Source organism: Chryseobacterium hagamense, from assembly GCF_007991455.1.
Lineage (GTDB): Bacteria > Bacteroidota > Bacteroidia > Flavobacteriales > Weeksellaceae > Chryseobacterium > Chryseobacterium hagamense.
Genome location: NZ_BJYJ01000002.1, coordinates 229,516 through 286,921, shown reverse-complemented (window position 1 = coordinate 286,921; position 57,406 = coordinate 229,516). Strand labels below are relative to the sequence as shown.

Annotated in this window: 60 protein-coding genes (2 of these 60 running past the window's edge); 11 read left to right on the top strand and 49 right to left on the bottom strand. The window is 39.2% G+C overall.

The annotated features are described in order from the left end of the window. The 6 genes from CHA01nite_RS04260 to CHA01nite_RS04235 all read right to left on the bottom strand — a co-directional run. On the bottom strand, positions 1 to 51 hold the beginning of the coding sequence (locus tag CHA01nite_RS04260) for a DUF58 domain-containing protein (RefSeq protein WP_146939972.1). The gene continues 1,272 nt to the left of window position 1, outside the view; the window shows 51 of its 1,323 coding nt (coding positions 1–51); the start codon lies at positions 49 to 51; its stop codon lies beyond the left edge, outside the window. A gap of 42 nt (positions 52 to 93) precedes the next feature. Then, positions 94 to 1,125, bottom strand: a complete 1,032-nt coding sequence (locus CHA01nite_RS04255; RefSeq protein ID WP_373869016.1) for an AAA family ATPase — start codon at positions 1,123 to 1,125, stop codon at positions 94 to 96. A 161-nt stretch (positions 1,126 to 1,286) separates the two neighbouring features. After that, positions 1,287 to 2,447, bottom strand: coding sequence for a DUF4350 family protein (locus CHA01nite_RS04250; RefSeq protein ID WP_146939971.1), 1,161 nt, complete (start codon positions 2,445 to 2,447; stop codon positions 1,287 to 1,289). A gap of 12 nt (positions 2,448 to 2,459) precedes the next feature. Next, the gene (locus CHA01nite_RS04245; protein WP_146939970.1) at positions 2,460 to 3,260 is read right to left on the bottom strand and encodes a DUF4129 domain-containing protein; all 801 of its coding nucleotides are present in this window, start codon (positions 3,258 to 3,260) and stop codon (positions 2,460 to 2,462) included. Further along, positions 3,253 to 4,212, bottom strand: coding sequence for a DUF4013 domain-containing protein (locus CHA01nite_RS04240; RefSeq protein ID WP_228458334.1), 960 nt, complete (start codon positions 4,210 to 4,212; stop codon positions 3,253 to 3,255). Before CHA01nite_RS04240 ends, CHA01nite_RS04245 begins: the two co-directional genes overlap by 8 nt. Continuing rightward, positions 4,199 to 5,182 (bottom strand): stage II sporulation protein M, encoded by a 984-nt coding sequence (locus CHA01nite_RS04235; protein WP_146939968.1) that lies wholly within the window; start codon positions 5,180 to 5,182, stop codon positions 4,199 to 4,201. Before CHA01nite_RS04235 ends, CHA01nite_RS04240 begins: the two co-directional genes overlap by 14 nt. 27 nt (positions 5,183 to 5,209) lie before the next feature. On the opposite strand from CHA01nite_RS04235, the gene CHA01nite_RS04230 reads away from it, so the two are divergent. Together CHA01nite_RS04230 and CHA01nite_RS04225 are read left to right on the top strand one after the other, a co-directional pair. Continuing rightward, entirely contained in the window at positions 5,210 to 5,959 is a 750-nt protein-coding gene (locus tag CHA01nite_RS04230; protein WP_146939967.1) for an RDD family protein, read from the top strand. Between the two features lie 230 nt (positions 5,960 to 6,189). Then, the gene (locus CHA01nite_RS04225; RefSeq protein ID WP_146939966.1) at positions 6,190 to 6,480 is read left to right on the top strand and encodes a GNAT family N-acetyltransferase; all 291 of its coding nucleotides are present in this window, start codon (positions 6,190 to 6,192) and stop codon (positions 6,478 to 6,480) included. Here CHA01nite_RS04225 and CHA01nite_RS04220 read toward each other — a convergent pair. From CHA01nite_RS04220 to smpB, 5 genes are all read right to left on the bottom strand, one after another. After that, on the bottom strand, positions 6,469 to 7,440 hold the full coding sequence (locus tag CHA01nite_RS04220) for a glycosyltransferase family protein (protein WP_146939965.1): 972 nt from the start codon (positions 7,438 to 7,440) through the stop codon (positions 6,469 to 6,471). The genes CHA01nite_RS04225 and CHA01nite_RS04220 overlap by 12 nt on opposite strands. After that, positions 7,437 to 8,261 (bottom strand): UDP-2,3-diacylglucosamine diphosphatase, encoded by an 825-nt coding sequence (locus CHA01nite_RS04215; protein WP_146939964.1) that lies wholly within the window; start codon positions 8,259 to 8,261, stop codon positions 7,437 to 7,439. Before CHA01nite_RS04215 ends, CHA01nite_RS04220 begins: the two co-directional genes overlap by 4 nt. Before the next feature lie 57 nt (positions 8,262 to 8,318). Continuing rightward, complete coding sequence (locus CHA01nite_RS04210) at positions 8,319 to 9,059, bottom strand: YebC/PmpR family DNA-binding transcriptional regulator (RefSeq protein ID WP_146939963.1); 741 nt, start codon at positions 9,057 to 9,059, stop codon at positions 8,319 to 8,321. 94 nt (positions 9,060 to 9,153) lie between these two features. After that, on the bottom strand, positions 9,154 to 10,641 hold the full coding sequence (locus tag CHA01nite_RS04205; protein WP_146939962.1) for an OmpA family protein: 1,488 nt from the start codon (positions 10,639 to 10,641) through the stop codon (positions 9,154 to 9,156). Between the two features lie 77 nt (positions 10,642 to 10,718). Next, a complete protein-coding gene (gene smpB / locus CHA01nite_RS04200; RefSeq protein WP_146939961.1) occupies positions 10,719 to 11,177 on the bottom strand; it encodes an SsrA-binding protein SmpB in 459 nt (152 codons plus the stop codon). Positions 11,178 to 11,370: 193 nt separating this feature from the next. Between smpB and CHA01nite_RS04195 the strand changes: the two genes are divergently transcribed. The 8 genes from CHA01nite_RS04195 to CHA01nite_RS04160 all read left to right on the top strand — a co-directional run bounded on the left by CHA01nite_RS04195 (position 11,371) and on the right by CHA01nite_RS04160 (position 22,375). Further along, the gene (locus CHA01nite_RS04195) at positions 11,371 to 12,993 is read left to right on the top strand and encodes an ABC-F family ATP-binding cassette domain-containing protein (RefSeq protein ID WP_146939960.1); all 1,623 of its coding nucleotides are present in this window, start codon (positions 11,371 to 11,373) and stop codon (positions 12,991 to 12,993) included. 84 nt (positions 12,994 to 13,077) lie between these two features. Beyond that, entirely contained in the window at positions 13,078 to 14,451 is a 1,374-nt protein-coding gene (locus tag CHA01nite_RS04190) for an alpha-amylase family glycosyl hydrolase (protein ID WP_146939959.1), read from the top strand. Between the two features lie 66 nt (positions 14,452 to 14,517). Beyond that, positions 14,518 to 16,230, top strand: a complete 1,713-nt coding sequence (gene recJ, locus CHA01nite_RS04185; protein WP_146939958.1) for a single-stranded-DNA-specific exonuclease RecJ — start codon at positions 14,518 to 14,520, stop codon at positions 16,228 to 16,230. Between the two features lie 33 nt (positions 16,231 to 16,263). Further along, positions 16,264 to 16,848: a nicotinate (nicotinamide) nucleotide adenylyltransferase gene (nadD, locus tag CHA01nite_RS04180; RefSeq protein ID WP_146939957.1), complete on the top strand. Its 585-nt coding sequence runs from the start codon at positions 16,264 to 16,266 to the stop codon at positions 16,846 to 16,848. 5 nt (positions 16,849 to 16,853) lie between these two features. Further along, positions 16,854 to 17,651 carry a hypothetical protein gene (locus CHA01nite_RS04175; RefSeq protein WP_146939956.1) on the top strand — a complete coding sequence of 266 codons (798 nt, stop codon included), beginning with the start codon at positions 16,854 to 16,856 and terminating at the stop codon, positions 17,649 to 17,651. Between the two features lie 3 nt (positions 17,652 to 17,654). Next, entirely contained in the window at positions 17,655 to 17,993 is a 339-nt protein-coding gene (locus CHA01nite_RS04170) for a DUF3817 domain-containing protein (RefSeq protein ID WP_146939955.1), read from the top strand. A gap of 1,117 nt (positions 17,994 to 19,110) precedes the next feature. Beyond that, on the top strand, positions 19,111 to 21,420 hold the full coding sequence (locus CHA01nite_RS04165) for a TonB-dependent receptor domain-containing protein (RefSeq protein WP_146939954.1): 2,310 nt from the start codon (positions 19,111 to 19,113) through the stop codon (positions 21,418 to 21,420). Positions 21,421 to 21,523: 103 nt separating this feature from the next. Beyond that, complete coding sequence (locus CHA01nite_RS04160; RefSeq protein ID WP_146939953.1) at positions 21,524 to 22,375, top strand: alpha/beta hydrolase; 852 nt, start codon at positions 21,524 to 21,526, stop codon at positions 22,373 to 22,375. Between the two features lie 227 nt (positions 22,376 to 22,602). On the opposite strand, the gene CHA01nite_RS04155 is transcribed toward CHA01nite_RS04160, so the two are convergent. The 23 genes from CHA01nite_RS04155 to CHA01nite_RS04045 form a co-directional block, all read right to left on the bottom strand. Beyond that, complete coding sequence (locus tag CHA01nite_RS04155; RefSeq protein WP_146939952.1) at positions 22,603 to 24,360, bottom strand: discoidin domain-containing protein; 1,758 nt, start codon at positions 24,358 to 24,360, stop codon at positions 22,603 to 22,605. Between the two features lie 73 nt (positions 24,361 to 24,433). Then, a complete protein-coding gene (locus CHA01nite_RS04150) occupies positions 24,434 to 24,721 on the bottom strand; it encodes a hypothetical protein (RefSeq protein ID WP_146939951.1) in 288 nt (95 codons plus the stop codon). A gap of 98 nt (positions 24,722 to 24,819) precedes the next feature. Further along, on the bottom strand, positions 24,820 to 25,473 hold the full coding sequence (locus tag CHA01nite_RS04145) for a hypothetical protein (protein WP_146939950.1): 654 nt from the start codon (positions 25,471 to 25,473) through the stop codon (positions 24,820 to 24,822). Between the two features lie 294 nt (positions 25,474 to 25,767). After that, positions 25,768 to 26,706 carry an RHS repeat-associated core domain-containing protein gene (locus CHA01nite_RS04140; protein ID WP_146939949.1) on the bottom strand — a complete coding sequence of 313 codons (939 nt, stop codon included), beginning with the start codon at positions 26,704 to 26,706 and terminating at the stop codon, positions 25,768 to 25,770. 169 nt (positions 26,707 to 26,875) lie between these two features. Next, positions 26,876 to 27,271: a hypothetical protein gene (locus CHA01nite_RS04135; RefSeq protein ID WP_146939948.1), complete on the bottom strand. Its 396-nt coding sequence runs from the start codon at positions 27,269 to 27,271 to the stop codon at positions 26,876 to 26,878. Then, positions 27,268 to 28,122, bottom strand: a complete 855-nt coding sequence (locus tag CHA01nite_RS04130) for an RHS repeat-associated core domain-containing protein (RefSeq protein WP_228458338.1) — start codon at positions 28,120 to 28,122, stop codon at positions 27,268 to 27,270. The genes CHA01nite_RS04135 and CHA01nite_RS04130 overlap by 4 nt, the downstream gene beginning before the upstream one ends. Before the next feature lie 196 nt (positions 28,123 to 28,318). After that, entirely contained in the window at positions 28,319 to 28,849 is a 531-nt protein-coding gene (locus CHA01nite_RS04125; protein WP_146939946.1) for a hypothetical protein, read from the bottom strand. Further along, on the bottom strand, positions 28,821 to 32,249 hold the full coding sequence (locus CHA01nite_RS04120; RefSeq protein ID WP_146939945.1) for a DUF6443 domain-containing protein: 3,429 nt from the start codon (positions 32,247 to 32,249) through the stop codon (positions 28,821 to 28,823). The genes CHA01nite_RS04125 and CHA01nite_RS04120 overlap by 29 nt, the downstream gene beginning before the upstream one ends. Before the next feature lie 10 nt (positions 32,250 to 32,259). Beyond that, positions 32,260 to 35,769 (bottom strand): RHS repeat domain-containing protein, encoded by a 3,510-nt coding sequence (locus CHA01nite_RS04115; RefSeq protein ID WP_146939944.1) that lies wholly within the window; start codon positions 35,767 to 35,769, stop codon positions 32,260 to 32,262. A gap of 2 nt (positions 35,770 to 35,771) precedes the next feature. Beyond that, positions 35,772 to 37,418, bottom strand: a complete 1,647-nt coding sequence (locus tag CHA01nite_RS04110; protein WP_146939943.1) for a T9SS type A sorting domain-containing protein — start codon at positions 37,416 to 37,418, stop codon at positions 35,772 to 35,774. Between the two features lie 482 nt (positions 37,419 to 37,900). Further along, positions 37,901 to 38,824 carry a citrulline utilization hydrolase CtlX gene (ctlX, locus tag CHA01nite_RS04105; protein ID WP_146939942.1) on the bottom strand — a complete coding sequence of 308 codons (924 nt, stop codon included), beginning with the start codon at positions 38,822 to 38,824 and terminating at the stop codon, positions 37,901 to 37,903. Positions 38,825 to 38,877: 53 nt separating this feature from the next. After that, complete coding sequence (locus tag CHA01nite_RS04100) at positions 38,878 to 39,276, bottom strand: four helix bundle protein (protein WP_146939941.1); 399 nt, start codon at positions 39,274 to 39,276, stop codon at positions 38,878 to 38,880. 130 nt (positions 39,277 to 39,406) lie between these two features. Then, positions 39,407 to 40,321: a dimethylarginine dimethylaminohydrolase family protein gene (locus CHA01nite_RS04095; RefSeq protein ID WP_146939940.1), complete on the bottom strand. Its 915-nt coding sequence runs from the start codon at positions 40,319 to 40,321 to the stop codon at positions 39,407 to 39,409. A 473-nt stretch (positions 40,322 to 40,794) separates the two neighbouring features. Next, complete coding sequence (locus CHA01nite_RS04090; RefSeq protein WP_146939939.1) at positions 40,795 to 41,265, bottom strand: hypothetical protein; 471 nt, start codon at positions 41,263 to 41,265, stop codon at positions 40,795 to 40,797. Between the two features lie 79 nt (positions 41,266 to 41,344). Beyond that, positions 41,345 to 42,631, bottom strand: coding sequence for a citrate synthase (locus tag CHA01nite_RS04085; RefSeq protein ID WP_146939938.1), 1,287 nt, complete (start codon positions 42,629 to 42,631; stop codon positions 41,345 to 41,347). A gap of 86 nt (positions 42,632 to 42,717) precedes the next feature. Beyond that, positions 42,718 to 44,010, bottom strand: coding sequence for a phosphopyruvate hydratase (gene eno / locus CHA01nite_RS04080; protein ID WP_146939937.1), 1,293 nt, complete (start codon positions 44,008 to 44,010; stop codon positions 42,718 to 42,720). 193 nt (positions 44,011 to 44,203) lie between these two features. Continuing rightward, positions 44,204 to 45,370, bottom strand: coding sequence for a hypothetical protein (locus tag CHA01nite_RS04075; protein WP_146939936.1), 1,167 nt, complete (start codon positions 45,368 to 45,370; stop codon positions 44,204 to 44,206). Continuing rightward, positions 45,367 to 45,684 (bottom strand): hypothetical protein, encoded by a 318-nt coding sequence (locus CHA01nite_RS04070; RefSeq protein ID WP_146939935.1) that lies wholly within the window; start codon positions 45,682 to 45,684, stop codon positions 45,367 to 45,369. Before CHA01nite_RS04070 ends, CHA01nite_RS04075 begins: the two co-directional genes overlap by 4 nt. Before the next feature lie 131 nt (positions 45,685 to 45,815). Further along, positions 45,816 to 46,613, bottom strand: a complete 798-nt coding sequence (locus CHA01nite_RS04065) for a sensor histidine kinase (protein ID WP_228458333.1) — start codon at positions 46,611 to 46,613, stop codon at positions 45,816 to 45,818. Beyond that, a complete protein-coding gene (locus CHA01nite_RS04060) occupies positions 46,588 to 47,169 on the bottom strand; it encodes a hypothetical protein (protein WP_146939933.1) in 582 nt (193 codons plus the stop codon). The genes CHA01nite_RS04065 and CHA01nite_RS04060 overlap by 26 nt, the downstream gene beginning before the upstream one ends. Positions 47,170 to 47,230: 61 nt before the next feature. After that, positions 47,231 to 48,067 carry a hypothetical protein gene (locus tag CHA01nite_RS04055; protein WP_146939932.1) on the bottom strand — a complete coding sequence of 279 codons (837 nt, stop codon included), beginning with the start codon at positions 48,065 to 48,067 and terminating at the stop codon, positions 47,231 to 47,233. A gap of 6 nt (positions 48,068 to 48,073) precedes the next feature. Beyond that, positions 48,074 to 48,706, bottom strand: coding sequence for a response regulator transcription factor (locus CHA01nite_RS04050; protein WP_146939931.1), 633 nt, complete (start codon positions 48,704 to 48,706; stop codon positions 48,074 to 48,076). Positions 48,707 to 48,792: 86 nt separating this feature from the next. After that, entirely contained in the window at positions 48,793 to 48,981 is a 189-nt protein-coding gene (locus CHA01nite_RS04045) for a hypothetical protein (RefSeq protein ID WP_146939930.1), read from the bottom strand. A 226-nt stretch (positions 48,982 to 49,207) separates the two neighbouring features. Between CHA01nite_RS04045 and CHA01nite_RS04040 the strand changes: the two genes are divergently transcribed. Then, positions 49,208 to 49,642: a hypothetical protein gene (locus tag CHA01nite_RS04040; RefSeq protein WP_146939929.1), complete on the top strand. Its 435-nt coding sequence runs from the start codon at positions 49,208 to 49,210 to the stop codon at positions 49,640 to 49,642. A gap of 54 nt (positions 49,643 to 49,696) precedes the next feature. On the opposite strand, the gene rplQ is transcribed toward CHA01nite_RS04040, so the two are convergent. The 15 genes from rplQ to rpsN all read right to left on the bottom strand — a co-directional run. After that, the gene (rplQ, locus tag CHA01nite_RS04035; RefSeq protein ID WP_146939928.1) at positions 49,697 to 50,221 is read right to left on the bottom strand and encodes a 50S ribosomal protein L17; all 525 of its coding nucleotides are present in this window, start codon (positions 50,219 to 50,221) and stop codon (positions 49,697 to 49,699) included. Positions 50,222 to 50,227: 6 nt separating this feature from the next. Next, entirely contained in the window at positions 50,228 to 51,223 is a 996-nt protein-coding gene (locus CHA01nite_RS04030) for a DNA-directed RNA polymerase subunit alpha (RefSeq protein ID WP_146939927.1), read from the bottom strand. Positions 51,224 to 51,256: 33 nt separating this feature from the next. Further along, positions 51,257 to 51,865 carry a 30S ribosomal protein S4 gene (gene rpsD, locus CHA01nite_RS04025; RefSeq protein ID WP_146939926.1) on the bottom strand — a complete coding sequence of 203 codons (609 nt, stop codon included), beginning with the start codon at positions 51,863 to 51,865 and terminating at the stop codon, positions 51,257 to 51,259. A 19-nt stretch (positions 51,866 to 51,884) separates the two neighbouring features. Beyond that, positions 51,885 to 52,274 (bottom strand): 30S ribosomal protein S11, encoded by a 390-nt coding sequence (gene rpsK / locus CHA01nite_RS04020; RefSeq protein ID WP_034694697.1) that lies wholly within the window; start codon positions 52,272 to 52,274, stop codon positions 51,885 to 51,887. Between the two features lie 12 nt (positions 52,275 to 52,286). Further along, complete coding sequence (rpsM, locus tag CHA01nite_RS04015; RefSeq protein WP_034678036.1) at positions 52,287 to 52,664, bottom strand: 30S ribosomal protein S13; 378 nt, start codon at positions 52,662 to 52,664, stop codon at positions 52,287 to 52,289. A 9-nt stretch (positions 52,665 to 52,673) separates the two neighbouring features. Beyond that, entirely contained in the window at positions 52,674 to 52,790 is a 117-nt protein-coding gene (rpmJ, locus tag CHA01nite_RS04010) for a 50S ribosomal protein L36 (RefSeq protein WP_007839480.1), read from the bottom strand. A gap of 66 nt (positions 52,791 to 52,856) precedes the next feature. Beyond that, positions 52,857 to 53,072: a translation initiation factor IF-1 gene (gene infA / locus CHA01nite_RS04005; protein ID WP_027381317.1), complete on the bottom strand. Its 216-nt coding sequence runs from the start codon at positions 53,070 to 53,072 to the stop codon at positions 52,857 to 52,859. Positions 53,073 to 53,075: 3 nt separating this feature from the next. Further along, entirely contained in the window at positions 53,076 to 54,455 is a 1,380-nt protein-coding gene (gene secY / locus CHA01nite_RS04000; RefSeq protein WP_146939925.1) for a preprotein translocase subunit SecY, read from the bottom strand. Between the two features lie 9 nt (positions 54,456 to 54,464). Then, positions 54,465 to 54,914, bottom strand: a complete 450-nt coding sequence (gene rplO / locus CHA01nite_RS03995) for a 50S ribosomal protein L15 (RefSeq protein WP_146939924.1) — start codon at positions 54,912 to 54,914, stop codon at positions 54,465 to 54,467. 19 nt (positions 54,915 to 54,933) lie between these two features. After that, entirely contained in the window at positions 54,934 to 55,110 is a 177-nt protein-coding gene (gene rpmD / locus CHA01nite_RS03990) for a 50S ribosomal protein L30 (protein ID WP_007839493.1), read from the bottom strand. A gap of 11 nt (positions 55,111 to 55,121) precedes the next feature. Further along, positions 55,122 to 55,643, bottom strand: a complete 522-nt coding sequence (gene rpsE, locus CHA01nite_RS03985) for a 30S ribosomal protein S5 (protein ID WP_027387203.1) — start codon at positions 55,641 to 55,643, stop codon at positions 55,122 to 55,124. A gap of 19 nt (positions 55,644 to 55,662) precedes the next feature. After that, a complete protein-coding gene (rplR, locus tag CHA01nite_RS03980; protein WP_066434448.1) occupies positions 55,663 to 56,016 on the bottom strand; it encodes a 50S ribosomal protein L18 in 354 nt (117 codons plus the stop codon). A 15-nt stretch (positions 56,017 to 56,031) separates the two neighbouring features. Next, entirely contained in the window at positions 56,032 to 56,577 is a 546-nt protein-coding gene (gene rplF / locus CHA01nite_RS03975; RefSeq protein ID WP_146939923.1) for a 50S ribosomal protein L6, read from the bottom strand. Positions 56,578 to 56,594: 17 nt separating this feature from the next. Beyond that, entirely contained in the window at positions 56,595 to 56,993 is a 399-nt protein-coding gene (rpsH, locus tag CHA01nite_RS03970) for a 30S ribosomal protein S8 (RefSeq protein ID WP_146939922.1), read from the bottom strand. 144 nt (positions 56,994 to 57,137) lie between these two features. Continuing rightward, a protein-coding gene (gene rpsN / locus CHA01nite_RS03965; RefSeq protein WP_027387207.1) for a 30S ribosomal protein S14 crosses the window boundary here: on the bottom strand, positions 57,138 to 57,406 show its 3' portion. 1 nt of this gene lie beyond the right edge of the window; 269 of the gene's 270 nt are visible here — the last part of the coding sequence; its start codon straddles the right edge of the window (only 2 of its three bases are visible, at positions 57,405 to 57,406); the stop codon is at positions 57,138 to 57,140.

Below are 57,406 nucleotides of genomic sequence, written 5' to 3'. Positions count from 1 at the left end.
CACTGCGATGAGTGCGAAGAAAAAGCGTGTATTGAGGTATAAGTTCTTCATTGACTATATGCTTTATCTGAGAGGAAAGCCCTCTACTGGTTTCTATCTCGGAATTTCTATTCCTTCCAAAATCTGTCTGATGATTTCATCGGCCGTCAGGCCTTCCATTTCCCGCTCCGGCGAAACGATAACCCGGTGCCTTAATACGGCATAGCTGGCTTCCTTGATGTCTTCCGGCGTTACGAAATCCCTTCCTCTTAAAGCGGCAAATGCCTTGGAAGCCGTCAACAGGGCCAGACTCGCTCTCGGAGAAGCTCCCAGATACAGGAACTGGTTTTCCCGGGTGTTGATGATAATTTTGGCAATATATTCCATCAGCTGTGCTTCCACAATGATTTCTTTAACCAGATGCTGGTAATTCTTCAGCTGCTGAGCGGTAATGACTTTCCGGACTACATCGGTCTTATCTTCCTGTTTGCTTTCGTGCTGGTTTCTGATGATGGCAATTTCCTGGTCAAGGTTCGGATAGCCGACATTGATCTTGAATAAAAAACGGTCCAGCTGGGCCTCCGGAAGCCTGTAGGTTCCCTCGTGCTCGATCGGGTTTTGGGTAGCAACGACCAGGAAAGGTTCTTCCATAATATACCGGGTTCCGTCCATGGTGATCTGCCTTTCCTCCATAACTTCAAACAGGGCAGCCTGGGTTTTGGCCGGCGACCTGTTGATCTCATCAATCAGGATAAAATTGGAGAAAATCGGCCCTTTTTTAAATTCAAACTCCGAATTTTTCACGCTGAAAACAGAAGTACCCAAAATATCGGAAGGCATCAGATCCGGCGTAAACTGAATCCTGCTGAACCCCACATCGATGGTCTTGGCCAACAGCTTTGCCGTAATGGTTTTGGCGACTCCCGGTACCCCTTCGATCAGGACGTGACCATTAGACAAGAGTGCAGCCAAAAGATGTTCAATCATACTTTCCTGCCCGACAATCACTTTCGCAATTTCGGATTTTACTTTTTCAAGGCTCGTACGAAGTTCGATCATATCAATCCGCGACTGAAACTGATCTTCTTTTTTATCAAGATTAATGAAGCTTTGAGGCTCCGGATTCGGGTTATCTAAGTTTTCCATATTTATTATTTTTTCAATGTAACAATTTATCAATGTACCAGTTTACCAATTATCAAAATCGTTAATGATGACATGATTAGAATTTTATATTGTTATGTTTGTTTTATTTTTATACTGTTACATGGCTACGTTGTTACATTATTACATTATTAATTCCGTTCTTATCTAATTATTTCATCCAGCAGTTTATTCATTCTGCTAAGGTCTTCTTTCATTACCTGCGCATACGGATCCTGCGCTTTCCTGATCAGGACGATGGCTTCATCAATCGTTTCCATGGGCTTGCCGGTTTTCAGGTGAAGCTTTTTCGCAAATTCCGCGTCCAGGTTCTGGGTGTCAATCAGAAGATCCATTCTTACTTTATTCAGGAAATACTGGGCTTTTTTAGCCATCATATCGTGAAAATCGCCTTCCTGTAAATACAAATTCCCAATGCTCTTTACAAAATCCACTGAAGTATTTTTCAGCGGTTCCACTACCGGAACGATGCGCTGTTTCCTTTTGGCATTGAAGAAAATAAAAAGGAGCAGTCCGCCCAACAGGAGCCACCACGCATATTTCAGGGCAGGATTTGAAAGGATGAATCTCATAAAAAAATGCGATTCCACCGTGTTGCTTTCGTCAAACCATATTGTTTCCCTGTCATCAAGATAAGAAAAAACATCCTGCGCATATTTTGTGCTGCCTTTTTTCAACAGATAATAATTGGTGATAAAAAGCGGTTCACAATGTACGTAGAAATGGCCCTTCCCATAATTTACCCTGATGAAATTCGCCTGGTCGGTGTTGTTCTTTTCAACGGTCTTCCCCAGTACTTCCGCTCCCGGCCTGATGAAGGTGAATCCTCTCCCGGATGGAAATTTATCGAGCCGGATAAAATCGTTCCGGTATTTTTTATCCGTAAGCTTCAATATATTTTCTTCCTCAAACGAGATTTTGGAGTCGTAATATCCGATGCTGTCGGAAACTTCTTTCGGAATATCACTGACGATCAGCATAGCGTCCGAACCTTTGGCTACCTCATCGAAAACTTTATTCCAGGATTCGCCATCCACCTCATGCTCAATGATAAGAATATTGTGCGCTTTTTTCGTTTCGTTCTGATTGTAATAGTCGTAAGGCGTCTGGTCACTTTTTGTTAGTTTATTTTTAAAAAGATCCTTGACCTCATGGTTAAAGATAAAAATCCCGAACGGTGATTTCTGATCGGTTTTAAAATTTTTACGCCAGTCTGTGCTTTCCGTTTTATTAACCTCGAACAACGCCAGAATAATCATCACCACGATGAAGATTACAGCATATATTTTGAAAGTTTTGTTCATGATCAGGTTTAATTACGGTTTAAATGACTGGTATTGGTTTCGGAATTTCAGGTAATCCGCTTCATTGATGGTAAATTCTCCGTACCAGACATAATCGAAGATATAGGCAAGGTCGTAAAACTGATTTTTCAGCTGGGGTGCCTTCAGCTCCGCCAGATAATCCTTATTGGTTTTTTCGGGATTCCAGGCAATGAGCTTTTTATCGCTCAGTTTTTTCAGGATATACAGAAACTGGTACCGTACCGCCGAACGGAAATCGCCTGACTTTTCAAACTTCAGGATGCTTTCCGGGAAGTTGATCTCATGAATGTTTTCATGCAAGTCTTCCTCCCTGATCTCCAGCTTCCGGTTTTTCTTTCCGAAAAATGAAATTCCGCCGTTGGCAATTAAATATTTAATGATGAAATACAGCAGGAAACCGACCAGCAAAATAGCAAAAAAACGGATCAGCACACCGGCAATGTTTCCTGTTCGCGTGAAAATGGTTTTCCCGAAAATGCGGTCCAGCAATCTGCCGATCTTATTCATTAATTTTTCCCAGAAGGACATCCGCGGCTTTACCGTGGTATAATCAAAATCTTTTTCTTTATACCGTGACGGGATATTGGGCTTAAAGTTTTTGGGGTAAACGGTATTTTCGCTGACCGGATTTTTCTGCAGGACAGAATCGGCACGGTACATATTCCGGTAATGCCCGGTATCCATAGAATCTACATATACTTCCGATACCGGAGGAGGCGGGTCATTTTCCGTCTGAGCAGAGAAATATTCAGCGGTAAAAAAAATCAGTAAGAGAAAAATCAGCTTATTCATTATTCCCGATGGTTTCTATTTCTGCAAGTTCCATTTTCTGGTGAAGGTCCGTACGGCTGTCATAGTACATCAGTCCTGAATTGATGTACATCATGTTCATCAGTAAGGTGGAAAACAATGTCGAGATGCCGTAAATAAAGAAAAATACAATGGCAAAATCTCCTCCCAGGGGATTCTGCTCAAAATTTCCGTCCGGAGCAGAGGTTCCCAGTTTTATCATGTAAATAATCATCGGAACGGCTGTAAAAATACTGCTTACGATGTAGAACAGCAGCCCCATAATCAGGGTAGCGCCCCAGTACTTCCAGTACGGTGAGCTTTCCCGCCCGTTCGGATATGAAAACTGTGAACGGATGGCATAGCTCAGGCTTTCGAAAAAGCCCCTGTTTCCGTTAAAATAATCGTAGCAGAGAAATGTTACGGTATTAAACAGGTTAGGAATTACAAAAAGCAGTAAAGCCAGGCCTATAATAAGGAAGACCAGAATGTACGTAATCCCGAAAAGCACTGTAGCAGCAGGCATTACCAACAGTGTTAATCCAAGATAAAGAATCAGGACTTTTCTGATATGGGTTTTAAAATCACTTAAAATATCATCTGTTTTGATGAGGGTTTTTCCTTCTGCAATCCTTTTCATGTAAAAGACAGGAAAAAGAAGATTGATCGTCATTAAAGCTGTTGAAAGGATAAACAAAAAGATTCCCAAACCGGCAAACATTCCCAGATTATCGGAAAAATACCGTTCCAGGTAATAGCTCTGCCCGCTGATATTGGATCCGAAGACAGCACCGAAAAACTCCCTGAATCCCAATACCACAACGATGACCATCAGGATCAGCAGCAGTCCGTTCAGAAGAATAAAATTTTTAAAATAGTTCTTCCCATACAGTTTGAAAAACGTAAAGCTGTCGCTGATAAAACTTCCGAAATCTCTTTTTTTATAGAATTCCATGATGAATCTGATTATTGTTTTTTTTATTGACCATGGCCGGATAGACGAAATAATAAAATCCGATCACCACCAGCGAGCCGAAGATGATGATTAAATTCATAAAGAAAGGCATAGTCAGTGCGTGCCGCGTCACATACCCTTCGATGATGCCTGCACAGATGGTAAAGGGGACCGTGCTTAAAAATATTTTAAATGAATCCCGGAAGCCGTTCTTAAAAGAGCTGAAACGGGAATACGTTCTCGGAAATAAGATGGATGCACCTAAGATCAGGCCGCACATGGCTTCCACGACCATGGAAAAAATCTCGAATACACCATGAAGCCAGATTCCCCGGGCACTATCTTTCAGAGCTCCGTAATCATAGAAGAAATACTGAAAGGAGCCCAGCATCACACTGTTGGAAAGCAAAGCATATAAGGTCCCGATCCCTCCGGTTACGCCATAAATATACAGCTTTGCCCCTACTAGAATGTTATTGAAAATAATTCCGATGGTGCTTCCCCAGGTTGAACCGCTCTGGTAAACCCCTACGGCATTTCCGCTCTTGATATTTTCGATGGTCTGATTCACATAGTCTTCCCCGAGAATGATTTTCGTGAAATCCTTATCATAAACCGCCGAGAGGACGCCGATCAAGGTAAATAATATAAAAAAAAGAAAAGCATATCCTAAATACCGGCGGTAGTGATAGACCAGCAGAGGAACCTCGGTCTTAAAGAAATACACCAGCCTGTTCTGCTCTACCCTTTTGGTTTTATAGATCTTCTGGAAAATCCCGGCCGAAAGGTGGTTAAGGTAAACAGTGGTATTGCTTTTTGGATAATAAGTCTGTGCAAAAGAAAGGTCATTCACCAGGTTGATGTACAGCGAAGAAAGGTCATCGGGATTTTTTTTAATTTTCCCCTGGATAACCTGTTCGATTCCCAACCATTTTTCTTTATTTTGTTTAATGAAATAAACTTCTCTCATAATTGTAAGGCTAAAATAATAAAAAATATGTCTCAAATCGCCATCAATACCTCACAAAATGTAAATATTAATTTCAATACCGCCAGTGTCGGAGACCGGATGATTGCATTTATTCTGGACTTCCTGATCAAGGTGGTATACGGCATTCTTATTTTTTACATTTTTTTCAATATTCTGGATTTGGGCAGCCTGCTGAACGGTCTAGATCCGTGGTCTATGCGTGCCATCTACCTGACTCTTCTTTTTCCCGCATTTGTTTATCCCCTGGTACTGGAAATCCTGATGGAAGGCCAGACACCGGGTAAGAAAATAATGAAAATCAGGGTAGTGAAAATCGATGGGTACCAGGCGGGATTCGGCGATTATATGATCCGCTGGATATTCCGGATTATCGATACGACGTTTATGGGCGTTGTAGGCCTCATTGCCATGATCGTTTCCAAAAACAATCAGCGATTGGGAGATATTGCTGCCGGCACAGCAGTGATTTCCCTGAAAAACAGCATTAATATTTCGCATACAATTTTAGAAAATATCAAAGGGGATTACCTTCCTACTTTTCCACAGGTGATTGCTTTGAGCGATAATGATATGAGGATCATCAAGGACAATTACTTAAAAGCGATCCGTGTAGACGACCGGCAGGTCATCAGCAGGCTTTCCGACAAGATAAAAAGCATCCTGAAGATTGACGTGGACGCCACGAAAATGACGGAAAGACAGTTTATCGGAGTCGTGATCAAGGATTATAATTATTATACGGGAAAAGACAGTTAGGCATTGAATGGTTAATTTTGCCTTGCAAAGGAGTGGTGAATGTATTATCGTCCTTAAAATTTTACTGTCTTTTTCATTTTAAACTGAATATTATTTTCCGGTATCATCTAAAACGTTTATTGAAAGATTTAAAATAGACAGTGAAGCTGATTCACTATTCACCATTGACTATTTGCTGTTGACTTAGGCTGCACGGTGTGGTTTTTGTACTTCCAGATTAAAATTGGATTATGAAATTCGAGAATAATAAATCAGGAAACGGCGGAGTTATTACTTTGAATAATGAAACTAAGGAAGTAGGAAGACTGACGTATACGATCTTTCCGGAGGATGGCAGGCTGGTTATCTCTTTTGTTTTAGTACATCGGGAGTTTGAAGGACGGGGCATGGGAAAATACCTGGTGGAAGAAGCCATTAAATTTGCCCGTGAAAACAACTGGAAAGTATATCCGCACTGCTCTTATGCAAGAGCGGTGATGAGAAGGATGAGTGACGTAGAAGATGTATTCCTAGAGCGTTAAAACTTCATTCACCAGTATCTCCTCGATATCATCTGGATAATCGACTTTAAGGTGCTGATCAGCACTTACCCAGTTCCTTATTTCTTCAGGATCCAGAACTTTCGAATTCGGTATTCCCATTCTATCGAGGGCACAGGCGTTGCACTCCTGTTCATACTGATTGTGAATAGGAATAACAAATAGCTTTTTATCCATAAACAAAGCTTCGGCAGGACTTTCAAAACCTGCGTTACACAGGATTCCTTCACAGTTTTCAAAAGCATTAAGGTATTGCAGCTCATCAATCGGAAAAACCTCAATGTTATTTTTCCTGAATTGCAGGCGTGAATATTTGGAGAAGATCTTCCATTCTACAGGAATCTGCTTGAGGACTTTTATGATATTTTCATCTGAAAAGCTCGGCAGGTAAACCAGATAAAATCCTTTCTTTTCAGGATAAAGGTTCCTGATTTTCCTTCTGATGACCGGCTTTTTAATCTGCGGATGATAATTTTCGAAATGAAAACCGATTCTCCGTTCACCAGGAACATAATATTTCAGAATAAGATTTCCTAAAAAATCCTTTTTTTCAGGTTTGGGGGTTTCTTTAAAAAGCATTGATGCCTGATGGCTCAATTCGATCATCGGCAGTTTTTTCAGTTGGCATGCCCAGCCGGTCAGCGGTTCGTAATCGTTAATGATCAGATCGTACTTTGAAAGCTCAATTTCCCGCATGTCCTTTATAGCTTCGGTGAAACTGTTATTAGTAAATGTTTTGCGATAGGATAAACCGCCTGTCTTATTATAAAGCAGGGAAACTCCCCTATATTGAAAATTAATGTCAAAATCTGCCTTCAACTGCGACTGATGACCGCTGATTAAGGTATCAACGGCAGCATATTTCTTTAGAATAGGAACAATTTCCTGTGCACGCGCCACATGGCCGTTGCCGGTTCCCTGGAAAGCATACAGGATTTTCATTTGGTAAAACTGGTTACGATTTTTAAAAGCTCCGTGTTGTCGATTTCCTTAATTTCCTCGACATCATCCTTCAGCAAATGTTTGTGTTCGTCATAATAAAAAATTCTCCATTCATTGTCATGGTATTCCAATGCCGATAAATTTTCAATCCAGTCTCCTGAATTCATATAGACACATGACCCTTTTTTATTAACGACTTCGCGGATCTGCGGCTGATGGATATGGCCACAGACTACGTAATCATAATGGTTATCGATCGCCAGTTCGGAAGCGGTGAGTTCGAAATCCCCGATGTATTTCACCGCCTTTTTTACATTGTTTTTGATTTTTTTTGAAAAGGAGTATTTTTCCCGCCCCATCTTTTCCAGAAACCAGTTGACTACGTTATTGATAACAATCAGGAGATCGTATCCCTTACCTCCCAGTTTGGCAATCCATTTGGAATGCTGTACAGACGCATCAAATACGTCGCCGTGGAAGATCCAGGTTTTTTTGTCGTTGATATTCAGGCAGATTTTGTTGCAGACTTTCAGCTTACCCAGCTCGAAGTCGGTAAATTTACGGAACATCTCGTCGTGATTTCCGGTGATGTAGTACACATCGGTATTTTTTGTAGCCAGGGAAAGGATCTTGCGGATCACTTTCAGGTGGGGTTTAGGGAAGTAAGACTTTTTGAATTGCCAGACATCAATGATATCCCCGTTCAGCACCAAAGTTTTAGGCTGAACAGAGTTCAGATACCTCAGTAATTCTTTAGCCTTACATCCATAAGTTCCCAAATGAACATCCGATATCACCACCAATTCAACGTTTCTTTTCATAGTTTTATGCAAAGAAACTACTTGAAAATTAACTGTATATGAATGCTATATTATTTTTTATATCGTTTCCATCAGCGCTTCCGTGATTTCCATGTTGTGGTACACGTTCTGCACATCATCATCGTCCTCAAAACGTTCCAGCATTTTCATATTTGCTTTGAACTGCTCTTCGTTTACCTCTTTGGTGTTGTTGGGAATCCTCTGTAATTCCGCACTTTTGGCTTCAATTCCCAAATCATCCAGTTTGTGGGATAAAGAACCGAAATCCTCGAAAGCCGTTGTAATCATAACTTCGTCTTCGTCTTTCTCTACATCTTCCGCACCGCCGTCTATCATCTCCATTTCGAAATCATCCCAGTCCATTTTGATTTGTGCTAATTCAATGGTAAAGATTCCTTTTCTGTCGAAGATAAAAGCCAGTTCACCGTTTTTCCCAAGGTTACCGTCAAACTTATTGAAAATGGCTCTTACGTTGGCTACCGTTCTGGTCGTATTATTCGTTGTACATTCCACGAAAAACGCAACACCGCCCTGGCCATAGCCTTCGTATGTAATTTCTTCATAGTTTTCCGCATCGGCACCGCTTGCTTTTTTGATGGCTCTTTCTACATTGTCTTTCGGCATATTGGCTCCTTTCGCATTCTGAATACATCTCCGCAATGCAGGATTGGATTCAGGGTCTGTTCCGCCGGCTTTTACAGCCAGTGCGATATCTTTACCTATTTTGGAGAAAGTTTTGGCCATCTTATCCCATCGGGCCATTTTAGAAGCTTTTCTATATTCAAATGCTCTTCCCATTTTAAATTTTTAATTTTCAACAAAATTAATTAAAAGTCAACGAAAAAAAAATACCCCCAGAACACTGGAGGTATTTATATTCAGAAAAAATTAATTATTTTCTTCTTTTTTTAGCCGGAGCTTTTTTCTTAGCCGGAGCTTTTTTCACTTTTACCGGAGTCGGATCATCGTAATCTCTCTTTTTAAGAGCATTCCACTGAGCCGCATCTTCGATAGCCGTTACCACTACTTTTCTGTCTACCTGTCTTTCAGCATCAGAAGCTGTAGCAGGTACAGTAGCTTTCGCTTTACCTACACCGATAGATTTAAGTGCATTGGCATCTACACCTCTTGCATCCAAAGCAGCAACTACTGCAGCAGCTCTTTCTCTGGATAATTTCAGGTTGTAAGCCTCAGATCCTTTAGCATCGGTTCTACCTTCTAATAGGTAATTACCTTGATCTTTCTTAATTAACTCTGCAGCCTCATCTAAAGCTGTTTTAGATTCAGCTTTGATTGTCGCTTTGTTGAAATCAAAGAATACGCTTCCGAATTTTTTCTCTAATTCCTCAGCCGTTACTTTCTTAGGCTTAGGACATCCGTTGTATTCAGGAAGACCTGGTACGGTAGGACAAGCATCGTCTTTATCAAGGATTCCGTCACCGTCTGTATCTGGCCAAGGACATCCGTTGTTTTCTGCAGGACCTGCAACGGTAGGACAAGCGTCATCTTTATCGATTACACCGTCACCGTCTGTATCTGGCCAAGGGCATCCGTTGTTTTCAACCGGACCTGCCACATCTGGACATTGGTCGTCTTTATCTGGAACACCGTCACCGTCAGTATCAGGACATCCCTGGAATTCCGGTAAACCTGGTGTATCAGGACATAAATCGTCTTTATCTAAGATACCATCCTTATCTCTGTCTCTGTTACCAAATCTGAAGTTAAGAGAGGCAGAAGCTTGCCAGAAATTAGCAACGTTTGATTTATCTCCAGGAGTTGCTACGTAATCTCCCTGTACTCCTAAACCGAAGTTCTTCGTTAACCAGAAGTTAACACCAGCACCTGCTGCTACAGCGAAGAAGTTAGCTTTACCGTTTTCGTTACCGTTATCTCCATTGCTCACCATTACACCGTTAGCATCCATTCTTGGGAATGTAAGTGAAGTGTAATCGTGTCTCAGGTAGTTAGCACCAACTCTCAAATATGGATCGAACCAAGATTCTTCGTTCCAGATAAGCCCTGCAGCTTTAGCCTGGAAACCAAGACCTGTCATCAACATGAACTCTTTACCCATGTTAAATCTCTTATTTTCCACGTTACCAACGGTAGTCTGCCAGTCGATAACCAAACCTTTACCGATGTTCCTAGCTACGGTAAGTTTTGACAATGGTGGAGTAATAGAGAAATTGTTCACATTGAACATTGTTTTTGTCAAGTTTCTAGCAGAGAATGTATTACTGAAATTACTTCCCTGTGCAAGGTGATTTTCCGCATGAGCACCAACCCCGATCAACCACGGATTGTTGGTAGTCTGAGCGAACACAGTAGAAGCAACAGTAAGTGCCAATGCTGAAATTCCTAATTTTAGATTTTTCATAGAATTAAATGATTAAATAATTGATAATGCAAAATAAATATAATTTTTCTTTATATACAAAGTTTTCACGCTGATTTTTAACTTTTCTTTAATATTCTGTCGAGGTTTCGTTTATTTTCTCTATCTTTTATGCTTTCCCTTTTATCAAAGAGTTTTTTACCTCTACCAAGCGCAATCAGGACCTTTGCTTTACCCCTGTCGTTAATGTATAATTTTAAAGGAATGATTGTATTGCCTGCATCCTTTAACTTTTTTTCAAGTTTTTGTATTTCTTTTTTGTGCAAGAGCAATTTCCGTTCCCTTTTTGTTTTGTGGTTATAAAAAGTTCCCAATTTATATTCATCAATCGTCATGTTGATAATGTATAATTCCCCATCAATAAACTGACAGAACGATTCCGTGATAGAGGCTTTCGACGAACGCAGCGATTTGATTTCCGTGCCTGTCAAGACCATCCCCGCTTCATATTCTTCAAGGATTTCGTATTCGAATCTTGCTCTTTTGTTAAATATATTTACTGTCTTTTCAATCTTCATTTTAAGTTGTTGTATTATGATAAATGCAGAAAGAATGCATTTTTTTTGCCAATCCTTACAAAGGCTTCTCACCGCCAGGTTATTTATATGATGGAATATATAAAAAAATATCCTATATTAAAAACTTGACAATTACATTATTACGAAATACCCAAATTCTTTTCGTATTTTTGCGCCAAATTTACAAAACTATATGTTAACAGTATCTAACTTATCTTTACAATTCGGGAAAAGAGTTCTTTTTGACGAGGTAAACATTATGTTTACAAAAGGAAACTGCTACGGGATTATCGGAGCAAATGGAGCGGGAAAGTCGACCTTCCTTAAAATATTGACCGGAAAACAGGACCCAACGACAGGACATGTGTCGCTTGAGCCAGGGAAAAGGATGTCAGTTTTAGAGCAGGATCACTTTGCTTACGATCAGTATACGGTGCTTGAAGCGGTTTTGAGAGGTAACAAAAAATTATTCGAAATAAAAGAAGAGATGGACGCGCTTTATGCGAAAGAGGACTTCTCTGATGAAGACGGAATCAAAGCAGGGGAACTGGGTGTGGTGTATGACGAAATGGGTGGATGGAACTCGGAGTCTGATGCGCAGACCATGCTTTCCAACGTCGGGATCAAAGACGATATGCACTGGCAGCTGATGAGCGAACTTGAAAACAAAGACAAGGTAAAAGTTCTACTGGCTCAGGCACTTTTCGGAAACCCTGACGTACTGATTCTGGATGAGCCTACGAACGACCTGGATATCGAGACGATTTCATGGCTTGAAGACTTCCTTGCAGATTACGAAAATACGGTAATTGTTGTATCTCACGACCGTCACTTCTTAGACACGGTTTGTACGCACATCGGAGATCTGGATTATGCTAAATTAAACCTGTATACCGGTAACTATTCTTTCTGGTACCAGGCTTCCCAATTGGCGACAAGACAAAGAGCCCAGGCTAACAAGAAGGCGGAAGAAAAGAAGAAGGAACTTCAGGATTTTATCGCAAGGTTCAGTTCCAACGTTGCCAAAGCTAAACAGGCAACGGCAAGAAAGAAAATGATCGACAAACTGAACATCGACGATATCAAGCCATCTTCAAGAAGATACCCGGCGATTATTTTCGAGATGGAAAGAGAAGTGGGAGATCAGATTCTGGATGTAAAAGGTCTTGAAAAAACAAAAGACGGAGAATTGCTGTTCTCGAACATCGATCTAAATCTTAAAAAAGGAGATAAGGTTGCTGTTTTGTCTAAAAATTCATTGGCCATTACCGAATTTTTCGAAATTTTAGCAGGAAATATTGATGCCGACAAAGGAACCGTGGCTTGGGGAGTTACCACAAACCAGTCTCAGATGCCTTTGGATAACACCAAATTCTTCCAGGAGGACATGAGCCTGGTAGACTGGCTGAGACAGTTCACTAAAAATGATGAAGAGCGTCACGAGGAATTCGTAAGAGGATTTTTGGGAAGAATGCTTTTTTCCGGTGATGAAGCTTTAAAATCGTGCAAGGTGCTTTCCGGAGGTGAAAAAATGAGATGTATGTTCAGCAGGATGATGCTTCAGAAAGCCAATGTTCTTTTACTGGACGAGCCTACCAACCACCTGGATCTGGAAAGTATCACGACATTGAACAATTCATTATCCAACTTTAAAGGAAACCTTTTACTGGCTTCTCATGACCACGAAATGCTGTCAACCGTCTGTAACCGGATTGTCGAACTGACGCCGAAGGGAATCATCGACCGTGAAATGACGTACGACGAATATCTCGGCGATAAAAAAATAAAGGAGTTAAGAGAGAAAATGTATTCTTAATCTACCTTCTCACAAAATTTCAAAGCGTTTCCACCGGAAACGCTTTTTTATTTATATCTTAGGATAAAATAATCCTTCCCGGTCATGAAAAAATTATTTTATCTGATGATCCTGCTGTGCTTCGGTACAGCTTACGGCCAATCCAAAAATCCCCGGTATCAACCGAAACCTTACGTGGAGATCAGCCATCCGGAATGGACGAAAAATGCCACCATTTATGAAGTGAACATCAGGCAGTATACGCCGGAAGGTACCTTTAAAGCTTTTGAAAAACATCTTCCCCGCCTGAAAAAGATGGGTGTGGATATTATCTGGCTGATGCCCATCCATCCGATCGGGGAACTCCACCGGAAAGGCAGCCTCGGAAGTTATTATTCGGTGAAGGATTTTAAGGGGATCAATCCTGATTTCGGATCGTTAGCCGATTTTAAAAACCTGGTAAACAAAATCCACAGCATGGGAATGTATGTGATTATCGACTGGGTCGGAAACCATTCGGCGTGGGACAATCCCTTGGCCAAGCAGCATCCGGAATGGTATACCAAAACTCGGGAAGGCAAATTCCAGCCGACTCCCTGGTATGACTGGGATGATGTGATCGATTTCGATTACAACAACCCTGATTTCAGGGAGTACATGACCGGTGCGCTAAAATACTGGATTTCACAAACAAATATCGACGGCTACCGTTGTGACGTTGCCGGATTTATTCCGGTAGATTTCTGGGAAAATGCAAGGGCGGAACTTGATGAAATAAAACCGGTTTTCATGCTTGCCGAATGGGAATCACGGGATCTTTATAAAAGATCTTTTGACATGACCTATTCCTGGACGCTTTGGGATAAACTGAAACAGGCAACCGCAGAAAAGAAAGGTGCGCCTGCCCTTTTTGAGTACATGGCACATGATGTCAACAGTTTTCCTTTCGATTCTTACCGGATGACCTTCACGGATAATCATGATAAAAATTCCTGGGAGGGAAACCAGTTTTCCAATTTCGGGGCCGGTCTGGAAGCGGCTATGGTATTATGCAGCACCGTCAACGGAATGCCTTTGATATACAGCGGCCAGGAAGCGGGCTTAAACAGGAGCCTTGCTTTTTTTGAAAAAGACCCGATCGTGTGGAAAGAGCATCAATTTGCCTCGATGTATGAAAAACTATTTAAACTGAAACACAGCAACCAGGCATTGTGGAACGGCAAATGGGGCGGTGAGATGGAACGGGTAACCAATGATCACATGAATAGCATCCTGTCTTTTTACCGGGAGAAAAACGGGGATGCCGTGCTTACCGTTATTAATTTTTCTGATCAGGAAGCGGATGCAACACTCGATTCAGAATATATCAGAAACAGCTATACGGAACTCTTTACGGGAGGCACCTTGATTATTTCCCGGGACAAAACACCCCTTAAACTTAAGGCCTGGGATTACAGGGTTTTCATAAAGAATAAATAAATTTTATCCTGCCAAGCTGCCGGAATTTAGCACAGTTTCTAAAAAAATTTTCCCTATTTTTGTGAAATGAGTCAAAAATGGATTTACAAGCCCGAACCCGATGAAGAAATTGTGGATGGACTAAGTTCGTCACTTGGTTTTGGTACTTTTGAATCTAAGCTCCTCGTTTTAAGAGGAATTGACAATTACCAAAAGGCCCGGGAATTTTTCAAGCCGAACCTCACCGACATCCACAACCCGTTTTTAATGGCCGATATGCAGAAAGCAGTGGAACGTATTGCCACAGCCATCGAAAACGGTGAAAAAATAATGGTCTACGGAGATTATGACGTGGACGGCACCACAGCCGTTGCCCTGATGTACCTGTATCTCAGCAAGATTGTTCAGAAAAAATATTTAGATTATTATATCCCTGACCGGAACTCCGAAGGGTATGGAATCTCGACGGAAGGCATCGATTTTGCCAAAGAAAACGGCTTCTCGCTGATCATCGCGCTAGACTGCGGGATCAAAGCGCTCGATATGATCAGCTATGCCCGGAATCTGGGCATCGATTTTATCATCTGCGATCATCACCTTCCCGGTGAAGAAATCCCGAATGCCGTTGCCGTACTGGATCCGAAGAGAAGCGACTGCCGCTACCCCTTTAAAGAACTTTCAGGATGCGGCGTCGGATTTAAACTTTGCCAGGGCCTGAATACCATCTATAAACTTCCCGAAGCGGAATTATTTGAATTAACCGATCTTCTTGCTATTTCCATTGCCGCCGATATCGTATCGATGACCGGGGAGAACCGCGTCTTGGCTAAAATGGGGCTTAAGATACTCCGTAAAACCAGAAACCTGGGATTACGCTTATTGATTCCCGAAGAAAAACTTTCGCATTTTGAAATTTCAAATATCGTTTTTGAGATTGCCCCGAAAATTAATGCCGCCGGAAGGATTTCCCATGGGAAAGCAGCCGTCGAACTCATGGTTTCCGATAATCTGAAGCATGCACACCAGATCGTAAGTGACATCATGAACCTAAATGACGAAAGGCGGGAACTGGATATGAATTCCACGCTTTCGGCTTTAAACCAGGTCATTGAATCCCAGCAGGAAACCAAATACACCACCATCGTTTACCATCCGGAATGGAATAAAGGGGTCATCGGAATCGTAGCCTCCAGGCTGATCGAAACGTACTATAAACCGACATTGGTATTTACCGACGGAAATAACGGGGAAATGGTTGCTTCGGCACGTTCCGTTTCAGACTTCGATGTCCATGAGGCGCTGGACCTGTGTTCGGAATATTTTCTGAAATTCGGGGGACATCATGCGGCTGCAGGACTTTCGATGGAGAAAGAGAAATTTGATGCTTTCAAGGAAAAATTCGAAAGAGTGGTTTCCGAGAAAATCAAAGAACATCAGAAGGAACCCTGCATTACAATCGATTCTGAAATCCAGATTGATGAAATCAACCGCGAATTCATTAATTTCCACAGGAAGCTGGCTCCGTTCGGTCCTCATAATATGAAGCCGATCCTGACGCTGACCAACCAGAAAGTATCGGGCTACATCAAAACCATGGGGAAAGACAACAACCACCTTAAGTTTTACATCCGGCAGGAATCGACGGGAAGAAACATCGAATGTGTAGGCTTCAAGCTGGGGCAGTTTGCCGACGATTTCAGGAACAAATATTTCGACCTGGCCTTCACGCTGGAAGAAAATCACTGGAAAGGCAACGTTACGCATTACCTGAATATCAAAGATGTAAAATTCAGGGATTGATTTATTTATTAATCCTTCAACGTATCAATTAAAATGAAAAAGATCGGACTTTTTTTCGGTTCATTCAACCCGATCCATATCGGGCATCTCATTCTGGCCAATTATATTCTGGAACATTCGGATATGGACGAACTTTGGTTTGTGGTAAGCCCGCAGAATCCGTTCAAGGAAAAAAAATCGTTACTGAAAGACCATAACCGGCTGGATATGGTACAGCTTGCCGTAAAAAATTATCCGGCGATGCGGGCATCCAATGCGGAATTTTCTTTGCCGCAGCCCAGCTACACGATTGATACGCTTACTTACCTTCATGAGAAATATCCCGATTATTCGTTCAGCTTAATCATGGGTGAAGATAATCTGGCAAACCTTCACAAATGGAAAAATGCAGATACTTTAATTAAAAACCACCACATCATCGTTTACCCGAGAATTTTTGAGGGGGAGAAAAAAGATTCCGATCTGCTGCTGCATGAAAATATTTCCCTGATCAAAGCTCCGGTAATAGAACTTTCCGCGACGGAGATCCGGAATATGATCCGTACCGGAAAAAATGTACGGCCCATGCTGCCACCGGAAGTTTTTGAGTATTTGGACGGAAGCAGTTTTTATAAGTAATTCTGATGAAATTTTGTATCGTATTTTTTATTTTTTTTATACAGAATCTTATTCCCGGCCAGGCTTTCCCGAAAGAAGATTCCATAAAGATTATAAGAGAAATAGAATCAAGAAAATGGATAAAGGAAAGGGCATATTACCGGAAAAGAGAATGTTCCAACGATTCATTGCGTGCAGTAAACGATGCTAAACTGATTAATAAATATTTTATCAGTATTGCAGCCCCTGACGGTTTTGATTTTCCTGCCCAAAAAGAGCTTGAAACTGCTTTGAAAAAGCTTCGAATAGTTTGGGGAGGGACCTGGATGGGAAACTGCATAGGAGCCTATACGCCCAATTCATGTTATTATACAAACATGAATAAATTTACGGAAGAAAAATATGGAGAAAATGTTATAAACAATGTCATAAGACAAACTCTTCTGGATTATATTGATAAAAACCCTTCTGTAATTTTTGAATACAATGATCATCTAGATTGGTTATATGAAGATAATGAAGTCATAGCTAACGATATGATCAACAAGTTATTTTATAAAAAATTTGCTTATCCCAAAGGATACAAAAAGTCATCAAATCAGAGACACTCTTTTACAAAAGTATTCCTTATTTTTGATGATGAATCACAAAGATTAAAGCTGGATCATTTTGAGCATCAAATGGATGATTATAATAGGGTAAAATACCTATATTATTTTGAAGGAAAGATTAAAGATTTTATCAATTCATCTATCTTTGTGCTCTCGAAAGATGCTGGACGTTACAATGGCGTAAAAACCTCATTTATCATTTATTATAAATAGTTAATGAATTTCTTAGAAAAATTATTCTCAAAATACCCGCAGGAAAAAGTGATCCGATGGTTCAAAAACATCTGTCTGGCAGAAGCGGTTTCCTGGTTTTTCCTGTTCACCGCAATGATCTGGATCCGGACCAATCCCAAAGATATTTTCCCTATTGTGTACATCAGTACGATCGGCAGCATCCACGGTCTGTTTTTTACCCTGTACCTCATATTCCTGCCTTCAGTCAGAAAAATATTTGCCTGGGACGATGAGGACAGTGTCTTTGCTTTAATCGCGGCATTTTTTCCTTTCGCCACCATCTGGATCGATAAAAAGCTGGCCCGTTTCGACCGGGAATAAAAGGTATTTTAGAGGACCACCAAGATCCTTATTTTTTCAGTATTATTTAAAACTTAACAGGCTTGAAGAGGGAAGCAGGATGATGGAAGTTTTATGTTGACGCATAAAAAATACTTAAATAGCAAATTGATGTGTTATTCTTTCTATAATCTGTAATTTAACGAGATTCGACTGTACTAAAATCATATTCAGCTATTTACTTAATTAAAAATAAAATGAAGGCTGATTCAGCCAGAGTTTAAAGAGTTCAGCCCTACAAGGTTCTTACCGTATTGGTATCATTACTTATGTCATCCTAAGGTTCTCGAAGGATTTTTACGCCGCCAATATCCTTTGTGAAAAGCTTCGGGAACCTCAGCCTGACAGCGCTTGATTCAAACTGGCTTGAGTTGAAATAACGTGAATTCGAAGAAGAACTTGAATTAATCGGCTGGAAGAGGGGTGCCGGATTCCGGAAGTTTCTCTTGTCAAATATAGGATTAAAGGGCTTGTTCATCAAACTGATTAAAGTCCTGAAGGAACGGCTTGGTACAGGGTAATAAAATCCTGTCAGAAGCGTGAACCTTTTATTCGTTCTACCAGGATGAGTGGTTATCCAAAATTCCAACCGAATTATTCTGATTTTGTTTTTTGAGTTAAATAATCGACTGAATATGATGTCAATACGGTCGAATTCACGTTAAAATAATTCTTTACTATAAAGGAATGCAATTCCGGTTAGTATCAGCGTTGCGTCACCCCGAGGTTCTCGAAGGATTTTACGCCGCAGGTTTCCTCTATGAAATAACTCCGGGAATCTCCTTTAAGTAGAATGAAAAAAGATTCACCACCCTGTTTCTTATCGTGGTCTCTGAAAATTCTCTGATAAACTCATTATTTATTTTTGAAATTTTGTTCCGTTATGTAACAAAATGAGGTCGTGAATTGTCTTAATGAGTAATAAGATAATTGATATTAAAAATTTATCCTAAATTTTAGTAACTGAAAACCAAGCATTTAAACTAAAATCAAAAACCTTTTAAGTACTTTGTATTGCATGATACTATATTTATTATATATCTTTGCAATGTTAAATAATAACAAATACAAGCTATTAAACTCTCTAAAAGATAAAGTCATGAAAACTCAGATTCTTATTGCCGCCATATTCTTCAGTGGATTTGCTTTTGCCCAGGAAAAAAAGCAGGATACCGTAAAAACGAAAAGCATCGAAGCCGTTACGCTGACAAAGCAGGTCTTCAAAAAGCAGAGCGACCGTTTTGTGTATGATGTTGCTGCCTCTCCGGTGACGAAAGGGAACAATACTTTCGATCTTCTGAAACAGACGCCGCTTCTATCTACTACCGACGATAAAACCCTGAAAATCGCAGGCAAGAACAATGCGGTGATCTATATCAACGGAAGAAAGACCAATATGGATGCGGAATCCCTTACCCAGTTCCTTAAAAACACACCGGCTGAGAACATTCAGAAAATAGAAGTGATTACGGTTCCGGGAAGCGAATTTCAGGTGGAGTCTTCAGACGGGATTATCAATATTGTTCTTAAGAAAAAGATGAGTGACGGGACCAGCGGAAATATGAGAATGACGAACTCCCAGAATAAATACAATGCCGCCAATGCCAGTTTCTCCGTAAATTACAGGAAAGACAAGCTTGGAGTTAACGCTAATTTAAGCGGCGGCGAGAATATCAATCCGCAGTCGTATGTATTGAGAAACGGGAACAGCTTATCCTCCAACGAATCGGTAGGAAATATCGATGATCCGAACAAAAACCTTGGCGGCTACCTGAATATGGATTACCAGCTGAATGAAAAGAGCAATCTGGGATTATCCTGGAATACCTGGGCCAATAAAAGCTACAATTCGACCATCAATCTTTTCAATACCATCCGTTCTTATGATGCGAAAAATAACGTCTATGTTGAAAATTACACAAAATCCCGGAACAAGGAAGATGCAAGATCTTATAACAACTCACTGAATCTTAATTACGAAATTAAAACGGATTCTCTCGGAAGCAAGCTGAATCTAAACGCAGCCTATCTGAACTACAAAAGATTCCAGTACACGGATAACAAAACCATTATCTCCGATATCAACCAAAACGACCTGAGGCTGAGCAGACAGATTTTCCAGGAACTTCCGCAACAGATCAATAATTTCTCCGGAATGGCAGATTATATCCAGAAATTCAAAAAAGATTTTACGGTTTCCGTGGGCGGAAATTACAACAGGACAAAAACGGATAACGATACCAAAAACAGCAACCTGGATTATATCTATGACGAAAACGGCCAGCTGAAAAATATTCAGAATACATTGTTACCGAATCATTTTATTTATGATGAGAATATTTACGGATTTTATTTAACTTTTGAAAAGAAGTTTTCCGATAAGTTCTCCGGAAAAGTTGGAGCCCGATACGAAATTACCCACAGCTTGGGAACTTCAGACAATGCCTCCCCGGAATACCGGAGAATCGAGCAGAATTACAAAAACCTGCTTCCTTACCTGACCTTTAATTACGCGATTAACGATAAAAACAATATTTCCTACGCTTTCTCCAGCCGGATGAGAAGACCGAGCTTCTGGGAGCTGAACCCGGTAAGGAATATTTTGACGGAAGACAATTATACGCAGAATAATCCTTTTGTAAAAGCATCGTCCACTTACAACCAGGAACTTACCTACATGTATAAAAATTCCTACTTCCTGATCCTGAACCATTCTTATGAAAAAGACCAGATCACCCAGGTTCCTTTACAACGGGATATCCTGAAACCTAGACTTGACGATATGGGAAATCCGGTAAAAGATGCCAGCGGACAGGTGATCATGGATCCGCGTAAGCAATTGCGTTACATCAGAACCAATTTCGGAGATAAGCAGGAAATGTCGGCGATGCTGGGTGTTCAGAAAACCTTTTTCAAGCAGTATCTTACAACGAATTTCAATATCGGGTTCCAACATAACATCAATAACGGAAGCCTGAGCGTAGACCCTACTTCAGGAGACGTTTTCCCTGCCTATGTGAATAACAGACGTTCAACCAGTCTTACCATCCAGACCAACAACACCATTCGTCTCGATAAAAGCAAAACCTGGTTTTTAGGAGTCAATTACTTCTACGTAGACAAACAGCAGATCGAGCTGGGGGTTCTGAAAAACCTGATGAGCCTTGACCTGAGCATCAAGAAAAACTGGAACGACTGGACTTTTGCCGTGAATGTAAACGATGTGCTGAGAACCAATGTCGTAGAAATCGAAGATTACCAGAGCAACGGCAATTACAATTACATTAAAAACGATATGTACAGGAGAAACATCACGGTAAGCCTTACCTATAATTTCGGAAACCAGAAGGTGAAAAAAGTAAGGTCCATCGAGAGCGCTTCGGACGAGATCAAGAACAGGACAAGATAGTCAATAATCATTTCTTCATATAACTAATTATTTTTTGTGGTAAACTCGCCGGGAAACCGGTGAGTTTTTCTATTTTTAAATGTATTAATCTAAACTAAATCTGATGAAAAGGCATCTGTTGATTTTTTTAAGCGTCATGATCCTGATCCTTTCGGGCTGCCGGCAGAAAACCATTGAGCTGGGTAAAAACATTTCGTTCACCTCGGAACAGAATATTTCCTACGGCAAGGATCCTGCTCAAAAACTGGATCTCTATATTCCGGAAAAGAAAGGGAATACCCAAAATGTCTTTATCATCATTCACGGTGGCGGATGGCGCGGCGGAAGAAAATCCCAGCTTACCGGCTTTACCTTCGACCTGATGAAAAAATTTCCTGATAGGATTTTCGTCAATCTGGAATACCGGCTGGCTTCAACATCCCGTTTTGCGCTTCCCGATCAGACCGATGATATCAAAGCAGCAATGAATTTTGTTGAAAAGAAATTAAATATCAAACCGACATATATTCTTCTGGGCAACAGTGCCGGCAGTCACCTTTCAATGTTTTATGCTTATCATGACGATCTGGAAAAGAAAGTAAAGGCAGTGGTAAATATCGTCGGTCCTGCAGACCTGAACGATCCGGGATTTAGAAATTACGACGATTACGCTTTTGTAGAAAAGCACCTCATCGATCCGAAAATTGTAGAGGACCATCTTTCATTGATGGATTTCGGAAGCCCCGTCCATTGGATTTCCCCATCCTCAGCTCCCACCCTTTCATACTACGGTACTACCGACCATGTGGTGCCTGCTTCACAAAAAAAGATTCTGGATTCCGCTTTGTCCTCAAACAAAGTGTACCATGAATCGTATGAATTCAACGGCGATCATGTGGGATGGGAGCAGCCGACTCATGTATCATTTTTAGTTGGGAAGATTGAGGACTTCCTCGAAACGGTGGATCAAAAATAGGGATAAATTTAACGCTACCGACGCAAAAAATGATTCATATTGCAGCCGCAGATTTTCGTTCGCAATGGCATTTCATTCAGCAAATGATAGCTGTGAATATACTCTATTTTATAAATCTTTATATTCTTTTTATATTATAAACAATCTAAAATAACACTATAATTAAGTTAAAAAGATACATAGTTTTCGTATCCAAATCAACTTTTGCTTAATTTAAAGTTTGTTTTTTATTCTGATTTAAAAATTTCCGATCTTTCCGAAGTGCCGTTGGCATTGAAGGCTTCGATCTGGAAATAATAGGGATCGGTACGGTCGGCACCGGTGAAGAAATATTCGTTTTTGCCGTAGACCATGATGCTTCCGTATAACTTTTCCGGCGATTTCCCCCAATAGATCACATAGCCATCGGCTTCGGAATTCTGCTGCCATTTCATCCAGATGCTCCTCCTTTCGCCGTACTTTTTAGGATCGGCTCTCAGCGGGACGAAATTCTGAACCTTTCCCGGAACGGCTCCCGCACCTTTTCCGAATACCCGGAATCCGCTCAGTGCAAATTTTCCCGTCGGCATTTTCAGGTTTTCCATTTTCAGGAACCGGGCTTTGGCTGGTTTTTCCAGTTCCACGTAATCGTGAGGGACATCTTTGGTATTTTTGCTTTTATCCACAACCACGTTCCATTTTTTCCCGTCGTCGGAGCCGTAAATTTTGTACTGATGCATTTTGCCCAGGGTCTTCCCCATAAATTCGGCATCCTGGTCTGCATAGTTGATCTGGATGGCGTTGATGGTGGAAACTTCGCCCAGATCGGTCTGGAACCACTCTCCTTTGTCGCCCGTTTTTGCGCTCCAGTAGGTTTTAATATCCTCGTCCACCGCGTAATTGGAATGGTAACCGCCCAGCGTTGATGAAACCTGAACCGGCTTATTGTAATTCAGCAGCATCCAGCCTGCGAACAGCCCTTTTGAAAAGTCTTTTCCCTGGGCGTATTGCGGCAGATAGGTCGGATAATCGCCATAGGCCGTGTTGCAGTACATCACATCATCCTTGTCGAATCCTGCCGGCCAGATGCCCAGCCTTCTTTCGAAATTATTTTTAGTGGAAATAAAAATGGTTGAAATATGCCACCAGTTTTTATAATTATCTTCAAAAGTGGCTCCGTGCCCCGCTCCCCTGGCAAAACCTCCCGGCTTGTAGGAAAACGGATTGTGCTGCTGGTACTCGAAACCTTCCAGAGGCTTGTTGCTCACATAGACGCCGTCAGAATACCCGCTGAATTCAGTGGCCGGTGCGCCGTACTGCATATAGTATTTCCCATTGTGTTTGGTCATCCAGGCGCCTTCCACGAAAGGCTGCAGGAAAACGTTGTCGTTGTATTCGCCGAAACGTTCCCAGCCGTGGTCTTCGGGTTTCAGCCTTAAAATCGGTTTTACGAAACCCTCCGACTGCAGGGTTTTTGTTTTCACTTCGGTTCCCAATAAAGGCCATTCGTTGCTGGATCCCCAGTACAGGTACAACTTATTTTTGTCTTCATCATAATGGAAAGCCGGATCCCAGGCACCGACCTTCAGGGTATCGACGGCGATCTTCCAGTCGTCTTTGGTCGGATTGGTACTTTTCCAGATCGGGAAATCCTGTTCCCAGGTAGAGCCGAAAACGTACAGGGTATCTTTCATCGCCCAGACCGCCGGTGCATTCAGGTCGTGGATATACTTGTTGTCCCTCAGGAATTTTCTTTTCACGAATTTCCAGTCGAGCATATCATCGCTGTACCAATACCCTTCCTGATTGGTAGAAAAAAGGAAGAGCTTATTCTTAAAATTAACGATCACCGGATCGGCCGTCGCCCGATGTTTTCCCTGCTTCGAAAAAACCTCAAACGGAGTATAACCGTAATCGATATTGATCGGGTTACAAAACGTCTTCTGCTGGGCTTTCATACCCAACATGCCGAACAGCATTATAAACATCAGGAAGTACTTCTGCATAATCTATGGTTTCTTATTTCACAAAAATAAGTAAGTTTTTTTTAATTGTAGTCTTCCCTAAAAAACAGGATCATTAAAAATTAGTTGTTAATATCTCTTCCTTATTCTGTTCATAATCTAAAACAGATACCCCACTATTGCTTTTTATCATAATTTTTAAAGAATCTTTTGGCTTTAAAATAGAATCCCCAACTTTAATTTTCTCATCCCATTCTGTATGAATGGGCAAACTGTCCCTTCCATAAACTACATATATGGCTCCGTGATTAGTATAGTCTATACTTTTTTTGGTCACTATAGATTTGATAGATTTACTTCTAATTTTTTTAAAGAGCAGAACATTCATATCATCAACACTCATTGGGTTATTTTTAAAAAAAATGAAAATGAAAATAAAAATGCCTACTACTATAAACATTAGCCTAAACATTATTGGCGGATATTTCTTATCAAAACGTATCATTGTTCCAGTATTGTATTTGTTCTTGTCCAAGCCGCACCAAAATCTAATCCGACACCAAAACCTCCACCAGCAGTGGTATAGCCATTGGTATTTTTACCCCAAGCGTCTGGATTGATATTTTGCATAAATCTCATATTTTTACCTGTCGATCCTTCAGTAATAAGTGATGGTCCAAATCCTGCCGAATAAGAATTACCATAACCACCAAAATCCTTTGTATGAAATAATCTATCGGGATTTGTAGCTTTAATAGGAATGAAATCAACTCCAGCTCCTAACATAAGCCCATTAACTTTTCCAAAATAATAATAACGTTTCCCTACTCCATAACTATCTTTAACATAACCTGCAGCCATAGTAAATCCAGGCACTATTAAAGGGGCAAATGTAAAGCTAGCCTGAATATCCAAACCATTTACATTAGTAGCAGATGTAGTAATCATACCACCTGAAACCATACTCAATGTTTCACCACCTTCTGCATGCAAAAGTTCAGTCTTATCATCTCCCGTTTTTACTGTAGCAGAGCCATTAGCGTGTAAGTGATACATTCTATCATAACCATCTGCAGAATCTCCAATTGTTGTACTCCTGCCTAAACTTGTATAACCTTTGATTTGCTTATCAGTATCTTTGGCTATGATACTCACGCTAAGCAGGATTATTCTATATCATAATTATCTATTCTAAAAAATGTCTATAATAACTCTTTTTTAGCTATTAAAAATATTATTACAAGTGAATACAAGATTAATAAAATAGAACTTATTTTAAAACTTGGCTGAAACCAGTTCTTATTTATTATTTCAATAACTTTAGGATGATTATTTGTGTATTTCAGATAATAATTAATAATTTTATTGGGAAAAAAAATACCCATTATTCCTAAAATTAAAATTAATATCATAAAAATAATTGTTAAAATGTAATATATATTCATATTATTATTTATTAAAAATAAGTTCATCAGGAGTCCAATTATATGAACCTCCAAATTGGGGTGTATAAAAACCTAAAGTTGTCGCTGTTCCATTTCCTGGAGAATATGATAATCCTCCGCCTACTATATTACCTCCGCCTATACTAAATCCATTACCACTTAAAAATGTGTTCAATTGCGATCCTGTAGGTGTTTTTAGTTGATTTATCCAATTCGCTGTTAAACTTCCTGAAAAGAGACCTGATGATTTTCCTAAACTTCCTCCAAATGGAGATGCGTAAATAGTAAAGTTTCTATCAACAGTAAGTGTTCCATTCCAACCAACAAAAGAGCCAGTTAATGGATTAGGTATTGCAACACTGATATTTGCAGTATAATAGTCAGGAAATCGAAACCCTGGATTTCCTCCTTGACCTGGTTCTCCGCCATCTGCATTTAAAACGGCTTCCCAAGGCTGTCGAGAGGTAATTGTTCTACCAGTAACTGTTTTTACAGAGTATCCATTAGTTACTGTTTCACCGTTGCGAGTGATGCTTCCATCACTATTAAGCATGTTAGTATTCGTAATATTGCCAGAACTATCTTTTTCTATTACAGCAATTGATTTTCCTTCAGCTTTTTGAGTAAGGTTAATCTCCCCTTTTCTTTCAGCACTGCCATCATGCCATTCAATATTTTTTGTTAATTTATTTTCGTACCAATCTTTTACATCTTTCCCATCTGGATCAATAAAACGTACAGGATTATTAATGGCATAATTGTAATGAGAAAAATTGTGACCTTTTTCACCTAAAGGATCTACAACACCCCATCTTCCAATATCGCTCATATAAAACCTAGCTCCATATTCATGCATCCCGGATTCAGTTTGCAGTTCTTTTCCGTTATAGCCGTATTTGTAAACCGGGTTTCCGGCCAGGACGTTATAGCCTTCGTGTTTCATCCCAATAGGATTATTCAGTCCCACTATTTCTCTTGTTCTCCAATAGTCGATACAATTCAACTGGTCTTCTCGATATCTAAAGATACTCGCGGAACTCTCGCCAGCATGGAGAGTTCTTTATTCAAAGAATACTATAATTTACAAATATTTGTATTTATATTCCCCAATTTTAATCAATTAACCTTATAAGCTCACCTAAATACAAAGGTTTATTACTGAGATTACAATCTGACGGAATATTGATAATATATTCGCTTTTACTTTTTAATTTCCCTCTTTGCAAAACTATTGCTGTGTTTTCTACACCATCATAATTTTTTATAAAATCAGCTATTGGAAGATTATCCTTGTCAACAACATATAGAGTATCATTATTATATATATTTTTTACAACATAAAAATTTAATTCTTTTTCATTTGATGCTGAATAATAAGATAATAATTCAATATAAATATTATCTTGAGGTTGAGTTAATTGAGAAAATCTAATTTTTCTCTCAGTTAATGATGTTTTTTCTGTACAGGAAAAACATATTATTACTAATACTAAAAATAATTTTTTCATCTTTCGTATATAGGATTAATTTTTCTACTATTTAATTTACCTGTCTTATATAGTCTATACATTCTATTCATTTGATCAACGGTTAAACCACTAGGTTTCCGTATAGTTCCTTGTATCATAAAATTACTTTTAGGGGTTGAAAATGTTTCAGGTAAATCAAACCAAGTTTCTTTTGTTGCCATAGAAGGATGCTGTAATCCTGCAGTATGGCCAACTTCATGAGGCATAGTCTTATTATTTGTACCATTAATCATATCGTTCACATATTTCTCATTTACTGATATTTCCTTTCCGTTCATTTCACTCGCCGCAATTTCAGTTTTTCCATCGTTAAAAGCATCATGGAATTCTTTTGAACTTGAATTTTTTATTTCTATCAGGGTTTCGGTACTCTTAAGATCTTCTTTATCATCAATAGCTCTAATATTTATGTTTGCAGAAACTGTAATATTTGGATTATTTCCAATATTATTAAAGATCTTTTCAGTTTGTGATTGGACAGCACTGGCAAATTTCTTCATATCAATTTTTCTATTTGAAGAACTATTTAATACGGCTCCTGTAAATGTTATTTGATAGTGAGTTGTATTTGTCTTTTTATCATAACTTTCAGTAATAGTCCAGTCTCTACCATCCGGATCAATCATCATGATAGGATTATTGGCAGCGTACATCATGGGGTTTAAGCCTGGATGCTTTTCCGCCAGCGGATCCACAACACCCCATCTCCCAATATCAGGCATATAAAATCTTGCTCCATAATCATACATCCCAGTCTCCTGCAATTCTTTTCCGTTGTATTTGTAATTTTTATACGAACATGCTCCGAAGAAAGAGTTCCCACTTTTCAGATGATTAATTCTAAACGGCTAATAATCATTCACATCTACGAGTTCTAATTTCCTAAAGTGTTTCTTGCCAAACTAATTCTTATATTTCGTACAGCATAGCATAATACGCAAACCTCGCTGCAAAATGTAGTGAGGTGAACTACAAAATACTAACCAAACGCTCACTCCAGAATTGAGAATGATTATTGAAAAACTTTTATTTATAATCTTGTAAAACTAAAACTCCATATCCTTTAAAATCATAAACATCGGAATAGTTAACTTTTAAAATTAAAAATCTCTTGCTTTTCTCTAAAATTTCTATAGAATTAATTTTTTCAAAATGACTCGGATAATTACCTGTTGATGAAATCACTTTAAAACTCTTTTCATTCTCCTTTACAACAGTAAAATTCCTGAAAATACCCAGAAAGTTTTCTTTCGAAATTATCTTTTCATTATTTTGAAAACTTAAAAAGCTTTTGAAGACTTTTTTATCCTGATCAAAAATATACACAGTTTTATCGTCAGAACTGTACTTTAGAAAGTCACATTGCATATCCTTAACATTAGGATTATAATAGTCTAAAACAACTTTGTTTACTTTTTCATTATTAATATTACCATTTGGTAAATTACTAATAAGTATAGGGCTAAACACTTTTAAGTCTTGACTTTGAAAAAAATTAAAATAACAAAATAGCGTTATTAATAATATTTTACTTCTTACTTTTATATTTTTCTTCATTTTGAAGTTGTATTATTTTTATTAACTGTTTATCAAATAGATCCATCGGAGAATTAGGTGTTATATAACCTTGAAATTTTGATTCACCAAGTTTCTTGTGGTCCTGATCTGCGTCGCCTGTTCTGTCTTCAATATGAGCTTTAGTTTCATGATAAACCACTTTTGTTAAGTCGGATAAGTCATATTCTTCTTTAACTTCTCCTAAGGTAGGACTATTGGTGATTTTGGTATATTTTTCTGAAACTTCATTTGTAAAAAAAGATTCATTAAATGCCATTAAGTGTACATTTTTATCTCCTGATTTTGAAATATCTAATCCTTCAAAACTTTCTAATGACGGATATGTTTTACCAATATTAGAAATTTTATTATCATTTAAAAATGATTCTTTTCTTGTTAAAGTGTATGTTTCAGCCATAGTTCTATCATTTTTAGGGAACACACTGGAATTTATATAAATATCATCTGTTTTACTACTTCCGTATTTATCCCATATTCTTTTTCCTTCCGCAGTTTTATACATAAGATCCTTAGATGCCTTAAAAGAACCATTAGCTGTTAAAATAATAATATCCTTTCCTGACCTTCCATCTGGGTCAATAAATCTTATCGGATTATTAAAAGCATAATTATAAGGACTATGTTTTCTCATTTTCTCCGCTAGCGGGTCAACCACACCCCATCTTGCAATATCCGGCATATAGAAACGTGCGCCATAATCATACATGCCGGATTCAGTTTGCAGTTCTTTTCCGTTATAGCCGTATTTGTAAGCCGGGTTTCCGGCCAGGACGTTATAACCTTCATGTTTCATCCCGAATGGATAATAATTATTTTCCTCAACAACTTCCAGGCTGCTGCCGTTGTTAAAATAACTGAGCCGTACATTCCCCAAATGATCGGTATAGTTGTAAATATACTTATTATTTTCAAAATTGTAATAGCCTTCCGCAGTAGGAATAAACTTTAAGGCCAAGGCGGTTGTCTGACCTTTTAAGCTTTCACCGGATTCGTATTGAAAACCGTCCAGATACTCGGTTGTTTTTGTTTTAAGCTGGGTAACTGTTCCTGACGGATTAAAAGGCGCATAGTTGTAGGTCTTTCTGAGCTTGATCCCATCAGCACGGTACAGGTAAGAGGTGTTTTCACGTTTTACCCCCAAACGCGTATATAAGGCTTTGTAAAAAATGATGTTGGAAGGAAGGTTAAGATAATTGTAGGTTATGTTCAGAATTCCTTTGTCCTGATAATGATTGATATTGGCATTATTGTCATATTCTATCTGGGTCCCAGACGTATCGGGATACCCCCGATAATCAGTAGATGAATCCGTTACGGTATTCAGCCTGTTTCCGGTATAGGTATATGCCAAAATATCGATGATGCCGGCAAAATTACCCTGGTCAACATAAGCAGATCTTTTCAGATTGGTAATGTTTCCGTTCAGGTCATAATCCATTTTTTCAAAATATTCCTTTGCGGAAGGGTTGATATCTTTCTGATAAAATCCTGCAAGCAGCCTGTTGAGGCCATCATACACATAACCGTATCTTCTTAAATGATCGCCGGGAACCGTGGAGGTTTTCCATACTGTTTCAGCAATATTCCCATTGAATTTAGGCTTTACTTTCAGGCTGGAGAAATCAAGATTAGGGGTTTCCATCCCTTCCACCACCGTATAATTGATCTTATAGCCAAAAAGGTCGCTTCCCAAGTTCTGAGGATCGTTAATTTGGGTCATCCAGCCGCGGATGTTGTAAGCATAATCTATATTCTGCAACGAAGCGGAAACAGAAACCCCTCCCACTTTTTTGCCGGTAATCTGCGACAGGTCGTTATACGTATTCTGTGTCAGGATTTCTTCAGGGTTCGTATCCACCTGATGTTTATGGACAAGTAACCTGTTCTGGGCATCATACTGGAAATTCTCTGTGATTACCCTTTCCGTATCGGAAGAAAGCCTTTTATGACGGGTAACGGTCTGCTGGGCCACACCGGAAAAATCAAAAAGAGATTCTGTTTTGGTATATCCGCCCAGATGGTTAAAAGAATAGATTCCGACGGCTCTTCCTCTTTTATCATACCAGCTGTAATTTTTCGTCCAGTTATTATCTTCAATATTTTTCACAAAAGAAGCTAATGGAAGACTTTTGGTGGTAATTCCTGAAGCAGCCGTATCTGTAATAACCTCCTGTGCCAGGATCTGTGTTGGTAATGAAGGAGCTCCTGAAGGATAAGTATCATAGTAATTGACGCTTAAAACCGTCATTCCCGTGGTAGGAAAAGCATTTTTCGTATAATAGACCTCCATTCCATTCAGCGTTAAAGGCGTACTGCTTCTTGCTTCCATGTTTTCGGAATTGGAAGTCATGTTATTAATTTCCGTCTGTAAGGCTACTCTTCCCGCCGTACTGGCAAAAAACCCTGTGTATACCACTCTTCCGAACTGATCATACTTCGTAAATATCCATCCCGGTGTATTAAAACTATTGGATGCCGTTCCGAGATTGGGATCCTGCGAAAGCACCAGCCGGTCCTGACGGTCATAAACCATGTATTCCCAGCCTTTACCCGGAAGCTTTTTTTCCACCAGCCTGTTCCGTTCGTCATATTTGTACTGGTAGCAGAGCTGGTCTAAAGTGGTTTGATTTAACGCTCCGGAAACGGAAGCTAAAGGTGGAATCACATAAGCCAGCTGGTTGTATTCATTATAAACATAATAAGTGTCGGCCTTTTCCGCGGCACTCAACATTTTTCTTATCAGGATGGTTTGCCCGCCTTTGTCTTTAAATTCAATGCTCACATTTCCATCTTCATCGGTAGCCGTATTCTTGTAAAGCTGATTTTCCCCATAAGTTCCGGAAAGGCTGATGGAGGATTGTAAGGTTGAATAGTTATATGTCGCCGTATATTTATTGACATCACCTCCATTGACCTCATATTCCAATCCTACCGGGTGCTGCTGCCAGTCTGATCCCGGCTGCACCTGGCTAAGCACCCTGTTTAAGGGAGATGCTTCCATATTATTACGCGAAAAAGGGAAATTATCACTGTAATAGGTTTGTGCAGCACTTCCCACCCCGGACTGGATGGCTCCGTTTGAAGTAGCCATCGGTGCCGGAAGCCAGCTCTCGGCCTGCCTGCCGAACGGGTCATACGGAATTTGAGTCACCAGGTCTTTGCCTGATGGGGATGCTTTCACACTGACCACCTGGCTTGGCCTTCCCAAGCCATCGAAATACTGTACGGTTTCAGCGATTTTGGGCGTTCCGGGAAGTGAAGGGTCCGATAAATTGGTTTTGGTATAGATATAATTTTCTCCGCTGCTGGGATTGGCCTGTGCAGAGAGGATGCCCGATGCTGCAAACAGCATCCAGACAGGAATGATTCTTTTTTTCATGGATTCGGTTTTATGGTTTATAGTGGTAGTTAGTCGTTTTAATCGTTTTCTTTACATTTCCTTCCATGATGTATACTTCTTTCAGCCTGCCGAAGGCATCATAATCGTAGTATTCGGTCTGGCCGTTTTCATTCATGATGCTGGTCTGCGTTTTATAGAAAGGATCATACGTATAAGTCTTCATCCTTGCATCAACCGGGTATACCCGAACCTCATCAATGTAGGTATAATTTGACCCGATGCTGTAGTTTTGTGAACTTCCCAGGGTAACGGTATTTTCCACATACTGCCAAGGCGAAGAGGCACCTGATTTGCCCCAATAGGAAACAATCACCTTATCATATCCGAGAGCAGCCGGAGGCAGATTAACTATATACGCTCCGGTATGGGAAACCTTCCCGGTTATCGCATAAGCGGTACTGATATCGACACTTTCTTCTTCAAAACTTGTATGGAACGGAACAGAAGCTTCAACAGCATTGTATACCGTGAAGTTAAAATTGTTTTCAATCTGTCCCTGGTATCCGTTGTATCCGATATTGGTCAGCTTTACTTTATAGGTTCCCGGCTTTAGATGTACCGAAGGCGAGGTATAGGTATAAAAGTTTCCTGACGCCGGAGTGGTATCGGTAAAAAATACGGTACCACTGCTGTTATTCATATTTTGAAAACTCGTCTGGTACATTACCGAGTAATTTTCCGGATAGCGCTCGTAGATCCGGTCTATCTTATAATCTTTTTCTTCCGTAATGGTAAAAGTTCCCAATTCCTGATTGATATTCCCCGGAGGAATCTGCAGCCCGGAATAAGACACATTCAGATCATTGTTAATCGTTTCCGATACATATTTTGCATTTTCTACAGCGGCAATCGGTAAGGTTTTGTTGTATCCCCAAAGATACGTCAGCGGGTTGCCGACTTCTTTTTTTACCGTCAGAGGATTGGTTTTGCTGTCATAAGAAAGATAGCGGATCCTGTTTTCCAAGGGACTTGCCGCATCCATCTGACCTTTTACGATTTCCGGCTCAATGATGTTATTTCCCCAATCTTTATAGGAAGTCTGGGTTTTCTGGAGCTGCTTGTTCAAAGTGGTATTGCTGATGGTCTGCTCTATCACCGGTGTCAGAATATTTTTACTTAACATGGTCTGATAAGGCTGAACCGAGCTAAAATCATACGGATACTTATATTGTGTCTGAATGTTTTCTCCTTTGCTATTGACCGTGGTTGTTTGCTGTATCATCAGATTATGCTGATTGTAGCTATAGGCGGTGGAATCTTTGATAAACTTATTAGGGTTCAAATGATCATATTCTTTCTTAATAGAATAATCCAGTAAGCTAACTTTTTGATACGCCTTAGTATCAAATGCCCTGATAGATTGAATATAATCATTGGTACTAAAAGGAGCGATTTGACCCGTTGGTGAAGTTGCGTATACAGGTAAATCCGAATTTCGATGTCTCGGAATATAATCGAGTGTCCTGATAATATTAATTCCTGTCTTGAATTCATGTTCAAAATGATCCGTATAAGAATTGTATTCTTCAGAAATTAAACTTCCAGTTTTTGACTTAATAATTTTCCCTATCAATTTCGGTTCGTAATTTCCTTTATCATTCTGGAAAGTATGCAGGTCTCTTATAAACCCCGTATACAAAAGCAAATCAGGCGTAGAATAATAATATTTTGTAGAACCTAAATTATCGGATAATGTTCCGTTATATTCTGTAACGTCTGAATAAGCAATGGCTAAGCCAGGTGCCAGATCATGAGGTGCAATAGGGCTGGAGCTTATAATATTTCTCTTATAAAAAACCCAGCAATAGTCATTAGCTCCATTTGCAATCGGGGAAGGAACGTCATAATAGTCAATGTATTTTTGCAGATAACTATAAAACTCTGTTGTAATCTTGTTAAATTTTGGACCTGAATACACATAAGACTTTATATTGGCTATTTCATTATCTTTTAAATAATTAGTAATTTTTGAAATTCTAAGTGCGCCAATATATCCACCACTGTTGACAGGTCCATCAAATAGTCCCTCTACATAAGCGCGTTCAAAATTAAATTTCGTTTTTCCACCTGTGGGGTACTTAATTTCTGTTAAAATACATGCTTTTGAAAAACTTCCATTATCAGCATGTCTGTCACCTCCATATCCATGTCCCTGATAATTGATAGGCAACATATTTTCAGGCGTAGCCGAACCATTATTTGTTCCATTATAATATCCCCAAAAATCAAAAGCCCTTGAGAGATACGGAGGCAACATTACACTTTGCTCATAAGTAAAGGAATAATTTTGCGTAACCGAATTGTTTGCATCATAAACATTTAAAGAATTCAATTTCAGCCTTTTGTCCATATCCATACCCCAACCATAACCTTTGGTGCCAAAATATGAATGGTCAAAAGTTATTTTTTTCCTTATAATAGATGGTAAATTCTTAGAAGCAACTCTTATTTCTGAAACTTTTTTTAAAAATTGGAAATCTTCTCTGTCAGTATATGAAAATGTAATTATATCATCATTAGTTTCAATAGAAGATAGAACGACAGAATAAGTTCCGCCTCCTGTCCCGCCTCCATATTCCGAAGGATAACTTTCGGATTCTGCCGGATTACAATTATTTCCATTCATAAATTCTTTTGGAGTGAAAATCGTATTTACAGATGATCCAGTTGGTGTGGGCTGCTGTGTAATATAATTGAATTTTATGCTTTCAGTACCGTCTGCCGAAACCATTTCATTTAAGAACCATTCAGATGACCCATAGCTTGAGTCCTGAAATCTTTGAAAAGTATATAAAATACCATGATCATCTTTTATTTTAAATTGATCAGTTATTGTTCTTTCAATTTTAAAAGGCCGATATGGAAGAGTTATTAAAGTATCCCGTGTTGGATAATTATACCGAAAAATACCGGAAACACCGCTTGGCAAACTATAAAAATAACGATCAGACATTAGATCCTCGTTATTACATTTGGTATCTAAATACATTTCAAGCGAATGTGATCCAGGATAACAGGAACAGCTGGTATCCAAACTACCATAAATAATATTGGGAATAGCTGTCAGAAATTGGCTAGCACTGGAATACGTTTTAATAGATGCTCCTGCTTCATCCATTGTATCTAACATCATTCTTGTAACAATACCTCCTGCATTCAATATCCAGCCTATTCCGATTTCCGATGGTACATCACTTACTTTTATTCCTGAAGCATGGTAGGATATAGATATTGGGAATTTCAACTGCTTGCCTTCGACCGTATATATTGGTATTTCTATTTTGGGTACTCCAGTACTATAATCAACAGGAATTTCTCCATATCTCATAAAGTTTTGAGCTACAGGTGATGGTTTAATAATATTTGGTAATTGATAACTTTGAGTGCTTTGTCCATCAACAAAAGCATTCATAAACATAATTAATACTACCAGCAGATTTTTATGTTTGAGAGATATCGGATTACCTCCAAATAGATTTATTAAATAATTTTTTCTCATGGTTATTTCTTAATTAATTTAGTACTCGCCGTTTTTCCATTATCCGTCTTCACCGATACCAGGTAAGCTCCTTGGATAAGAGGCTGCGTGTTGATCTTGGTTACCTTATTTTTTGTCTTGATATTCTGAAGCTGTCTTCCGCCCATATCATAGACGATAATCTCCGCGGAAAAGTCGGTCCCTGAGCCTGTCGAAGGGAAGCCGATTTCGACATAAGCATAATCTGACACAGGATTCGGATAAATCTTGATGTCTTTCTTCTCGATCAGCTGATCGATCTGTTTATCGCCGAGTTTAATGATCTTCCAGTTTTCTTTCCCGAGTTCTTCAGCACTGGTTCCGGCAAGGATGATGGAGCCGTCACGGTTCAGCTTAATATCCGAAAGCCGTTCTTCTTTTTTATGTGATTCTCCTTTTACATGCTTCCGCCACTGCTCATTACCATTCTGGTCGAGATACAACATCCAAAACGTCTCATCATCATTCTCAATTCTTCCTTCCGCCTGCGTATAACCACCCAGCAAATAACCTTTCGCTGATTTATCATCTGAATTCAACAGTACGCTCATTCCCATTAACATGTCTCTGTTCTTGAAATTGTAAGATTTCTGCCAGATTTCTTCACCGTCCAGATTTGTTGCGATCAGCCATAAATCGGTTCCTTCTTCAATGCCTACCGTTTTATTACCTGATCGTTCCGATCTGGATTCGCCGCCAATCAGGAAACCGGTGGAAGTCATCGCGAAGGTTCTTAAATGGTCATCCCCTTTTCCGCCAAAATTCTTTTCCCATTCTACCTTATTATCTTTAGAAAGCTTGATCACCCAAAAATCTCCTTCGCCATAATTGCCGCTGGCTTTTGGCTGACGGCTTCTGGCTGATGAAAGCGATGAATTTGCAGACTGCTGTGTCATTCCGGGATTTTGATTTCCACTTTCCGTCACGGCTCCGCTTCTGGAGTATATCCCTAGCAAAGCCCCTCCATCCATCGTCGGAATCATTTTTTCAACCTCATCCAGTCCTCTGCCGCCTAAGACAAGCTGCGAGATTTCTTTTCCGTTTTTATCGAGCCTAACCACCAGTACGTCTTTGGAGCCGTAACCTTTATCCGCTCCCTGAGCAGAACCGGAAGCAATATTGCCTGCAACAAAAAACCCAAAATCCATTGTCTGCACCACGGCACGCGCTTCTTCATCTCCAGCTCCGCCAATGGTTTTCTGCCAAAGTTCATCGCCGAATTCATTGATCCGGATAAGCCAGAGGTCCGAGCCACCCTTTGAATCCTCTTTTTTATCCAATCCCTTATTGCTCCATGAGGTGCCCGCTAAAAGGAAACCGCCCTCCTGGGTATTTACTGTTGCGGCGAGATAATCGTGATTTTTACCGGAAAAATGTTTTTCCCAGACTTGTTCCCCTTGTTGATTCAGCTTTATTAGGCTATAGTCATAACCGTAATTTTCGCCAGTTTGCGAATCTGAAACAGGCCGGATTGAACTCCCTGTAATTAAATACTGATTATCAATAGTTGAGGTCACCTGAGAAAGAAAATTCTGCGTCGGAGATTGGATGTCTTTCTGCCAGACCACTTCCTGAGCAAAGAATCCTGAAATCGTGTACAGGGTAAGTACACTGGTAAAAACTTTTTTCATGCTTTACATTTAAGTGTTATTAATTTTTGAAATCAGGAAGATTCAGCAGCGGTACTTTAGTGTAAAAATCGAAGGATTATTTTCTTCAATTGAAATTATGCAGTATGGAAATGCATAACGATAAAGCAACGGTACTTTGTCTGTCATGATCAGTTTTTCTGTTCTAAATATAATAAATAATTCAAATGAAAATGAAAAATCAGATATCATTTATTTTATCTGTTTTCCAATCTTATATTATTCAAGAAAAAAATTTTCAGACGGATAATCTTTTCTTTAAATAATCGGAAAAAGGCAATATCAACCAATAACTAATTAGAACAAAATATAATTCATGCCTATACTTATCATAAAAAACCATATTACCCAACTGAAATTCTGTACCTTTTGACATGAAAATTCCGGAATCCGATCAGCCAATTCTGATCAGATTCCGGAATTTTTATAGTTTAGATAGAAACCTGGATATAATAGTTGAGCTGTTATTTTTTCGGCAAGAAAACCTCAGCCAGCATACAGCGTGCGCTTCCGCCTCCGTTTACTTCAATCGTATTAAGATCAGAATAGATGATTTCACAGTATTTTTCAATGGCTGCCACCTGATCCCGGGATAAGGACCGGTAGGCGGTTTCACTCATGATCAGAAACTTCTCATCGTCTTTATTCTGAACCTGAAGCATATTTCCTGCAAAATGATGCATCTGCTCTTCTGAAATCTCAATAATCTCCTTTCCGGAATTTTTAATGGTCTCGATGACTTTGCTTCTCTCCAGTTCGTTATCAATGCAATCCAGGCAGATCACAACAAACCGATCCGCTACACACATCATGACATTGGTGTGGTAAATCGGCAGCCTTTCCTCTCCCACCGTCTGAAACGAATGGAATACCACCGGCGTGAAACCATATTTTTCACAGAATTCCCTGAAGAGGTTTTCATCCAGCCTTAAGGAAACCGAGCCGTAAGCAATTTTATTGTCGTGATCGAAAATCATGCTGCCGGTTCCTTCCAGATAATGTCCCTGAGTTTCCGGTAAAGACCAATCATCGATTTCAGCCACTTCATATCCCTGTTCTTTAATGCTTTCGATGATATCCTCCCTTCTTTCGACCCTTCTGTTGGAGGCAAACATCGGATAAAGCACGACTTTTCCGTCCCGGTGAAAGCTGACCCAGTTGTTCGGGAAAATGGAATCCGGCGTATGCGGGTCCAGCGTATCTTTGATGGTGATGACGTTGATGCCTTTGCTTCTCAGCTTTTCCACAAACATCTTAAATTCCGATAACGCCTTGAACTGAATATCGAAGCCTTTCTGCTCGGTCTGGAAATAATTATTTTTTGCGGTTTCTTCATTAAAGCCAAATGCGATCGGCTCGATCATGAGTACGGTATCTGTTGTCTGCATAGTTTGGGTAGAAGGGTTTTAGTGTTTTAGTGTTTTATTGTTTTAGTGCAAATTTATTTTTTATTATTTTGTAATTGAAATGCGCACCAATTCTTTGATTGGACCATCATATTGACCAGCATTCCGATTATTTGATTGTACTGCTTATTCAATATTCTAAATTGTTCTTCGTTAATATATTTACAGGCTAGCGCAAATTGAAGCCAAGTCTGGGTTTCTCTTGCTTCGCCTTCAGAATCTGTAAGCTTGGCGATAAAAGATCTTTCATATTTTCTTTTGCCCCAGGCCTCGCTAATATTGGCCGATACGGATCTGGAAGATCTTCTGAGCTGGTCTGTAAGAGAGTAGATTTCTTCTTTGGGAAAAGTTTTTGAAAGCTCGTAGATTTCCATTGCAGCGTCAAAAGAATGTTGATAGACTTTCAGATCCTGGTGAAATTTAATGGTTGACATCTTTTGTATTTTTAACTAAAATAGGAAAAAAATATCAAAAATATCCTCAACTACATTTTAACATAAAACCCCTCCAACATTAAAACACTCTCACACTCCCACTCTACTTCTCCATCACACTCAAACCTGATCACTCCCTCACCAGCGGCATCGTCGAGCACCTCAGCAATCCGCCCATCTTGGAAATTTCGCGGTAGGGGATTTCTTCAACGGTCATCCCCCATTCATTTCTTAGGTGGTTGTTCATCCGGGTAAAGGTTTTGTCTGAAACGATGACTTCCGGGGAGATGGAGAAAATATTCGGGTTCATTTCAAACATTTCTTCTGCCGTTACGTGGAAGCAGTTTTCTTCGCCGAAAATATCAACAATCAGGCGGTAGTCGCTTTCATCCACGAATCCTTCCTTGTAGATGATGCATTTGTCTGTCCCGACAGGATTAAACGTACAGTCCAGATGCAGGATACCTTCATACGGAATCCTGTCATTTTTTCTCAGCTCCAGGTCGATGATCCTTTTTTTAGGGAAATATTCTTTTAGGATTTCAATCGCATATTCGTTGGTCCGGGCCGTTTTATAATTCCGGTAGTCTTCGCTGAAACAGGTTCCGATAAACAGGAAATCGTCCCATACAATCACGTCACCTCCTTCGATATGAGCGGTTTCCGGAAGGTTGATGATCTTTCTCCAGGCTACTTTTTCAAAAACGGTCTTATACGCTTCCTGTTCGTCTGCCCGGTCTGCAATAACGTTGGAAATAATCATCTTATCATCGATCACAAAGGCTACATCCCTGGCAAAAACCTGGTTATAATCTTCGATAATATCAGGACGCAGAACCTCTACATCATATTTCTTCAAAACCGCTTCAAAGGCGTTCATCTCCCTGATGATTTCCGGTTCTTTCGGATAAAGGTTGTTCTCAATTGAATAGTACGATTTTGCATCATAGCTTTCCAGCAGCGCAGGAACCGGCCCCATTGAATTGGGCTGTCCTAATACCACTGATTTCAGCCTGCCGGTCTCGTTTTTTATATTTAGTTTCATAAAGATTTATGCAATGCTACAAATATAAGTAAAGGGCTGAATCTGGGAAACTTTCAGGCCTTTTTTAAAGAGTGACAGACAGATAATTCTAGCATTATACAACATGCCAGTTTTTTATTAATGCCTTGCCGACCATCGCTATATTTTATCTCTGGTTAAATTCCCTTTTGCAGATATTTTTTTAATTGATTTTTAACAATGATCATTTCAATTAAATTCACAATTTAGTGATATATTAATCATGTTAAATCACTCACCATCAATCATTAAAACCATTGAGTATGAAAACAAAGAATCCGGTGCTTAAAAATGCACAAAAACTCGGAAGAGATCAGTAAAAGACCATTATCGGCGGGGCCTCGGCAGTGAGACGCTGTTGTGAGTGGAATGAAGCAGGAGCCTGTACCTTATGGGCCTGCGACCGGTGCCAATGCCCTTAACCAATCCTCTAATACCTGCCATTTTCCGGCAGGTTATTTTTTGTTTTTTTTCCGGAAATACTGTTTTGAAAGAAGGATGACCGCAATACCGCTACAGATCAGCTGTGCAGGAACAAAGGTTCTCCGGAACAGCGTACTGAAAGCATTGGCCTCTTTATAGATCAACGGGACCCAACGCTCTTCCGTTTCGTAAAAGTACAGGTAATAAACGGTCGATGCCCTGAAAAGCAAGACTGCCAAAGTTGTAAGAAACCATGCGACCACCGACTGCCTGGTAGAAATGAGAATGATAAAAATGAATGCACAGATAAAGCAGATGATCATTTCCATCTGGTAAAAGAGCACATTCACCAGATCATAGGTCGGATGAAAATCTTTGGGCTTGGTATGAAGCATTTCAAGAAAGTCAAAGGTCTCGATCAGAAAAATGAGCCCGTAAATGATGTAAAGCGCAATAATAATACGTATTATATTTTTCGGTGGTGACCGCTGCAGATTTTCCATCCTTTAAATTAATAAAATTCTGCTATATAAAAAAATCCCGGAGCTGAGCTCCGGGATTTCCTATATGTTAAAATATCGATTATCTGTTTACCATATCGATGTAGTCTCTTTTCTGAGCGCCCTGGTATACCTGTCTAGGCCTTCCGATCGGGTCTCCTTTCATTCTCATTTCTTTCCACTGGGAGATCCATCCCGGAAGTCTTCCCAATGCAAACATGACGGTGAACATTTCCGTAGGAATTCCCAATGCTCTGTAGATGATTCCTGAATAGAAATCGACGTTCGGATACAGCTTTCTTTCTACGAAATACTCGTCTTCCAAAGCTACTTTTTCCAACTGCATGGCGATATCCAGGGCTTTATCCTGAATACCCAATGAGTTCAGGATGTCATCCGCTGCTTTCTTGATGATTTTTGCTCTCGGATCGAAGTTTTTGTATACTCTGTGTCCAAAGCCCATCAGACGGAAATTATCGTTTTTATCTTTCGCCTTGGCCACCCATTTGTTTACGTCTCCACCGTCTTTTTCAATCAGCTCAAGCATTTCGATTACGGCCTGGTTGGCTCCGCCGTGAAGTGGTCCCCAAAGAGCGGAAACCCCTGCTGAAACGGAAGCAAAAAGACCGGTATGGGCAGATCCTACCATTCTTACGGTAGAAGTAGAACAGTTCTGCTCATGATCGGCGTGAAGAATAAGTAATTTATCCAGAGCCTGAACCACTACAGGATCGATTTCGAAGTCCTGGTTCGGCATTCTGAACGTCATTTTGTAGAAGTTCTCTACATAATTCAGGCTGTTGTCGCCGTGGTTAAGCGGCAATCCCTGGGTTTTTCTGTAGGTCCATGCGCAAAGGTGAGAGAACTTGGCAATCATCAGTTCTGCGGCAAGATCCATTTCTTCTTTAGAGTTTACGTTAACCGCTTTAGGATTAAAAGCCGTTAAAGCAGAAGTCAAAGAAGACAAAACGCCCATAGGGTGAGCAGAACGAGGGAAAGCATCGATGATTTTTTTCATCTCCTCTGCTACGAAGTTATATTTTTTAATGTTTGATTCGAAAGAAGTATACTGATCCTGATTAGGTAGGTCACCGTTGAGTAAAAGGTACATTACTTCTGTGAAGTTGGATTTGTCTGCAATCTGCTCGATCGGATATCCTCTGTAGAATAATTCTCCTTTATCTCCGTCTAGGTAAGTGATGTCACTAAGTGTAGCCCCGGTATTTTTATACCCTAAATCAAGCGTGATTAGACCGGTCTGGTCTCTTAATTTTGAAATATCGATTCCTCTGTCTCCGATAGTACTATCCACGATTGGATATTCATACGAATTACCGTCGTAATTCAATATTACTTTGTTGTCTGACATTATTTATTTTTTTTCTAAATATACTATTTATTATAAAATACGGCAAACTAAAAATTTCGCTTGCCGTAATTTATAAATTCGATTGATTATCTTTTGATTTTAAAGGCATCCAGCCCAGGGAAAACAGCTGTTTCCCCAAGAGCTTCCTCGATCCTCAGCAACTGGTTGTATTTTGCCATACGGTCTGATCTTGAAGCAGATCCTGTCTTGATCTGTCCGCAGTTCATGGCTACTGCCAGATCAGCAATGGTAGAATCTTCCGTTTCACCGGACCGGTGGGACATAACTGAAGTGAATTTGTTGTGCTGAGCCATCTGTACGGCAGCCATGGTTTCAGATAGAGAACCGATCTGATTTACTTTAACCAGGATTGAGTTTGCAATTCCTTCATTTACTCCTCTTGCTAATCTTTCCACATTGGTTACGAATAAGTCGTCACCCACCAGCTGCACCCGGTCTCCGATTTTATCGGTAAGCATTTTCCAGCCTTCCCAGTCGTTTTCCTGCATTCCGTCTTCGATCGAGATAATCGGATATTTATTGGCCAGTTCAGCCAGGTAAGAAACCTGCTCACTGCTGGTAAACTGAGCCGCATCCGGCGTCTGGAATTTTCTGTAATCGTAAACGCCGTCTTTGTAGAATTCCGAAGCCGCACAGTCTAATGCAATCATCACATCATCACCAGGCTTATATCCTGCTTTTTCGATGGCCTGAAGCAAAGTGTCCAGTGCATCTTCCGTTCCTTTAAACGTCGGTGCAAAACCACCTTCGTCCCCTACTGCCGTAGAAAGGCCTCTTGAATGAAGAATCGCTTTCAGGTTGTGGAAAATTTCCGTTCCTTTTCTCAGCGCATGAGAGAAGGAATCCGCCTTTACCGGCATCACCATAAATTCCTGGAAGGCAATCGGTGCATCGGAGTGGGATCCCCCGTTGATGACGTTCATCATCGGAACGGGAAGGGTGTTGGCATTTACACCACCCACATATTTGTACAAAGGCATTTTAAGTTCAGCAGCGGCGGCTTTGGCGGCTGCCAGAGAAACCCCAAGGATGGCGTTGGCTCCAAGATTTCCTTTGTTATTCGATCCGTCAAGGTCGATCATGATCTGGTCGATCAGGTTCTGATCGAAAACCGGAAGGCCTACCAATTCAGGGGCAATTACTTCTCTTACATTTTCCACAGCTTTGGAAACGCCTTTCCCCATCCATTCCGAACCGCCGTCACGCAGTTCTACTGCTTCATGTTCCCCGGTAGATGCTCCGGAAGGTACTGCAGCACGGCCCATTGCCCCGCTTTCCGTGAATACATCTACTTCTACTGTAGGATTCCCTCTTGAATCCAAAATTTGTCTCGCTTCTATGTAAGAAATGTAACTCATTGTTCGTTTTTTTATAGTTCAGACAAATTTAATCAATTTTTAACGGCTGGGAACAAATGAGCGGGAATTTATACGTTTATTCAGAGTTAAATTTTAGTTAATTTAATGTTTGTGTGAATTCTTGATTTTAAAACAAAAAAACCTTCTTTAAAATTTTCATCAAAAAAGGTTTTCAACTTACAGTCTTAGTTGCCTATTCGTTTTGCACTCCTTTAAAATTGAAACTGATGTTTAGAAAGCCGAAAAATTTTCCGTTGTTTACATCATATTTTAAAATTAAAGGCACCCACAGATTCTTTAAAACCCTTAACCTTACATCTGCATTCGCTAAAAACTGATTGTTTTTTTCATCTTCCATTAATCCGGAAAAGATTCTTTTAAACTCGAAATTAGGTTTTAATTCTAAAAAAGATATTTCATTCTTTGACATTACTGAAATGTTTAAACCTAATTGAGAAGAAAATTCTTTCCTTTTATATGCAACCGTTGCAATACTGTCGAATACTTTATAGCTATTTCTAAAATCCATTTCCATTTTTATGTTATTGGTTTTTATTCCCTGTAAATAAATAGCATGTATTTTATAATTGTCCAGAATTTTAGATTGATCATTCAGAGAATTATTTACACCAATAAAAAAATAAGGTTTTCTTTCTATTTCTTCTATATCGGCTTTATTTTGCTTTAGAAAATTTTCTGCATAATTTTCGTATTTCTTTGATAAAAATCTTCTGAAATCTTCCGGGAATTCTGAGAGCGGAATTATTTTAATTTTATTTTCATTAAGCTTATGATTATCTTCAATTTCTCTAATAATACTCATTTTCTCCTCAGTCAAATTTTCGCCTTCCGTTTTTTCAATGTAATACATGTAGGCTTCTTTTGCATCTGTAAGATCTTGTCTATAATTATCAAAAATAATAGCTGATTTCTTATTAACCAAAACGTTCATACTTCTGTCTCTTCCGTCAAATGACCATCCAAAACCATATGTAAAAACATTAATTTTATTATTCTCTTTTAAAGACAAACCTGCTTCAATCTGAAAGTTTCTTGAAAATTTTTCTTTTTCATAATTATAATCAATCCAAAGATCTTTATCAGCCTGAGCCTTTAGATTAAATAATGTTGTTTTCAATTCAAATTTCTGGTTCTTTTCGCCTAAGTTTTTTAATGCCAACTGAAAATAATTTGCAATTACATCTTGCCAGTTCGCAGATTTCTTATCAGTAATTTCGTCAGAAATTATTCTTTTTGCTTCGTTCTTTACAGATTCATCTGCCAAGTTTACTGTATCTTTTTCTTGACAGAAAGCATTATATGATATTATTAAGCAAAGAATTGTAATTATCTTTTTCATACCGTTTTAAAATAATAATCTCCACTAATTTCGTACGTCGTTTCTTCCAAAGGATTATTAGATGACATCTTATCAATAAGATCAATTTCTGTATCCTTGAATAAAAGCTTAATAGTTACTTTTCTGTCATTCGTCGCCGGCCCTGCTCCATAAACATAAAGCGAATATTTGCCATCTAACTCTGTGAAATCTTTTTCAAAACTTCCGGGGTACTTTTTTGCCTGAATTAATTGTCCTTTTTTATAAAGTCTGTAAGTGATTCCGTAGTCTGCTAATCCGCCTGATACTGTTACTTGTAATATTAAATCTGCCATGATTTTACGCTTTTAAATTGTACCTCAAAGTTCCCACAAAAACAAGCCCCTGTCAATTCCACAAACGGGTGATTTCCAATAAAAAAACAGCACCATAAAATGATACTGCTTATCGGTACTTAAACATTCAATCAGAGTTCTATCCTGAAAAACAGATGGGCTCCGTTTTCAGTAGTAATTTCACAATGCCCGTTCTGTTCATGCATCCGCCGTTTCATATTGCGCAGGCCGTTGCCTTCCGGCTTTTGGGAATCAATGCCAATTCCGTTATCCGAAATTTTCATCAGGAACTCCTTTTCATGCTGGATAAAAGAAAGGATTAGCCTGTCGGACCGGCTGTGCTTGTAGGCATTGTTAAGGGCTTCCTTAAGGCATAAAAACAGATTGCGCCGCTGTTCGGTGGTGATGGTTGTCTGAGCAATTACACTTTCGTTTTCGATGTGGAGAACAATGGTTGTTTTCTTAAGGAAATTCTGGGCATAGGATTGGGCGTAATCGATGAAGCTCCCGAGGGTATCATTCCCGGAATTCAGGCTCCAGAGCATTTCCCGCATGGAGAGGTTCATTTCTTCGGAGGTTTTCAGCAACTCATCGATGTCGCTTTTCAGATCTTCGTCTTCAGCCCGCTGCTTTAAGAATTCAGCCTGAAGTTTCAGGGCGGAGATGCCGGCTCCGAGATCATCATGCATATCATGGGAAATCCGCTCGCGTTCTTTTTCGATCAGCTTTTGTTTTTCCAGCTCTTTCTGGAGGAGCTGGTTTTGGTGCTCGGATTCTTTGAGTTGGTTTTCTTTGAGGTGGAGCAGTTGTCTTTTGTTGTACATAAAAACAATAAAAATGATGAAGATTACGAAAACCATCATGATTCCAATAGCTATTATGTAGGCCAGTTTTATATCATCTTCAATGTAATTCATTTGACTTTTCATATTTTAAAAGGGAAATATAGAACATCGCATACATTATGATATTAATAATATTTTGGCCATCTCTTAAAAAATTAAGAAATGAGGTATCTTCTTTTGCAAAGTAAAACATAGGAGTTACTCTAAAAAGAAAGAAGCAGCTCCACATTAGTAAAGCGGTAGAAATCCAAAATGTAGGGTCATCTGTAATTTTAGATTTATCAAAAATGGAAATCTTTTGATAAAACCAAAGCAACGAATGTATTATATAAAACGACAATAATATAATTCCTATATTTTTATCGAAGTCCAAGCTAAAAAATGCTGTAAAAAACAAGATATAAATTATTGAAATAAATGTGATTAGCAATGATAGCTTTTTGAAAGTTTTTTTAAATTTTTTAAAAAAGTAAAAAGAAAAAAAGATAATGGAAAATACATCATAAAAATGGTATAGTATTCCATTTTTAATATCTGGATTGATAATATATAATACAAATGAAAATACATCTGTAAATAAAGATACAGTAAGATATGCCAATAAATAATTTTGAGCAGATAGATTCAACTTTCTGCTCAAAGTATAGGATTTTACCGTTACTACTAACAAAACTATTTTATATAGTATTCCGATAATCATCTTATGGCCTCAAATCACCCATATCAAAAAAGCCTTCTTTCCCAATAATGTCATCCGGCATATATTTACCTATAATAGTAAGTCTCTTTTCATGCTGTAAATAAGCAGCTTTATATGCAAGAGCATCAAAATTATAGTATGGATTTAGTTTAAAATACTGTAAAATTATATTATATTCTATTACTTCACCCATAACAAATTGTACGTCTTTATAAAGTCTGTTATCTATGTTTCTTTCGATAGTAATATTATTGATATCTGCCCATGGATAATAAATATATTCTGTTGGATTTGTATGATTACTATAAGAAGCCATGCTATTGTAAAGACTGCTTGAACGAAGTTTTGTAATGAAATTTTGTAAATCATTATCATCAATGACATCACGATCAATTTCAAATTTGTGGTTCAAATTAAAAATAACATAATGAACATTTGATGGTTGATCATTATTATCGATTGGTGTAACAAAAAAATATAAAAAATCATCGGCTTCTGTAGAGACATTTATATCACCAGTATAACGAATATATTCTAAAGTATTGATTAAAACAAAGTCAATTTTTATTCCTTTTCCTCTTCCATTATATTCATTATACAAGACTCTGAAAGTGTCAATATCAACATTATAGCTTTCTAAATGAGGCTTATTACCTACAAAAGATTTAAAAAAACCTCTCATTGCTTGGTACATAAACATAACACCAATATCATGATCTACATGTGCTTCAACCAATATATTACCTTCTTTGTCCTTATTCCTTTCGACTAAATTTTCAAGTTTATTTCCATTACCTTTGAATCCATACTGAGGTTCCTTAACGTCTGATAATTCCATAATTTCTTAGTTTTTAAAATGGTTAAATTTATTAATAGCCTCCACTTTATTATTGACGTGGAGTTTGCGGTAAATGTTGCCGACGTGTTTTTTGACGGTATCAATGCTGATGAATTTCCTGTCGGCGATTTCTTTGTACAATAATCCTTGAGAGAGTAGCTCCAGGACTTCCTTTTCCCGGTCCGTAAGTTCATTGAAACCCCGGATTTCAGGAAGTTTACGTTCAAAATAGCTGAGGACTTTCCTGGCGATGGAGAAACTCATCGGGGCACCGCCGTTGCATACATCGCGGATGGAAGCAAGAATCTTGTCCATGTTTTCCCCTTTTACGAGATAGCCCATGGCACCGGCTTTCAGAGAATTGAAAATTTTATCGTCATCTTCAAAACTGGTACACATGATAAATTGGGTGGACTGCATCTGCCATTTCAGTTTTTCAATGATTTCAATGCCCAGCATATCCTGAAGTTGAATATCCATCATCACCACATCCGGTGAAAGATCAGAGAGTTGTTGCAAAGCCTCACGTCCGTCGAAAAACTGGGCAACCACTTTCATGTCATCCTGGTAATCGATCACTTTCATCAGGGCGTTGTTATAGTTTTTTTCGTCTTCGACGATGGCTATTCTGATTTTCATCCTGGCAGGGTTTAGGGAATATTCGGTCCGGAGTTCCGGCTTTTAAATGAAGGGCTTCATCCAGATCAGAAAAAGCCCTTTAAACATTATTTTGAAGGACATAATCCGTCTCCGAGATTAATGACCATTCCAATCACCATCTTCAGACCGGGATTTTTAATGATATTCTTCAAGAGTTCGAGACCGGTCCTTGCAGCCGGCCAGGCAGCACAGAAATTTACGCTTTCAGCGCTTTTTTCCAATGATACGTTTTTGATGTCTGATTCTGTTAACATAGTAATAAGGTTTTTGAATACGCCTACTCTGTACAGTTTTCGGCTTCCCTGATTTATTACTGTAAATTTCAGAATCTTAACGGAGCGGGTCAATTACCCGTTTGTGTAGTTTTAGAGAGATTTGGTTCACTATGGTTGGTTTAGTTTTTGTTTTCATTAAATTTAGCAAAAATTATTTTACACTACAATACATTTAACAATCAGTACATTAAAAAAAATTAACATCATGAAAAAGATTATTCTGGCCGTGGTTCCGGCGATTTTTCTATCCCTGGTAAACTGTAAAAAAAGCGAAGGCGGCAATAAAGAGGTTATTGAATCGGAGAGTTCGGAAACTTCAGTGGAAAACAACAATGGCAAAATAGATTCGGTAAGCACTTCATCTTCCATTACTGAGGTCAACGGACAAAAAACTGAAAAAACGAGCAATATCTATAAGGCGACCGACGGTACTCTGGTCAAGGTAATTTTTGAAACTACGCCCAAAGAAAGCACCATGTCCATCAGAAACAACAATAAGACCTTTATTCTGAAAAAAACCGGAAGTACTGCCAACGAGACTATCTATACGAAAGAAGATATGACCGCCAAAGTAACACAGGACAGCATTCATCTGATGCAGGGAAATAACATTATCGAATTGAAAAAGACGAAAATCTAAGGCATAAAAAAACCGTTCAGAATTCTGAACGGTTTTTTTTATATCTGATGAATATTATTCTTCAGTTTTTTCCTCTGTAGAATCAGCAGCTTCAGCCGTTGGCTCAGCAGCTTTTTCTTCTACTACAGGAGCATCAGCTACGACAGCTTCTTTCTTAGCTGTTGCAGATCTTCTGCTTCTTCTTGTCGTCTTTTTCTCTTCCGCGTTCGGATTGTAAAGCTCGTTGAAGTCTACAAGTTCGATAAGAGCAGTATCGGCAGCATCACCTGGTCTGAATCCTGTTTTGATGATTCTTGTATAACCACCGTTTCTCTCAGCGATTTTAGGAGCAACTGTTCTGAACAATTCAGCAACCGCTTCTTTATTCTGAAGATATGAAAAAACAATTCTTCTGTTGTGTGTAGTATCTTCTTTTGCTTTTGTTAATAGAGGCTCAACGTATACTCTTAAAGCCTTGGCTTTAGCTACAGTAGTGTTGATTCTTTTATGCTCAATTAGAGAACAAGCCATATTAGAAAGTAATGCGCTTCTGTGCGAAGCCGTTCTTCCTAAGTGATTGAATTTTTTACCGTGTCTCATTATTAATTAATTATCAGCGTCTAATTTATATTTTGCAACGTCAAAACCGAAGTTAAGACCTTTTGAATGCACTAATTCTTCTAGTTCTGTCAAAGATTTTTTACCAAAATTTCTGAATTTCATCAAATCAGACTTACTGTAAGAAACCAATTCGCCAAGAGTTTCCACTTCAGCCGCTTTCAGACAGTTCAGGGCTCTTACGGAAAGATCCATGTCTGCTAATTTAGACTTCAGGAGTTGTCTTGTGTGAAGAGTCTCTTCATCATATTGGATCGATGCTTTTACGGCTTCCGTTTCAAGGGTGATTCTCTCGTCGGAGAACAGCATGAAGTGATAAATCAATATCTTGGAGGCTTCCGTTAAAGCGTTCTGAGGACTGATAGATCCGTCAGTCTCGATATCTAATATAAGTTTTTCGTAGTCTGTTTTTTGCTCTACACGATAATTTTCAATGCTATACTGTACTTTCTTGATAGGCGTGAAAATAGAGTCGATGGCAATCGTACCTACCGGTGCATTGTTTGACTTATTTTGTTCAGAAGGTACATACCCTCTTCCTTTTTCTACATTGAAAGTAATTTCGAAAGTTACATCATTGTTTAGGTTACAAATCACTAAATCCGGGTTCAAGACCTCAAATCCATTGATCGATTTTCCTAAATCTCCGGCAGTAATAATCGTCTGACCCGATACTTTGGCAACAACCTGCTCATTCGTCTGGTTTTCTGCCGTTGCTTTTAATCTTACCTGCTTCAGGTTAAGAATAATTTCGGTAACATCTTCGATTACTCCCGGAATAGTTGAAAATTCGTGCTCTACACCTTCTATTTTGATAGATGAAATAGCGTATCCTTCCAGAGAAGAAAGCAACACTCTTCTCAAAGCATTACCGATTGTAAGCCCGAAACCTGGTTCTAGTGGTCTGAATTCAAACTGACCTCTAAAATCATCAGAGTTAAGTAAAATTACTTTATCGGGTTTTATGAATTGTAAAATTGCCATATTATTGGGTTGAGCAAAAATTTGATTAAAAAATTATTTAGAGTAAAGTTCGACGATAAGCTGTTCCTTGATGTCCTCCGGAATCTGGATTCTCTCAGGAGCAGAAATGAAGGTACCTTCTTTCTTCTCATCGTTGAATTGCAACCACTCATAATTTGCTTTGGAAGCCAATGCATTGGTAACCACTTCAAGAGATTTTGATTTCTCTCTTACTGCAATTACGTCACCTGCTTTTACCAAATATGAAGGAATGTTCAGAATTTCCCCGTTCACGGTGATGTGTCTGTGAGAAACCAATTGTCTAGCAGCAGATCTTGTTTTAGCAAAACCTAATCTGTATACTACATTATCCAATCTTGATTCGCAAAGCTGCAAAAGAACTTCACCGGTTACTCCCTTGCTTCTGTGTGCTTTTTCGAAAAGATTAGCAAACTGTCTTTCAAGGATACCGTATGTATATTTAGCTTTTTGTTTTTCAGCCAACTGAACTGCGTATTCAGATTTCTTAGCGCCTCTTCTTTTGTTAGGACCGTGTTGTCCTGGCGGTTGGTTTTTTCTTTTCTCGAAGTTCTTGTCATCTCCGTAGATTGCAGCACCAAACTTTCTAGCAATCTTAGTTTTAGGTCCAATATATCTTGCCATAATGGGTAAATTCTAAAAATTAAACTCTTCTTCTTTTTGGTGGTCTGCATCCGTTGTGTGGCATAGGCGTCACGTCAACGATTTCACTTACTTCGATTCCTGAATTGTGGATAGATCTGATGGCAGATTCTCTACCTGCACCAGGACCTTTTACGAACACCTTTACTCTTCTTAATCCCGCTTCGTGAGCTACAGCAGAGCAATTTTCAGCTGCCATCTGAGCAGCAAATGGAGTATTCTTTTTAGAACCTCTGAAACCCATTTTACCGGCAGAAGCCCAAGAGATAACCTCTCCGTTTTTATTTGTTAAAGAAATGATGATGTTATTGAAAGAAGCCTGAATATGCGCTTCACCAATAGCTTCAACTTTTACTTTTCTTTTTTTAACTACTTTAGTTTGTTTTGCCATAATTCCTAACGATTATTTACTAGCTTTTTTCTTGTTAGCAACAGTTTTTCTCTTTCCTTTTCGGGTTCTAGAGTTGTTTTTCGTTCTCTGGCCTCTTAAAGGTAGTCCTAGTCTGTGACGTATTCCTCGTTGGCATCCTATGTCCATTAATCGCTTAATGTTCAATTGCACTTCAGATCTAAGTTCTCCTTCCACCTTAATGTTTTCGGAAATGTAGGTTCTGATGGCAGCCAATTCATCGTCATTCCATTCGTTGACTTTCTTGTCTTCGCTGATACCGGCAGCTTTAAGGATTTCGGAAGAAGTACTTCTTCCTACTCCGTAGATGTAAGTTAAACCGATAACACCTCTTTTGTTTTTTGGTAAATCAATACCTGAAATTCTCGCCATAATTTAATGTTAGCCTTGTCTTTGTTTAAATTTTGGGTTCTTTTTGTTGATTACGAACAGTACACCTTTTCTGCGTACGATTTTGCAATCAGCGCTTCTTTTTTTAATTGATGCTCTTACTTTCATTTTGTTTGATAGTATTTATTTTTTTAACAATAGCCAAACGGAACGTGTGCTCCGTCTGGCATTGTTTTAATATCTGAAGGTAATTCTCCCTTTCGATAAATCATAGGGAGACATTTCCAGCTTCACCTTGTCTCCAGGTAAAAGTTTAATATAATGCATTCGCATTTTACCGGAAATATGGGCGATAAGTATATGCCCATTTTCTAGCTCTACACGGAACTGGGCGTTGGAAAGTGCTTCCGTGATAACGCCGTCTTGTTCAATATGTTTTTGTTTCGCCATAAATTAATATCCAGTCGTTCTTGATAACTTAGACTGCATCAGCCCATCATAATGATGGTTCAGCAGATAAGTATTGATCTGTTGAACGGTATCTAAAATTACTCCTACCATGATTAATAATGAGGTTCCCCCGAAAAACAGGGCAAACGCATCTGTCTGGACAAAGGTTCCATGCACTATTGCCGGAAGGATTGCAAAGATAGATAAAAATATTGCACCCGGCAAGGTAATTTTTGATAAAATATCATCTAAATAATCAGCCGTCTCTTTGCCCGGTCTTACTTTAGGTACCAGGCCTCCGTTTCTCTTCAGATCATCAGCCATTTGGTTTACCGGAATCGTAATTGCAGTGTAGAAAAACGAGAAGATAATAATTAATAGCGCAAACAATACGTTGTACTGCCAGCTAAAAACATTCTTGAAACCTGCAAGAAAAGTATTGGACTCATCTACTTTCGTCAATAAACCCGGAACGAACATCAGTGCCTGGGCAAAGATGATCGGCATTACACCGGCTGCATTCACTTTCAATGGGATCCACTGTCTTGCTCCCTGCATGAGATTTCTGTTTACACCTCCTCTTGCCTGAGCTCTGCTTACATACTGGATCGGGATTTTTCTCACCGCAACGGATAACACCACTGCCAGAAGAACCACCAGCATCCAGAAGATTACTTCAATAAGGATCATGATTGATCCCATTCCTCCTTTTCCGTTCTGCACGGCCATTTCCTGTACGAATGCCTCAGGCAGTCTTGAAAGGATCCCCACCATAATCAGGATAGAGATACCGTTCCCGATACCTTTGTCGGTGATTTTCTCACCCAACCACATTGCGAACACTGAACCGGCAACCAGAATAACGATACTCGGCAGCCAGAACATGATGGAATTCGGCTCTACATAGTAGGCAGACTGGAACTGAGCATAAGGTAAAAACAGCTGAGTGATCGAGGTTAAGTAAGAAGGGGCCTGTACAAGACAAACGCCGATCGTTAACCATCTGGTGATCTGGTTCAGGGTATTTCTACCGGACTCTCCATCTTTCTGAAGCTTCTGAAGATAAGGAATAGCCATCCCCATCAACTGAACAATAATAGAAGCAGAAATATAAGGCATGATACCTAACGCCATTACGGAAGCGTGGCTGAAAGCTCCCCCCGTAAACGACGAAAGCAAGCCAAGGAGACCTGCTCCTTGCTTGTTACCGCCTTGATTTTTATAATGCTCTAAGAGATCCCCTACTTCTGCAAGGTTAATTGCAGGTAAAGAGATATAAGATGCGAATCTATACACAAGAATAATCCCTAAAGTGAAGATAATTTTATCCCGTAATTCTTTAAGGCTCCAAATATTTTTGAGTGTTTGTATAAATTCTTTCATTAGTGATTATTATAAGGTAATTGCTTTTCCACCTGCTTTGGAGATCAGCTCTTCAGCAGATTTAGTGAATTTGTCAGCAGAGATTGAAACCGCAGATTTCAATTCTCCTCTACCCATGATTTTCACTAATTCGTTTTTCGTAATTAAACCGTTTTCAATCATCACTTCTCTTGTAATATCTCCGGTAATGGATTTATTTTCAATTAAAGTCTGGATCGTATCCAGGTTAACTCCTCTAAACTCTTTTCTGTTTACGTTTTTGAATCCGAATTTAGGTAGTCTTCTCTGTAAAGGCATCTGACCTCCTTCAAAACCGATCTTCTGAGAATATCCGGCTCTTGCTTTCTGTCCTTTATGTCCTTTTGTAGAAGTACCCCCTTTTCCGCTACCCTGTCCTCTACCGATTCTTTTTGAATTGAAAGTAGATCCTGCAGCTGGCTTTATGTTGTTTAAATTCATTTTAAAATTATTTTAAAAATTATTTTTGAACTTCAAGTAAGTGACTAACTGCAGCTATCATTCCTAAGATAGAAGGCGTAGCTTCGTGTTCTACAACTTGGTGAAGTTTCTTAAATCCTAATGCTTCAAGCGTTCTCTTTTGGGTTTTTGTTCTTCCAATAGCGCTTCTTACTTGCTTTACTTTGATTGTTGCCATTGTTTTATCTATTAACCGTTAAACACTTTAGTTAGAGAAACTCCTCTCATTCTAGCGATTTCTTCAGGTCTTCTGATATCCAGTAACGCTTTGAAAGTAGCTTTCACCACGTTGTGAGGGTTAGAAGATCCTTTGGATTTTGAAAGGATATCGTGTACACCGGCAGACTCCAATACCGCTCTTACCGCACCACCGGCGATAAGCCCCGTACCATGAGAAGCAGGTCTTAAGAAGATATCAGCACCGCCATATCTGGCAGAAGTCTGGTGAGGAATCGTGTGGTTCATTACAGGAACTTTCACCAAGTTTTTCTTAGCATCTTCTACCGCCTTGGCAATAGCAGAAGCAACTTCCTTAGATTTTCCCAAACCGAAACCGATAGTTCCCGCCTCGTCTCCTACAACAACAATTGCAGAAAATCCGAAAGCTCTACCTCCTTTGGTTACTTTTGTTACTCTGTTAACAGCTACGAGACGATCTTTAAGTTCTAATCCTCCCGGTTTTACTCTTTCTATATTATCTAGTCCTAACATATTTTCCGAAATTTAATGATTAGAATTTAAGTCCACCTTCTCTCGCACCGTCAGCAAGAGCTTTCACTCTTCCGTGGTATACGAATCCGTTTCTATCAAATACAATATTTTCGATTCCTGCAGCGATGGCTTTGGCAGCGATAGCCTTACCTACGGCAGCAGAAACTTCAGTCTTGGTTCCGTTCGCTTCAACGCCTTTCTCTCTTGAAGAAGCAGAAGCCAGGGTTTTTCCACTGTTATCGTCGATTAACTGAGCGTAAATTTCCTTATTACTTTTGTATACAGATAATCTTGGCAATTCAGAAGATCCGGAGATTTTCCCTCTTACTCTTCTTTTGATTCTTATTCTTTTTTCTACTTTAGTTAATGCCATAATACTTATAATTTATTAAGCAGATTTACCAGCTTTACGTCTAACAATTTCTCCTACGAATCTTACCCCTTTTCCTTTGTACGGTTCAGGTTTTCTGAAAGAACGGATCTTTGCAGCTACCATTCCTAGAAGTTGGTTGTCGTGAGACGTTAAAGTAATAATTGGGTTTTTACCTTTTTCAGTCAATGTATCTACCTTTACTTCACCTGGAAGTTCTAGTACGATACCGTGAGAGAATCCTAAAGCCAACTCAAGTTTCTGACCTGCGTGTGAAGCTCTGTATCCTACCCCTACCAATTCCAGTTTCTTTTCGAAACCTTGGTTTACACCAACAATCATGTTGTTGATCAGCGCTCTGTATAAACCGTGAAGCGCTTTGTGTTGTTTAGTATCAGATGGTCTGTTTACGTTCAGTTCCCCATCTCTTTGTTCAATAGTAATTCCTGCAGTAAGTTCCTGGGATAATTCTCCTTTAGGCCCTTTTACCGTTACCACACCGTTGTTTTCAGTGATGGTAACTCCTGCTGGAACTGTTATAATTGCTTTACCAATTCTTGACATTTTCCTGTAATTAAAAATTAATAAACATAGCAGATTACTTCACCGCCTACTTTTTCTTCTCTGGCTTTCTTATCAGTCATTACTCCTTTAGAAGTAGAGATGATCGAGATACCCAAACCGTTCAGTACTCTTGGAAGTTCAGTAGAACCTTTGTACTGTCTCAAACCTGGTCTTGAAGCTCTCTGAATAGACTTGATCGCCGGTTTGTTGGTTTGTTTGTCGTACTTTAAAGCGATTTTGATCAAACCCTGAACAGCATTGTCCTCAAACTTGTAGTTCAAGATATACCCCTGATCGAATAAGATCTTAGTAATCTCCTTTTTGATTTTTGATGCAGGAATTTCCACCACTTTGTGGCCTGCGCTTTGTGCGTTCCTTACTCTAGTTAGGAAATCTGAAATTGGATCTGTTACCATTTTTCTTTTATAAATTATTGGTTAAAGAACAATCAGTATTGCTAAGACTTAAAGAGTAAAATATCAGACCTCAGAAATTTCGGTCTGATATTTTTATCTTTAGTTTCCGAACAACTTAATTGTCCCGATTTTTTTAGTAATAAATTACCAGCTTGCTTTTTTAACCCCCGGGATAAGACCGTTGTTTGCCATTTCTCTGAAAGTTACTCTGGAAATTCCGAACGTTCTCATGTATCCTCTTGGTCTTCCTGTTAATTTACATCTGTTGTGTAATCTTACAGGAGAAGCATTTTTAGGTAATTTCTGAAGTCCTTCATAATCACCTGCTTCTTTTAAAGCTTTTCTTTTATCAGCGTATTTAGCAACTAACGCTTCTCTTTTGCGCTCACGCGCTTTCATTGATTCTTTAGCCA

What these genes read in the sequence shown, in the direction of transcription:
- rplO (WP_146939924.1), bottom strand. Translation starts at nt 54,914, where the DNA reads ATGAATTTAAACAACATAAAGCCAGCTGCAGGATCTACTTTCAATTCA.
- CHA01nite_RS04125 (WP_146939946.1), bottom strand. Translation starts at nt 28,849, where the DNA reads ATGAAGAAAAATATAAAAGTAAGAAGTAAAATATTATTAATAACGCTA.
- ctlX (WP_146939942.1), bottom strand. Translation starts at nt 38,824, where the DNA reads ATGCAGACAACAGATACCGTACTCATGATCGAGCCGATCGCATTTGGC.
- CHA01nite_RS04030 (WP_146939927.1), bottom strand. Translation starts at nt 51,223, where the DNA reads ATGGCAATTTTACAATTCATAAAACCCGATAAAGTAATTTTACTTAAC.
- CHA01nite_RS04115 (WP_146939944.1), bottom strand. Translation starts at nt 35,769, where the DNA reads ATGAGAAAAAATTATTTAATAAATCTATTTGGAGGTAATCCGATATCT.
- CHA01nite_RS04205 (WP_146939962.1), bottom strand. Translation starts at nt 10,641, where the DNA reads ATGAAAAATCTAAAATTAGGAATTTCAGCATTGGCACTTACTGTTGCT.
- CHA01nite_RS04255 (WP_373869016.1), bottom strand. Translation starts at nt 1,125, where the DNA reads ATGGAAAACTTAGATAACCCGAATCCGGAGCCTCAAAGCTTCATTAAT.
- CHA01nite_RS04220 (WP_146939965.1), bottom strand. Translation starts at nt 7,440, where the DNA reads ATGAAAATCCTGTATGCTTTCCAGGGAACCGGCAACGGCCATGTGGCG.
- CHA01nite_RS04250 (WP_146939971.1), bottom strand. Translation starts at nt 2,447, where the DNA reads ATGAACAAAACTTTCAAAATATATGCTGTAATCTTCATCGTGGTGATG.
- rpmJ (WP_007839480.1), bottom strand. Translation starts at nt 52,790, where the DNA reads ATGAAAGTAAGAGCATCAATTAAAAAAAGAAGCGCTGATTGCAAAATC.
- CHA01nite_RS04160 (WP_146939953.1), top strand. Translation starts at nt 21,524, where the DNA reads ATGAAAAGGCATCTGTTGATTTTTTTAAGCGTCATGATCCTGATCCTT.
- CHA01nite_RS04050 (WP_146939931.1), bottom strand. Translation starts at nt 48,706, where the DNA reads ATGAAAATCAGAATAGCCATCGTCGAAGACGAAAAAAACTATAACAAC.
- rpmD (WP_007839493.1), bottom strand. Translation starts at nt 55,110, where the DNA reads ATGGCAACAATCAAAGTAAAGCAAGTAAGAAGCGCTATTGGAAGAACA.
- CHA01nite_RS04155 (WP_146939952.1), bottom strand. Translation starts at nt 24,360, where the DNA reads ATGCAGAAGTACTTCCTGATGTTTATAATGCTGTTCGGCATGTTGGGT.
- CHA01nite_RS04170 (WP_146939955.1), top strand. Translation starts at nt 17,655, where the DNA reads ATGAATTTCTTAGAAAAATTATTCTCAAAATACCCGCAGGAAAAAGTG.
- CHA01nite_RS04045 (WP_146939930.1), bottom strand. Translation starts at nt 48,981, where the DNA reads ATGTTAACAGAATCAGACATCAAAAACGTATCATTGGAAAAAAGCGCT.
- nadD (WP_146939957.1), top strand. Translation starts at nt 16,264, where the DNA reads ATGAAAAAGATCGGACTTTTTTTCGGTTCATTCAACCCGATCCATATC.
- rpsK (WP_034694697.1), bottom strand. Translation starts at nt 52,274, where the DNA reads ATGGCAAAACAAACTAAAGTAGTTAAAAAAAGAAAAGTAAAAGTTGAA.
- CHA01nite_RS04165 (WP_146939954.1), top strand. Translation starts at nt 19,111, where the DNA reads ATGAAAACTCAGATTCTTATTGCCGCCATATTCTTCAGTGGATTTGCT.
- CHA01nite_RS04120 (WP_146939945.1), bottom strand. Translation starts at nt 32,249, where the DNA reads ATGAAAAAAAGAATCATTCCTGTCTGGATGCTGTTTGCAGCATCGGGC.
- infA (WP_027381317.1), bottom strand. Translation starts at nt 53,072, where the DNA reads ATGGCGAAACAAAAACATATTGAACAAGACGGCGTTATCACGGAAGCA.
- CHA01nite_RS04110 (WP_146939943.1), bottom strand. Translation starts at nt 37,418, where the DNA reads ATGAAAAAAGTTTTTACCAGTGTACTTACCCTGTACACGATTTCAGGA.
- rplQ (WP_146939928.1), bottom strand. Translation starts at nt 50,221, where the DNA reads ATGAGACACGGTAAAAAATTCAATCACTTAGGAAGAACGGCTTCGCAC.
- rpsE (WP_027387203.1), bottom strand. Translation starts at nt 55,643, where the DNA reads ATGTTAGGACTAGATAATATAGAAAGAGTAAAACCGGGAGGATTAGAA.
- CHA01nite_RS04235 (WP_146939968.1), bottom strand. Translation starts at nt 5,182, where the DNA reads ATGAGAGAAGTTTATTTCATTAAACAAAATAAAGAAAAATGGTTGGGA.
- CHA01nite_RS04150 (WP_146939951.1), bottom strand. Translation starts at nt 24,721, where the DNA reads ATGAGTGTTGATGATATGAATGTTCTGCTCTTTAAAAAAATTAGAAGT.
- CHA01nite_RS04085 (WP_146939938.1), bottom strand. Translation starts at nt 42,631, where the DNA reads ATGTCAGACAACAAAGTAATATTGAATTACGACGGTAATTCGTATGAA.
- recJ (WP_146939958.1), top strand. Translation starts at nt 14,518, where the DNA reads ATGAGTCAAAAATGGATTTACAAGCCCGAACCCGATGAAGAAATTGTG.
- CHA01nite_RS04100 (WP_146939941.1), bottom strand. Translation starts at nt 39,276, where the DNA reads ATGTCAACCATTAAATTTCACCAGGATCTGAAAGTCTATCAACATTCT.
- CHA01nite_RS04210 (WP_146939963.1), bottom strand. Translation starts at nt 9,059, where the DNA reads ATGGGAAGAGCATTTGAATATAGAAAAGCTTCTAAAATGGCCCGATGG.
- CHA01nite_RS04140 (WP_146939949.1), bottom strand. Translation starts at nt 26,706, where the DNA reads ATGAAACACGAAGGCTATAACGTCCTGGCCGGAAACCCGGTTTACAAA.
- rplF (WP_146939923.1), bottom strand. Translation starts at nt 56,577, where the DNA reads ATGTCAAGAATTGGTAAAGCAATTATAACAGTTCCAGCAGGAGTTACC.
- CHA01nite_RS04190 (WP_146939959.1), top strand. Translation starts at nt 13,078, where the DNA reads ATGAAAAAATTATTTTATCTGATGATCCTGCTGTGCTTCGGTACAGCT.
- CHA01nite_RS04245 (WP_146939970.1), bottom strand. Translation starts at nt 3,260, where the DNA reads ATGAATAAGCTGATTTTTCTCTTACTGATTTTTTTTACCGCTGAATAT.
- CHA01nite_RS04055 (WP_146939932.1), bottom strand. Translation starts at nt 48,067, where the DNA reads ATGGAATTATCAGACGTTAAGGAACCTCAGTATGGATTCAAAGGTAAT.
- rpsM (WP_034678036.1), bottom strand. Translation starts at nt 52,664, where the DNA reads ATGGCGAGAATTTCAGGTATTGATTTACCAAAAAACAAAAGAGGTGTT.
- CHA01nite_RS04075 (WP_146939936.1), bottom strand. Translation starts at nt 45,370, where the DNA reads ATGAAAAAGATAATTACAATTCTTTGCTTAATAATATCATATAATGCT.
- smpB (WP_146939961.1), bottom strand. Translation starts at nt 11,177, where the DNA reads ATGAAGATTGAAAAGACAGTAAATATATTTAACAAAAGAGCAAGATTC.
- CHA01nite_RS04090 (WP_146939939.1), bottom strand. Translation starts at nt 41,265, where the DNA reads ATGGAAAATCTGCAGCGGTCACCACCGAAAAATATAATACGTATTATT.
- CHA01nite_RS04195 (WP_146939960.1), top strand. Translation starts at nt 11,371, where the DNA reads ATGTTAACAGTATCTAACTTATCTTTACAATTCGGGAAAAGAGTTCTT.
- CHA01nite_RS04135 (WP_146939948.1), bottom strand. Translation starts at nt 27,271, where the DNA reads ATGAAAAAATTATTTTTAGTATTAGTAATAATATGTTTTTCCTGTACA.
- CHA01nite_RS04230 (WP_146939967.1), top strand. Translation starts at nt 5,210, where the DNA reads ATGTCTCAAATCGCCATCAATACCTCACAAAATGTAAATATTAATTTC.
- eno (WP_146939937.1), bottom strand. Translation starts at nt 44,010, where the DNA reads ATGAGTTACATTTCTTACATAGAAGCGAGACAAATTTTGGATTCAAGA.
- CHA01nite_RS04095 (WP_146939940.1), bottom strand. Translation starts at nt 40,321, where the DNA reads ATGAAACTAAATATAAAAAACGAGACCGGCAGGCTGAAATCAGTGGTA.
- CHA01nite_RS04215 (WP_146939964.1), bottom strand. Translation starts at nt 8,261, where the DNA reads ATGAAAAGAAACGTTGAATTGGTGGTGATATCGGATGTTCATTTGGGA.
- CHA01nite_RS04240 (WP_228458334.1), bottom strand. Translation starts at nt 4,212, where the DNA reads ATGGAATTCTATAAAAAAAGAGATTTCGGAAGTTTTATCAGCGACAGC.
- rplR (WP_066434448.1), bottom strand. Translation starts at nt 56,016, where the DNA reads ATGGCATTAACTAAAGTAGAAAAAAGAATAAGAATCAAAAGAAGAGTA.
- CHA01nite_RS04065 (WP_228458333.1), bottom strand. Translation starts at nt 46,613, where the DNA reads ATGAAAAGTCAAATGAATTACATTGAAGATGATATAAAACTGGCCTAC.
- CHA01nite_RS04070 (WP_146939935.1), bottom strand. Translation starts at nt 45,684, where the DNA reads ATGGCAGATTTAATATTACAAGTAACAGTATCAGGCGGATTAGCAGAC.
- secY (WP_146939925.1), bottom strand. Translation starts at nt 54,455, where the DNA reads ATGAAAGAATTTATACAAACACTCAAAAATATTTGGAGCCTTAAAGAA.
- rpsH (WP_146939922.1), bottom strand. Translation starts at nt 56,993, where the DNA reads ATGGTAACAGATCCAATTTCAGATTTCCTAACTAGAGTAAGGAACGCA.
- CHA01nite_RS04225 (WP_146939966.1), top strand. Translation starts at nt 6,190, where the DNA reads ATGAAATTCGAGAATAATAAATCAGGAAACGGCGGAGTTATTACTTTG.
- rpsD (WP_146939926.1), bottom strand. Translation starts at nt 51,865, where the DNA reads ATGGCAAGATATATTGGACCTAAAACTAAGATTGCTAGAAAGTTTGGT.
- CHA01nite_RS04175 (WP_146939956.1), top strand. Translation starts at nt 16,854, where the DNA reads ATGAAATTTTGTATCGTATTTTTTATTTTTTTTATACAGAATCTTATT.
- CHA01nite_RS04040 (WP_146939929.1), top strand. Translation starts at nt 49,208, where the DNA reads ATGAAAAAGATTATTCTGGCCGTGGTTCCGGCGATTTTTCTATCCCTG.